Genomic DNA, 45,218 nt, shown 5'->3' on the forward strand with positions numbered 1-45,218 from the left:
ATTTGCTACCCCAGATCTCCTCAAAGCGATCCAACTCTAACCAGGCAGCTTCTTCGGTTGTCGCCTTGTAAATCGGCTTCAGATCAGCCGTTACCTTCTTTAAATCCTTGTAAGAGACGTAACGGGTAGAGTTGCGGATTTGGTGGATGATGCACTTTTGGATCCCCGTGTTCGGATAGCAGGCGGAAATGGCCTGGGAGAAGCCCGTCAGATTATCCACACAAGTGATGAGAATGTCTTGAACGCCACGATTACGCAGGTCGTTCAAAACGCTAAGCCAGAACTTCGAGGACTCGTTCTCACCAATCCACATGCCCAGCACGTCTTTATTTCCGTCTAAATCAATGCCGATGACCATGTAGGCAGCCTTGTTCACAATGGCGCCATCTTGCTTTACTTTGTAGTGAATCGCGTCCATAAAGACGACGGCATAAATACTTTGCAGCGGCCGATTCTGCCATTCTTTAATGAGAGGGACAATTTTGTTTGTCACATTCGAGATCATCGTTGGCGAGACGTCAATTCCGTACAGATGGTTAAGATGATCCTGAATATCCCGTGTGCTGACACCCTTAGCGTACATGGCGATGATTTGGTCCTCAATGCCGGTCACAGTGGACTGATGCTTCTTGACGATAACAAGCTCAAATTCACCATTACGGTCACGTGGCATGTTAATCTCCACGTCGCCATATTCGCTCGTAACGGTCTTTTTAGACTTGCCGTTGCGGCTGTTAGTCGTTGTTTTGCTCTTCACATCATGCTTTTCATAACCAAGCTCTGTATCGAGCTCAGCTTCCAGCATGGACTGCAATGTCTCTGCAAACAGCTCTTTCAGGGCAGACTGCACGTCGTCCATCGTCTTGAGGTTGTTCTCCTTTACAAACGCCTCACTTGTTCCTTACTGAATCTAGCCATAGGTGCCATCCTCTCAAACCAGCCTTTTTCTTATTGTATTATATTTTCGGTTTGAGAGTTTACACAGAATATTTTACAGACTCTATCGGTTTAACCCCGCAAATTTAGAGTCTTATACCCTTATTCTAGCGAATGCGTAGTTTTTTATTGATTTTACGTCGTAGCCGCCCTTGACACGGAGCCTCTGCGGGCATGATTTCTCGCGATAGGGCGATGTAGGGAAGCAAGCATCGCGAGGCTAGCAACCTACCATGCCCACCCCTCCATGTAAAAGTAAACTTATCTACACGACCAATATGATCGAAAGCTACCACAGACAGCTTCGTAAGGTAACTGTAACCGTCAAGCCCTTTTGAACAATTATTGCTAAGTAATATTGAACAGTTTTAGCTTGCGAAAATAGTCTGCCGGTACTTCAGACGATAGCTGTCGCCACTTAATTGGATGACCTCGCTCTTATGCAAGATCCGATCCAGGATCGCAGTGGTGATCGCCTGATCTCCCAACAGTTCACCCCAATCCTCCGGCCCTTTGTTTGAGGTGAGGATGATTGAAGTTTGACCGTACAGCTTATTCACAAACTGAAAAAACAAATTTGCTTCATTCCGGTCCATGGCCATGAACATCAAGTCATCCAATATGACCAGATCAGAGTTATGAATACGCCGGAGCTTATGCTGGGACGATCGGGAAATCTCTTGTGTCTTCAGTAAGTGAATTAAGCCATCCATCGGCACGAAGCTCACTTTGCAGCCGTTATGTAATGCCTCTACGCCCAATCCGATGGCGATGTGCGTTTTCCCTACCCCGGGAGGCCCGAGCAAGATGAGATTGTAATTCTGCTCAAGCCATAGAAGTTCCCGTAGTTGCTGAAATTGGCGTTTGCTTATGGATGGTTGTTCTTCCAAACGAAACTCATCCAGCGTCTTCACTTCAGGGAAGGACGCCCATTTATAACGTCTGGCGAGTTGCTTTTCTTCTCGTCGGACTAATTCATAACGGAGCAGCCGTTGCAAAAACTCACTGCATGTCCATTGGTGTTCTTCAGCCTCCATTAAGCTTTCATCAATGATCTGGGCCGCTTCCGTGAGGTTGAGTGTTTTTAAGCTTTGTTTCAGGTGTGTTATGGTCTCGTTCATGTTTAGCCTCCTCTCAAAATGCGCCGGTAGATCTCCACATCACGAATTTGAGGCTTGGCTTTCCATTTGGCCGGATCCACTCCGCTCAGCTGTGTAACATGGCTTCGATCCGATGACGTTTTTTCGCAAGAATTTGAGAAGTGGTTCACGGCATCAGCAAAATCCACGGCTCTGTATAATCGGTTGGCCACACAGTAACGGAGAGCCTGATCCACGGATTCTTGAAATGCCTGATCCAGCGTTTTTTGAATGAGTTGGAGCTGATCACGGGTATACCGCGGATGCAGCCGGCGAATCTCTTCCAGATAAGATGAAGCCAGATCAGGATCAGGAAACTGTCTCCTCACACTTTCAAAGTAAGCAGCAATGCCCTTCTGGCGATCTCGCCGGTGATTCGTGTTCTGGATGAGCTGGCCCCGCCTCTGTGAGCGTTCATGTTCAGCGATGATTTCACCGGTATCCACATCGTGGATTTGAAGCGTGGACTCATTGACCCGGATCCCAACTTCTTTCGAGGTGCCATCATACGTCCCGAGGGGAACGGAATACCGACTCCCTTCATACCAAATGGTGTTGTCCTTCCGCACAGTCCTTGTTATACTCGTACTAGGAGTTTGCATTTTTTCTGGGACCGGGCGAAGATGTTGCTTCTCAAGGGCGAACACTTCGGCTGGTATTTTTTTGGTCGTATGATGGATCAGCGCATTCCCTGTCCGGTCTAACCAAGCCAAGCAGTCCTCATTCAACTTATCCACGCTGATGAAGATCCGATGGCGTGCAAAATTTCGTTTGACGTATTTCACGACATTTTCGATGCGACCTTTGCTCTCGGGGTCTTGTTTTCGGCACATGTGGACATGAAAGCCTCGATGACGCACATAGACCGCAAATTCGTGGGTCAGGATTAGATTCCCGTAATTTTCACTGACGAGCAGCAGATGATCCTGATCATAAACGATTTCTTTCGTCATTCCGCCATAATATGCAAAAGCTAATTCATGAGCATCGATCACATCCTTCGTTACAAATGGCCGATCTTGCCAATGAACGAATTTCTGCCTGGAATGGGAGAGAACGAACGTCATGAACCAGCACTTGACTAGATTCCCTTGAAGGTTCTTCATTTTCGTCTCCCCGAAGTCCACCTGCATTTGTTCACCCATTGGAGGATCGGGAATGGCTTCATACTGCCTTTGCTGTACCCTCTTTGGGATCCCGTACATCTTCCGCATCATCCGGACATAGCTTCTCACGGTACTTTCCCCAACTTCAATGTCTGGATGGTGCTCTTTTAGCCAATCCCATATTTGAGCGGCAGAGAGGTCGGGGTACTCCCTCAACCACTGAATGATTCGCTGCTCATAGGGGTCTAATTTCTTTTTCCTGGTCTCCATACCTTCCATGAATTGTTTGAATTCATCTGGATTCATGCTCAAGTACTTATACACCGTGTTCCTCGAAACATTTAGTTTTCTAGCAATTTGTGAGATCCTTAATCCTTTCTCTTTCATCTGATGAATGGAGAAAAACATATGCCACCTTTCTAAGCGCTTCATACTCTTCCTCACCCATGATGATTATTCTAAGATGAATGATAGTTAGGGGAGGAAGGAGCGTAAAGTGTTCATTATTATCTAGCGATTTCTGATGTCTATATTCTAGCGGTTACAGTAACCAAGGGAAAGAGTATTTTCCCAACCGATGAAGCCCTGCTTAAGATGCTGTACCTGGCGACAATGGACGTTACCCGCAAATGGACGGGACGTGTGCAGAACTGGGGACAAATGCTCCTCCAGCTGTCTGTTTTCTTCCCCGACCGGATCGGTCATTATTTGCGTTAGTATTTTGCTTCAAGAGGGTTTACACAAAATACTGGACAGACCCTTTATATATAAGTGAATAAATTGAACTCAATTAAGTTACCATGTGGTTTTATATTATAAACTTCTATAAATGGTAGTGTTGGTAAGTGGATATCTACACTATCGTAAGCTAGGAGGCTTATAGGAGAGTACGTGTCAATATTTTTTGTGTACTCTCCCTTTTCCGAGTCTAGTAAGTGAGCCGCGGCTTAATTTGGAACCTCCGGCAGGCATGTTGTCCTTGCGAATGGGTGAATAGCTAAAGACTATTCGCACCGGCATCCAGCCTATCATGCCCCCCCTCCAAGTAAAGCCGCTTTTAGCGTCCATGAATGCGTTCTGGATAATATACCGTGAGTTGCAGCCAAATCTGTCCCTAGTGAGAGTGTATACAACCGTATACCGATAGAATTCCGAAGAGATTTTTCGAGAATAATGAAACAAATATTGACAATTTATACTGAATTAAGAGATTCTATTGTTAGATAGATTACTTATTGAAGGGCGGATGGAAAATGAATTTTACACATTATGATTTAGGAACACTTAATGGCGGAGCGACTGTTGAAGTAACGCTTTCCGGGAATGCTGCAAATGTTCTCCTACTTGATAGCTCTAATTTTAATAATTATCGTAATGGTAGGCAGTATAAATACTATGGCGGTCATTTTACAAGATCACCAGTCAGAATTAATGTCCCTCACACAGGTCATTGGCATGTGGCAGTCGATTTAGGTGGTTATAGAGGATCTGTGAAATCGTCTGTTCGTATTCTGAATTAATCCAAAAGAAAATAGTTGTTTAATAGTTCACGTACACAAATAGGAGATCTGAAAAAGCTGGAACATTCAAAGGGTACCGCAGTCAGTTGAAAGCTGACTGCGGTACCCCCAGACTGTTGAGAAAGTCTCAACAGTCTTTCTATTTACTAATAATTTATCACGACACCGCGGTAATGTGGTATAATATAGGCAATGATATGATTAAGCAGAAAGCGCGGTGTTTCTCATGTTGTATACACATCAACCTAATCCTCAGTTGAACTACGAATTGGTATGTATTGAACATATGGTTCCTGAAGATCACTTGCTGCGGCACATTCATAAACATATGGACTTCTCATTTATCACGGAAAAAGTACGCCCTTACTACAGTGAAACGCACGGACGCCCTTCCATCGATCCTGTGATGTTCTTCAAAATGCTGTTCATCGGTTACCTGTATGGCATTCGTTCGGAGCGCCAACTCGAGCAGGAGTATAACTTGAATGTGGCATATCGTTGGTTTCTGGGCATCGGTCTCTCCAAAAAAGCACCAGATCATAGCACCATCAGTTGGAACCGAAAACATCGCTTCGAGGGAACTACGGTGTTCCAGGATCTCTTTGACGAAGTGGTCCGTATAGCCAAAGAAAACCGTATGGTAGCGGGCCGTGTCCTCATCACCGACTCTACTCACCTAAAAGCAAATGCCAATAAGCGCAAACATAACGTTCAAGTAGTGGAACGTTCACCACAGGAATACATCGAGGAGCTGGAAAAAGCCATCGAAGAAGATCGGCGGAACCTCGGAAAAAAGCCGTTGAAAGACCGGGAGGAGGTGCTACAGACCAAGGAAATTAAGGTTAGCACGACCGATCCGGAGAGCGGCTACATGGTTCGCGATGGCAAGCCGGAAGGATTCTTCTATTTGGATCATCGCACAGTTGATCACAAGTTTAACATCATTACGGACGTCCATATTACGGCCGGCAATGTTCACGACTCTGTCCCCTATGTCGAGCGGCTTAAGCATCAGGTCGAGAAGTTTGGCTTTACCGAATCCCTTGAAGCCGTTGCACTTGATTCCGGCTATCTAACGCCTCACATTTGCAAAGAACTACAACAAATGAAGGTATTCGCAGTCATTGGCGGACGAGCATACACGCCAGTCAAAGGACTCATGAAAAAATGGCAGTTTAAGTTCGACGCTGAAAGAAATGTATATGTCTGTCCGGCCAAACACGAACTCAAGTATTCTACAACGAACCGGGAAGGCTACCGGGAATACAAATCGAACCCGAAACATTGCAAGGATTGCCCGCTGCTGGAGAAGTGCACCCGCGCCAAGAACAAGCAGAAAGTCATCACCCGGCATGTATGGGAAGATAGTAAAGAGTGGGTTCGGCTGAACCGGCTCAGCCGATCCGGTAAGTATTTGTACCGCCTCCGATACCAAACCATTGAGCGAAGCTTCGCGGATGCCAAAGAGCTCCACGGGCTTCGCTATTGCCGGTTCCGCGGCAAGGAGAAAGTCCAGGAACAAGCCCTGATGACTGCCACCGTACAGAACATAAAAAAGATCGCCCTCCACCTGGCCAAGAAGGCAAAGTAGAGGGCGATTGATGTTTCAGAGGACGAAAGAATATTTAAATACGTCCTCTCGTCACGTATCTTTTGAATTCAGAAGCAAAAAAAACCACTTTTCTCAACGATCTGAGGGTACCGCAGTCAGTTGAAAGCTGACTGCGGTACCCCTTTCGTAATTCAATTTGGCTGAATGCGCTTTAAAGGATGAATGTGATAAACTATCGGATTACTAACCCCAGACTAATGGGATCAGTGATAATTAAAGCTGTAAGGAATTATTAAAGTTAGTTGATGGATATTCCAAATTAGGTCAGTATTAACGATATAATGGAGGAGGCTCTACCAAGCTCATAGCAACGTTTGTGAAATACTTTATAGGCAGCTAACATAAGGGAGAAGATCATCATAAAGCTATTAGGTTTTGATATCTTTGTAGATTAAGGGAAGGGGATGATTAATAAAATATGGCAACTATAGATACATACAGAAGTAATATTATGCGAAAAAAGAAAGACGTAGCAAAACTCCTATCGGATAGAGCTAATGAAGCGAAGAAAATATCAAGCCATACAAAGAAAATACTATCAGCAAAACAGGCTATTTCTCGAACAAAATCATTGTCAACTTTAAAGTCTAAATCTGGAGAGATAGATCGTGCAGAAAAAGCTTTAGCTAGTATAGAGAAGAGGTTAGCGGAAATAGACGGCAAAATTGCCAAAAAGAATAAAGAGATTGCTGATGAGGAACGTAAGTTGATACAAGCAGAGGAACGTGAAGGAAAGATAAGGTTGCAGGAGGCGGAAAGACAAATGAAAAGGGTGGATGATACACTTGGGCAGCATAGTGAATTGCATTTGCAAACACAGCAAACATTATTGCAATTACAAAGCATACCTGAAAAAATATCGGTTCTCTTTATGGCATCCAATCCTATTAATGTGCCACCGTTGAGATTGGATGAAGAAGCGAGAGAGATTGGAGAGATGATAAGAAAATCGGAACATAGGGATTCGGTTTCTTTTGTTACAAAGTGGGCGGTTAGACCGCAAGATGTATTGCAAGCAATTAATGAGGAGAACCCTACAATAATACATTTCAGTGGTCATGGCTCAGATGAAGACGAAATAGTTTTCCAAAATCCTCAGGGTAAGGCAAAATTGGTTTCAAAAGAAGCAATTGTTCAGACGATGATGAGTTCTTCAGATACAATCAGGCTAGTATTTTTCAATACATGTTTTTCTTATGGACAAGCACAGGCAGTGATAGAGCATGTTGATGCAGCGATTGGTATGAATACTTCAATAGGGGATGAGGCAGCAAGGGTCTTTGCTGCACAATTCTATTCGTCCATTGGGTTTGGTCGATCACTCAAAACAGCGTTTGAACAAGCAAGGGCAGCTCTTATGTTGGAAGATATTCCAGAGGAAAATACGCCAGAGCTTTATGTTAAAGAAGGACTAGATGCAAGTGAAATCATTATCGTTCGACCATAAAATTATTAATTGGTTCAGAATGACAACAAAAATCGCAATATAGAATTCTCATTCTGAGTTTATACTATCTTTCTTTATGTAACTATTAAAAATACTTGCCAAAGGAAGAGGAGGGGGATGTCACGGGCAACGAAAAAGGATCTGCTCATCGCTGACGGGATGCTGCTTATGATCCAAGGAAAAGCCGGGAATTGGTCTTCCGCCGATATACAGTCGCTCTTGCTTGGTTATAGTCTCAAGTAGTGGTGTAAATTTAAAGGCTCCATATTGACAAAGGAAGCCACGATGTGATTTCTACTAAAGTGACGCCAATCAACTTTAGAAGGAGGAATCCATCGTGACTTCTATCAACAGAATGTCACTTTTGGAGCTGTTGCGCAAGAGTGGAATGGATCAAGATGTAGACTTTTTGAAAGAAGGATTGCAGCTATTGGCGCAAGCCCTGGTGGAGGCGGAAGTCACCCAGCAGATTGGGGCGGATCGCTACGAACGCAGCGGGGAACGAACGACTCAGCGCAACGGGTTTCGGACTCGTGAATGGGACACCCGCGTCGGTACCTTAGATCTGCAGGCTGTCCACGTATTTCTGGCACATCACATACGCCAAAATGGACGGCGAGGCCAGACTGCCCGGATACACCGGTTTGGGCATCGGCGCGGTGATGATTGGCGTCTGCAGTTCGTTACGTTCACAGTGGCGACAGGCGTACACCTGCCGCACATGCCGAATGACCTTCACTTGCGGAGGCACGATGCCGATTTCGCTGCGCGTTTCCGTACTCATTTCATGTAGTGATCCGCCGCAGCACTGGCAGATTTGCTCTCCTTCTTCCAGCGTGTACGTCACCGTTTCAACCTGCAGTTTGGACAGATCCGCCTCGCGCTTGCCGTTTGTTTTGCGGCGTTCGTAGGTGACCTTCTCCATTTCAGGTTCTTGCCCCTGGGGCGTGGCCAGCACTTCGGCCTCATTAAACAGGTTCAGTTCCAGTTGATCCGGATGTGTCTTCTCGCTGGAAGCGCCGAAGCGCTTCTGCTGCGCCAGACGAAACTGCTCCTCGTACCATTTGAGTTTGGCCGACAGTTCGGCATTTTGTTGTTCCAGCCTGGCATTTTGCTGCTGGAGTTGTTCCAGAGTAAGGGATTCCGCTTCTGTTTTCATAGCTGTACATTTCGACAGCCAGTTGCCCATATCCTGCTACGGTTTACCCCATGTTTCAGATCGCCGCTTCTGGCGATACGACAGGATGGGCGTGCCGCTGCTTGAGCGACAGGCCATCAAGAAGCCAGCGTAGTTCCCGCTGCGTCAGGCAGAGCGGAGCAGATCCGTCCGAGGGCCACTGAAACGTTCCCCGTTCCAGACGGTGGTAGTAAAGCCAGAAGCCGGCATGATCCCATTGCAGGATTTTGAGTTTGTCGCGTTTCCGATTGCAAAACACAAATAGCGCCGTGGAGAAAGGATTCAGCGCAAACTGTTCTTGGACGACCGCCGCCAGGCCATCGATCGATTTGCGCAAGTCGGTATAGCCGCAGGCAAAATAAACCTGCGAAGCAGCAGCCGGATTCAGCATTCAGGCACCAGCGCGGCTACCACATCGCGGAGCAGATGCGGATCGAAGCCCGGGCGCACGGCAATGCGAGCGGAACCGACCTGTATCCATAAACGGTCGTTTTCCGGCTCCGGGGCTGTGACGGCCACGGCACGGAAGGTCGCAGAAGATGCCGCCCGGGAATGCGGTCTCTGGGCTTTGTACAGCCAATATTTTAACTGATGCACCGTCAGGTTCTGCCCCGCACACCAGGTCTTCATCGTTTGCCCGCTTTCCTGATAGGCCGCAATGCGCTTCGTCCATATTTCCTGCAACGTCTCTTCCATCATAAGTCCATCCTCTCCAGGTATGATGGATTCATTGTGACAGGCTTTGCTTCCTATGAACAGGTTTGCTGGGTTTGACGCTTACGAATAAAAATAATGGATGAAATCGTGAGTCCGTCTGGTATTTTGTGAAGAAGCACGGCAATAAAGACCGTAATTCCCAAACGAAAATCGACCTCAAAACTGGCTGCGATCGACAACCCGTCAAAAAATGTGTGGATGAGCATACCGGTCATCGCGCCGACTGCCGTACTTTTTTCGTGCTGTGAAGCATGCGTTTCCTCGCCGAAGTGAAAATGACCGGCGACATATTGCTGGAAAAAGTAAATCGCCAGTACACCGATCAGGATGAAAATCGGGCTTGAGGAATCATGCTCCAAAGATTCCGGAATAAAATCCAAAATGGCGATAGCGATCAAAAGTCTTGCGCTTAAAGCCATCAAAGCATTCAGACCGCTACGCGACCAATCACGTTTTAACACAAAAACGAGACCGCCGATCACATTGGCGGCCGCCGCCAGAAATACATAAAGCAAACTGCCCCAATTCAGCACAACCACCCCGATCTACTCCTGCAAGCTCTGACTCGATGCCTTATCCGCTCTGGATGCCCGGAGCGTGTCAATCATGACCATAATAACCCCTGTCGTGATGAAGACATCCGCCATGTTAAATACCGGATAATTGATAAATGTTAACTCAAGCATGTCCACGACTTCGCCATGCAGAGAGCGATCTACAAAATTACCCAATGCCCCTCCAAAAATCAGCACTAATGCATAAGCGAGGAATTTTTTCCCGCGATAGATTTTGCGCAAGTAGATGATAATACCAATAAGCACGATGGCAGTCACCAAGATAAAAAACAGCCGCTGGTTTTGCAAGATACCAAACGCGGCACCCCGATTTCGAATGGATGTCAGTTGGATAAAACCCGGAATCAGCGGTATCTTTTGACCGATATCCATATAAGTCGCAACACTCCATTTGATCAATTGATCAACGGCAAAGGCGATAATGGCCACAACATAGTAACGAAGCACAACACACTTCCTTTCAAAGTAAAGAGTCAGGGGTATCACCCCTAACTCAACATGAATGTTCTAGCCTTTTCCTTTATTCTTTGACTCTCATTAGTCGTAGACCGTTTAACGCAACCAGGAGCGTTGCCCCCATATCGGAAAGGATGGCAATCCAAAGCGTTAACCAACCCGGGATGACGAGCAGTAAAGCAATCAATTTAATAGCAAGTGCAAAGGTGATGTTTTGCTTGATGATATTTAAAGCTTTGCGGCTTAGTTTTATCGCGAATGGAAGTTTTCTTAGATCGTCCCCCATTAAAGCAACGTCTGCCGTTTCCAGTGCGGTATCTGTACCGGCTCCACCCATGGCGATCCCAACTGTAGAAGCCGCTAGTGCAGGCGCATCATTGACACCATCGCCAACCATGGCTACGTTGCCGTAATCGGCTCTCAACTGTTTAATAAAGTCTAATTTATCCTGCGGCATCAGTTCAGCCTGAACATCCGATACGCCAACATGTCCGGCGATCGCATTTGCAGTACCCTTGTTATCACCGGTGAGCATAATGGTTTTTTTGATGCCAAGTTGATGTAACTTTTGAATGATTTCCTTACTGGATTCACGCACTTCATCGGCTACCGCAATAACCGCGAGAATTTCTTTGTCCGTTCCGACGACCATAGCCGTTTTGCCTTTGTTTTGCAGTGTGGTAACCAGTTGCTCTTGTTCGTTACTAAAATGAGCAGTAGCTAATTCTTTAAAGAGTTTGGGATTACCAATATAATAGCTTGTTCCGTTTACCGTACCCTTAATTCCTTTACCGGTGATGGAAGAAAAATCAGCAACCATGACGTCAGAATAAGAAATATTCGCTTCTTCTGCTTTTCTCATGATGGCCGAAGCAAGCGGATGTTGGGAACGATACTCTAAAGCTGTGATGATCGACAACAACTCGGTTTCATTTGTCTTCTTGCTAAACACGTTGAAATCCGTTACAACCGGTACCCCTTTTGTGAGCGTACCGGTTTTATCAAATGCAATGGCCTTTAAGGCACCCATTTCTTCGAGGTAAATACCGCCTTTCACAAGAACGCCATTTTTTGCTGCATTTCCGATCGCTGACACAATGGAAATCGGCGTGGAAATAACGAGTGCACAAGGACAACCAACAACAAGAACAGATAATCCTTGATAAACCCAGGTGGCCCAACTGCCATCAAAGAAAAGCGGAGGAATAACCGCAACTAAAGCGGCAACCACCATAATGATCGGTGTGTAGTATTTAGCAAACTTATCGACAAACGCTTGCGATGGGGCACGTTCTCCCTGAGCTTCCTCAACCAAGTGAATAATCTTTGCAATGGTCGTATCATCGACCAGCTTAGTTACTTTGACTTCAAGCAAGCCTTCTTCATTTAAAGTTCCGGCAAAAACGTCATCATCAATCGTTTTGCCAACGGGAACGGACTCACCGGTAATCGCTGCCTGATTGACGGCAGAGTTGCCACTGACAACCACACCGTCCATGGCAATCTTTTGACCGGGTTTGACAATCATGATATCGCCAACGGTGATGTCATCGACATTGACCACCATTTCTTGCCCATTTCGTCTAACAAGTGCTTCTTTTGGTGCGATGTCCATTAACGAACGAATGGATTGTCTTGCCCGGTCCATGGAGAATCGTTCTAACGCTTCACTGATTGCAAAGAGAATAACAATTATCGCACCTTCCGCCCATTCCCCAATAATCGCAGCTCCGATAATGGCCACAGTCATGAGCGTCTTCATATCAAATTCAAATCGCATCAAGTTCTGAAAACCAACTTTAAAGAGCGAGAATCCCCCGATCACAATGGAAGCTGCAAATAACAGAGAAGTGATCAGGTTTTCTTCTCCATTTACATATTGAGAAAGATAACCGAAAACGATTATTAAGACTGCATTCAATAACGTGCTGTGCTTTTTATAAAATGGTTCTTTCGTGCCTTTGTGTACCTCTTGTTTAGCTTCCCGCATCGGTTTTACGGGGGTCACTTTTAGATTTTCAAACGCACCGGCTTTCTCCAGTTCTTGAATTGTGGCATCGCCATAAACAGCAATTTTAGAAGCACCAAAATTCACTTTGGCATCCCGAACTCCCGGAAGCTGCTTCACATTATTTTCAAACTTTCCGGCACAATTCGCGCATGTGAATCCTTCAACGCGGTATACGTTTTTGTTCTCTAATGGTTCAGCCACTTTACTCAACGTCAACAACCTCCTTTTGATGCTCAATGGCGAGCCTTATCATTTGTTTGAGCTGCTCATCCTCCAATGAATAGAAAACAAGCTTTCCTTCTTTCCGATACTTGGCAATCCCCATGTTCCGTAGCAGCCGTAAATGATGGGAAGCCGTCGCCATGGTGGAGCCGATGATATTGGCCACATCGCAGACGCATAACTCATCCTCATCGCACAGTGCATAGGCAACCTTTAGCCGCGTATGGTCCGCAAGCACCTTAAATATTTGAGCCATATCCTGAAAATCATTTTTGCTTAGCTTTTCCTTAACCCGATTGACCTTATGCTCGTCATAACAAAAGATCTCGCATGTATCTTGGTTCTTCATCAAATCACCTCAATCTAACAATTATTTGATTATCATAATATTCCTATGCCATTGTTTTGTCAAAGGGAAAATCCTCAAATATGAATGGGATGGCCGAGAGCCACCTCTGCAGCTTCAGCTGATAGTTCCCCAAGTGTCGGATGCGCATGGATGGTAAGGGCCAGGTCTTCGATGGTCGTTCCCATTTCGCTCGCCAAGGCAATTTCCGGAATCAGATCAGACGCGTTTGTGCCTACGATTTGCCCGCCAAGGTATGAGCCCTGTTTTCTTATCGCCTACCAGCTTGACGAATCCCTCGGACGCACTCAAAGAGAGAGCACGCGCATTTGCCGCAAACGGAAACTTGCCAACCATGATGTCGTATCCCTTCTCCTTGGCTTCAGGTTCGCTAAGTCCTACGGAGGCAATTTCCAGATCGGAAAACACAACCGCCGGAATCGCTTGATAGTCGAAGGCGCTTGGCTGGCCAGCTATTGCTTCGGCAACCACTTTTCCTTCGTATGAGGCTTTATGCGCCAGTGCAGGGCCAGGGATGATATCACCAATCGCATAAATGTGAGGAATAGATGTTCGCCCTTGTTGATCGACTTCAACCAGTCCCCTGTCGCCAATTTTTACTCCAATACGGTCAAGACCGAATTCGCCATCGGTATTGGGACGGCGTCCTACTGTCACAAGAACGTAATCGGCCGTCACTTGTTGTTCTGCCTGATCCACCGTAAAGGTAACCGCGATTTCATCAGTCGACTGTTGTGCGGATTGAGCCATGGCGTTCGTGTACACCGTAACACCAAGGGAATCAAGATTTTTTCGCACAATACGGCTAATTTCACTCTCGAATCCGGGCAGAATCGACGGTGAACCTTCCAAAATGGTCACTTTGGTGCCGAACTTAGCGTACATTTGACCCAGTTCGATGCCGATATAGCCGCCGCCGATGACGACCATTCGTTTAGGGATTTCAGTAAGGCTCAGTGCCTCGGTGGAGGACAAAATTCGGTTCCCATACGGGAATGCTTTTAATTCAATTGGACGCGATCCGACTGCAACAATACAGTGGTCAAATTGGTATCGGAGCGATTCTTGTTCATTATAGAGACGAGCTTCCCGATCATTAATGAAAAGCGCCTCTCCTTTGAAGACCGAGATTTCATGCTTTTTAAGCAAGGATTGGATACCCGTTTTGAGGCGATTCACCACTTTCGACTGTTTCCACTGCTGAATCTGTGAAAAATCAAACTCAACGCCTGTCGCTTTTAACCCGGATATGCCGCTTTCCAGCATTTGTTCATACCGATGCGCCGCTGAAATCAACGCTTTGGACGGCACACAGCCGCAATTGAGACATACACCGCCGAGTTCCGATTTTTCCACCAGCAACACTTTCTTGCCAAGCTGCGCGGCTCGTATAGCTGCAACATAACCCCCAGAACCACCGCCGATCACCAACAACTGAGTGTGCTGGCTAGCGTCACCTACTACCATTGTGTTTCCCTCCAGTTCGTGATTTCGATTTTCCTTAACGTTACCCAAACAGCCTCATGAGATATGCAAATGAATCACCGTGCAGCATGATTGAAATACCTAATGCGATAAACACCAGTGGAACAATGACACTTCCGTACTTTTGCAGAATCCTTAGAATGGCCGGGAAGCTTGCCAGCCGATACGCAAGGAAACACCATACCGCGACCATCAAAAGGAACATAATCGCGATGTATAAAAGTGACGCGTTCCCCTGGGTCGTAAAATACGGGATGTATATGCCCAGGTTATCCCCGCCGTTGGCAAAGGTAATCGCAGCGACCTTACCGGTTAGTGGTCCAAACAAACGGTTCTTTGAAGGTTGTGACTTTAGATCGCCCAATTTCTCAAGCGCCTCTTCCGCCTCATCTTCTTCCTTTTTTTGAGGAACATTCGGATACCGAGATAAATGGGTATCAACCCAAGAAAACCGGCCCACTCGGTCGGCAAAAATGTAAAGCCGAAAGCCCCCAGTAAGCTTAGTACAACCAGCAATCCGAACCCCAGATATTGCCCTAGAACAACTTGTGCGTGCCGCGCTTTCTCGATCTGTGCGAAAAAGATCATCAGCACAAAAATGTCGTCAATGTTTGTCACGATGAATGTGCCAATAGCGGAAAGAATTAATGTGAGTGACATTGTGATTTACTCCATCCATTTGTATATTTCTTTAATCTACATGTTCTTATATCCAAATAATTATTTGATTAAATATCAATATTTATCAAAGGTTTAGTGCGGTTAGCCATTCAACCATTCGATATGCTACACGCTGCCATTCAGCCATCCAACATCATATCGTGTGCCATATTCGCGAAAACCTCCGGATTTGTACCGTACGCGCGAGCCGTCTGTTCAAGCTCATGGCTGTCAATGAGGAAGTCGTTTGCTGCGCCGAGCACAAGCATGGGGGTCTTGACCTTGTCGCTGGACCGGGAATCGTGCCATGTCCATAAAGGCCCGTAACGACTCATCTTGCAAGGAGCTGACGTACCGCCTGACCTGTTCTTGGGGCATGTTTGCTGAAAAGAATGCCTGAACCGCTCAGGTTTCGTTATTATAGAGATTCACTCGGCCTGTGATCAATGACTTCATCATCTTGCCAGGATTGCGAACGGCGGTTTTCACAGTGTTTTTCGCGTGCCACCCGGTGGTGCCGAAGCGAGCAGAACGCCAGCTGGGGCCGAATGGTCCTCCAAATACTCCCAAGCCCAAGAGCCATGAAAAGCGCCGTGGATAAACAGGATTGGGTTTGGTCGACTATTGGTTGAAGGGGAAAGTGAAACAAGATCACAAGTTGCCATAGTATGTACCTCCAGTATGTATCAATGCTTAGGCTATTTATCGCTCGGGCGATTTTTTAGTAATTCAACAATCTAACAATCATTTGAATATGAAATTATTATACTTCCGATGTTTAATACAGTCAAACGATTATTTCAATGTTATAATTAGAAACAAAAAATATCGCTCGTCTATCCAAGGTGGCCTAAATTCATCGGATGGCCACCGTTCAAACAAAGATCCCTGCAATTTGCAGGGACCAGCTTCGTTATTTCTCATGCTCATTGATTTGCTGCACAATAAATTCGGCATCCTGGCCAACTCCACCAATCAAAGCGGAGCCTCTCCGGTATTCAATGAATTATATTGTGAACAGTTTGTAAACAGCTAGAAAACAGGCGACGTATGCCAAAAAAAGCCCTTGCAGATGCGATGAAGTGCACCCCTTATAATGAACATTGGAAAAACCCCTGGTTAATCCGATGAATTATAGGGGGGGCATTTTTTATTCCAGCTAAGAAGGGTCAAAAGTTTAAACATTATCCTGAATCTCTAAAAATGGAAGCCGTAAGGTTACATGAGGAAGATGGTTGGAGCTATAGAAAGATAGCAGAACATCTAGACATCCAGGATTGGTATCGGGTCAGGGTTTGGGTGAGAAAGTATCACGTAGGTGGAGAGGTCGCCATAGAGGATAGACGTGGAGATCCACACCGAATAGAGACGGAGCAAGAACGTGAAATTCGACGTCTCCAATTGGAGGTAGATGTTCTAAAAAAGTGGTTACACATCTTGAATCGGGAGGGTTGCAGAGCCGATACACAGTCATTGACGAACTAAAGAATGCAAGAAGTAAAAGGACTTGTGTACATATCTAAATATAAATAGAAGCGGTTACTACGCCTTCTTGAAGCGTAAAAAGGAAGATCGGGACGGCGAGTTAAAGCGTAAAATCAAAGCGATTTATGAAGAGCGAAATAAGATTCTGGGTTACCGTCGTATACAAGACGAACTGTACCGTCAGCACGATCTTATTGTCAATCACAAGAAGGTACTACGCCTTATGCAAGAGCTTGGTATCAAGGCAATTATTCGTCGAAAGATCCATCGGACGAGTTATGAAGCAGCTGTATCAGACGGGAGGATAGCTGAGAACCTGCTGCAGCGGGATTTTAAGGTGAATGGCCCTAATCAGAAGTGGGTAACTGATGTAACACAAAAATTCGTTAAATTCGTTTCTTCAATAACAGCATCAAGTATTTCGTTTATAAAATGAATTAGTTAAAAATCAACAAGTAGGGTTATGGCGCGACCAGCGATTTGTTCAACGCTTGGGGAACCGGCTATCTGGAGCCGTTTTCGACGGTACGCATTACCTTCGGCACCATTCCGATCGTCGATCTGGTATTCTGGGCGCTCATGCTTGGCGGATGGCTGTGGGTATTTTTTCGCAAAAGAAGCGGGCGGTTGAAGGTGCCTTCGCACCGGGTGTACCGTACCGTATGGCTGCTGATTGCGCTGCACGTAGGATTACAGTCTTTCCAGGGCTATACGCTTTATCAGCAGGTGAACCATCAGTACGAACAAGTGGCGCTTGCCGCGGATTTTGTCCCCGGGACGTTTACGGTCATCGGAAAGCACGGCAATACGGTTGAATTGTCCAAAGGAACCGTATGGACAGGCATTCGGCCGGTGACACAACTGAAATCGAATGAAGATGCCGATCTGGAGGCATTGTTTGCCGCTAACCCCAAGGCCAAGACGCTGTACGAGTGGGCGCCGTTCGTGGTTGTTGTAGAGGATGACAAGCGTTTGGGCTTGTACGACCCGCGCTTTTACCGCAACGGCCAATCGTTCCTCTTTGAATATATGGACAAGCAGGCGCTGTGATCACTCCTGTCATGCATTATCTAACAAAAACCGCCTCTTTTCCAAGCTGATGCCATGGAAAGAGGCGGTCTTTGTTGGTTCAAGCTTTAAGGCGTGTAAAAATTTTGTGTGTAGTAGATGTTCAATTTTCCGCCAAAGTAAACTCCGACACCCAGGTTTTTATAGCTGCCGAGTATATTTTTGCGATGGCCTTCCGAGTTCATCCAACCATGATGGGCGAAGATAGCGCTGGTTTGACCTGCGGCGATGTTCTCGGCAGCGGCGCGGAATTTGAGACCGTCCTGCTTCATTCGGTCGAACGGGCTTAAACCGCTTGGATTCGTGTGGTCAAAGTAGCCCTTGGCAGCCATATCCTGGCTGTGTTTGCGCGCTGTCACAGCAATGGCATCGTCCCAGACAAACGGGGACAGTCCGAGCTTCGCCCGTCCTGCATTGGCAAGGTCGAAGCTTTGCCGCTCGTACGCTCTTGCCAGCGCATCGCTGGCCTGAGGATAGAAGGTTTCCAGCGAAAGCTCCGTTGACTTGCCGATCACCTGAACTCCGGTGACGGCATGGTTCCGGTGCACGTCGTAGAAGAAGGTAGCATAGGCGCCATTGATTTCATAGGTTCCGTACTCGCCTTTACCGTAATTCATCATAAAACGGGTGCTGCCCTTCTGAATGAACGAGACCGGGGCGCCGTACTGCTTTTCCACTTCGGCCTGGCTTGAACCGTCCGCTATGCCGCGATCGGTGCGCCAGTTGTTCGATGGCGAGTATAACGCAACGACTTTATTTCCACTAATGCCGATTTGCACGTAATCTTTGTAATCCTTGTTGTAAATATACCATTGGAAGCCGTACTCGCTTGCGTCTTTACGGGCGGGAGCTCCGAGCTTCTGCGTCACCGAATCGACAGAGTCGCCGAGCGCAATACCCTTGACGGATATCGGCACGTCCGCAACCACTGAAACGCCGGGTTGCGGCTGTGCCGGTGCCGGCGCCGCATTCAAGCCGACGAATTTTTGCTTGATATTCCAAACAAACTGAACCGCTTCGGCGCGGGTTAGTTTGTCCTCTGCCTGATAGCCTTCGATCGTGGCAGCGGTTTTCCCTTGCGACAAGCCTTGATCCAGCAAAAAGCGGATGGAATCGTTCAAGCCCATCGTCCCTTTTTGGGTGGCGGCAATCAATCGGGCCACATATCCCCGGTTATACAAGTTTCGGTCAGGGCTGTTAAGAACCGGCCATTGCTGCTGCCGGGCATAATCATAATAAGGCTCGTACCAATCAGCACCGGGTTGCGCCGAAGGGACTGGCGTTTCCGGATAAGCACGTAAAAGCATCGCAAGAAACTCGGGCTCGGAAACGACTTGGTCAGGACGGAACGTACCGTCCTCATATCCGTTGACAATACCATTGGCAGCTGCCCATGCTACAGATTTAGAGGCCCAATGGCGGGACATATCCTGAAAGCCGCTTAAACCTGCAGCCGCGGATGACGAAATGATGGATAGTATAGAAGTAACGCTTAGAACGACAGGCAGCGCGAAAGACAACCATCGTTTATTCAACTTGCATTCCTCCTCTTCCCAATAAAGTTCGTGTCCGGCTTGCCATATTAGTCGGTTTTCTATGCATATACAACTATCTACCATTTATTGGTAAAATTGTATTAGATTCATAGAAGCTCCGCGATTGGAGCGGAAAACAAAAGAACCGTCTGCTGCGCGGGGCAGCAGGCGGTCCTCGGTTTTGTTCTATAAGTGGCAGCGCTATTTCTTTTTGCGGGTTTTGCGTGCTTCCGCGGCTTCACGGGATACCGTGTCTTCCGCCAGCTTGCCGCCGAATTGATCAAGGCGGCTGGGGCTGCTTGCAGGTCCGTCATTATCGGGTTTGCTGTTTCTTCCACTCATGAGCGATCACCTCCATGCGTTAGCGTGCCTAAACTCCCGCCATATTATAACAGTTGAGGGGAATTCCGTATAACGGAACGGGAGCCTTGTGAGGGCGCTTGCCGCGGATTTAAGATGAAGCTATGAAGGAGGAATAGCAGTGAATGTGATCAAGAGCGAATCCTTTGCTAACCATCTGGCCCAAGCGGAACAAACGGGAGCCGGCGTAGAACCGTTAACGCTTCTGGAGCCGAATATCACGATTGAGGAAGCCTATCATGTCCAATTAAAAACCATCGAACGAAAAGTCGAGGCCGGGGCCAATGTCGTCGGCAAAAAGATCGGTCTCACATCGCTTGCCATGCAAAAATTACTGGGTGTGGATCAGCCGGACTATGGCCACTTGTTGGATACCATGGCGGTGGAAAACCAAGGGATGATCCCGTTCGCCCGTGTACTTCAACCTAAAGTGGAGGCGGAAATCGCGTTCAAATTAAAGCGTGATCTGATCGGGCCCCGAGTGACGGTGACCGATGTCCTGCTGGCAACGGAATATGTGATGCCTGCCCTTGAGATTGTGGACAGCCGGATCAGGGATTGGAAAATCAGGCTTCAGGATACCATCGCCGACAATGCTTCTTCCGGTCTGTACGTGTTGGGCGGCAAACAGGTGAAGGTGCATGAAGCGGATCTGGCGCAAATCGGCATGGTGCTGTACAAGAATGGCGAAATGGTCAATACCGGCGTAGGCGCGGCGGCTCTTGGCCATCCCGCCCGCTGCGTAGCGTGGCTCGCAAACAAATTATTTGAATTCGGCATTGTGCTAAAAGCAGGCGAGGTCATTCTTTCCGGGGCGCTGTCAGCGGCGGTTCATGCGGAACCGGGAGATGCCTTCAACGCCAGATTGGCACATCTTGGCGAAGTCGGCGTAAGGTTCACGGACAAACATGATGCAAGGGGGAAGGAACGGCATGTCTAAGGTAAAGGCAGCTATTCCAGGTTCAGGGAACAACGGCAAATCGACAAATAGAAAAATAAAGCAGCTTCGTTCTAGGAGGACGCTATGGATCGAAACCAATACATCAGCATAGCCCAACGCTTAATCGATGCGGAAGTCGGCAAAAGGGAGGTTACGCGGATCACAACGGAGCATCCCGACCTGACGGTTGATGATGCCTACCGCATTCAAGAGGAGCTTGTCGGCATCAAGCTTGGGCAGGGATACCGGATCATCGGTGCCAAAATGGGGCTGACGAGTCCTGCCAAGATGAAGCAAATGCGTGTGGAAGAACCGATTTACGGTTACATTTTTGATTACATGGTGGTTGACGGCAATGTGCTGAAGCTGAGCGAGCTGATTCATCCGAAGGTGGAGGCGGAAATCGCTTTTATTCTCGGCGAGGATCTGGAAGGTCCGGGGGTAACGATCGAACAGGTGTTGGCTGCTGCGGAGTACGTAGTTCCTGCTCTTGAGATGATTGACAGCCGGTATGAGAATTTTCAATTCACCCTGCCGGATGTCATTGCGGACAATACCTCTGCGTCGCGGGTGTTTATCGGTTCAGCGATGAGAAAGCCCGCGGATTTGGAGCTTGATTTAGTCGGTGTTACGCTGGCGGTTAACGGTGAACTGAAGGATTTGGGCGCGGGAGCTGCCGTGCTGGGCCATCCTGCCCAGTCGGTTGCGATGCTGGCCGGCATGCTGTCCCGCAAGGGGCTCAAGCTGAAGGCAGGCCAGGTCATCCTTACCGGCGGAATGACCGGAGCACTGATGCTTTCGCCCGGAGATACGGTTACCGTGAAGTGGGACGGTCTGGGAACGATGGAATTCAGAGTAGAGGAATAGCCAGTAACCGATATGCCAGGCAGCTAAGAGAGGCCGCTCCATAAGGGGCGGCTTTTCTCGTGGCCATAAATTTTGTCAATGGGTGCCGATTGACACTTTCAATTGGAGCATTGAAGAGAACTGCCTTATTATTGGAAGTAGAGAAAAGACCTTAGAGACTGGAACAAAAGGAGGAATTCCGATTGACATGTAAACGCTTTATCATCGACGATCCGGAACGCATGCTGTTTAAAGTAAGCCGTTCCGTTTTTACAAGGCCGGAGTTGTTGGAGAAAGAGAAAGAAACGATCTTTAATCAATGCTGGATTTATGTGGGACATGAATCGGAAGTAACGAAAAAAGGCGACTTCGTCACGAGAAATGTCGCGGGCAGACCGATCATTTTTAATCGGGACAGCAGCGGCCGGGTACATGCGTTCCTTAATACCTGCTCCCATCGCGGTGCGCTCGTATGCCGGGAAAGAGAAGGCAACTGCAAAACGTTCCGCTGCTTTTATCATGCGTGGACGTTCAGCAACAATGGGGATACCATAGCCATCCCCGGCGAAGACTCGTATCCGCCCGGATGGGATAAATCGCTTATGGGTCTGCACAGCGTTCCGCGCTTGGAAAGCTACAGGGGCTTCTACTTTTTGAATTTCGACAAGCATGCGGTTTCGTTGGACGAATATTTGGCCGGAGCCAAGGAATATCTGGATTTGATCGTGGATCAATCCGAAACCGGTGATATGGAAATCATTCAAGGCACACAAGAATATGACATGAAGGCGAATTGGAAGCTGCTGGTGGAAAACAGCTTCGACGACTACCATGTGGTGCCTACGCATATCACTTATTTGGATTATTTGAAGGATTCCGGTGTGGAGGTTGCGCTGCCCAAAGGCTTGTTGATGCCGGCGCACGGGATCGGCAAGCCGCTTGGCTACGGTCATGCCGTCATCGATAACAAAACCTACAGGGGAAGACCCATTGCAAGATGGATGCCCATCTACGGAGAGGATGCCAAGCCGATGATCGAGGAGAAGCGGAAGGAGCTTGTGCAGCGTCTTGGCGAAGAGAAGGGGATGAGGATAGCGGAAACGAACCGGAATCTCGTCATTTTCCCGAATCTCGTGATCAACGACGGATCCTCGATTACCGTGAGAACCTTCTACCCGGTTAGCTATAATCACATGAAGGTCACGGCTTGGGCCTTAGGTCCAAAAGAAGAAAGTCCGGAAGCGAGAAGAGTCAGACTGGACAGTTATTTGACCTTCTACGGACCGGGCGGATTTGCCACCCCCGACGATGTGGAAGCATTGGAGGTTGCCCAGCAGGGGTACGAAGCGTATCAAGAGGTGGAGTGGTCCGACATTTCGCGCGGCTTGCACAAAGAAGAACAACTGAATACGGACGAAATCCATCTGCGGACGTTCTGGAGAAGATGGAACGAATTGATGACAGGCGAGACCACACCGGGTACAAACTAAAGTACATGCGGCCAGGAGGAATGTTCATGAGCGCAAGGACGACAACGCAGGATTTTGAGCGATCTGATATTGAAGATTTTTTGTATCACGAAGCTTATTTATTGGACGAATGGCGGCTGGACGAATGGGGGGAGCTGTTGACGGAGGATGCCTGGTATCTTGTTCCTCCCAATGATGTGCCCAGAGGGAACCCGGAAAATACGCTGTTTCATGTCGCGGATAACATTGACCGCATCCGTTCGCGAATCAAAAGATTGAAGAGCCGCCACGCCCATGCGGAAAATCCGCATTCCCGTACAAGAAGGCTGATTACCAATGTGCGGATTACGGCCCGCGATAGCGAGATGATTTCCGCCTCCGCCAATTTTATGGTCATGCGGTACAGGAGGAACGAACAGATCAGGCAGTATGTCGGCGTGTACGAATATAAATTGGCGGTCCGGGACGGGCAGTTGAAAATTGCTGAGCGCAAGGCGATATTGGATGCCGAGGAATTAGGGCAACTGGGATCGGTAAGCATTTTACTGTAAATCGTTAGCGAAATCCTGAACGAAATGGGAGGATGATCTATGCTTCGCTATACAAAGCTTGGCTATATTGCAGTCAATGTAACGGACGTTGAGCGCAGCGCGAATTTTTACCGGGACATGGTTTGTTTGGATCAGGTGGGGGAAATCAGGGAGGATATCGCCTTCCTGTCGTCCAGCTCCGATTACCACAATCTGATTCTGAATCAATCCGACAAACCGGGACTCAAGAGAATCGCTTTTGAAATGGAAAGCACGCAGCAGCTCGAAAAAGCCTTTGAACTTCTGGAGAAATCCGGATGTCATCCGGCGGAGGTAGATCAAGCGGAAAGATCCCTGCTCAAAATCGATAAGGCGTTCCGGTTCAAGGATCCCAACGGAGTCACTTTCGAATTGTACAATCGGATGCTGCAAAGAGCCAAGCCTTATCAACCCGATCCCATTAAAGTGTTGAAGCTGGACCATATCGTGCTGCGGGTGCCTGACTTTCAGGAGACGGTGCGCTTTTTTACCGATGTGTTGAACTTTAAAATATCCGACACGCGCCATAAACCGGATGGCGAGATGTATTTTGCCTTTATGCGCTGTTTTCCTAACCCGTATCATCATTCCTTCGGCATAGCTCAAGGCGATGACCTCCGCATGTTTCATATTGCCTTCAAGGTGGCGGATATCAACGATGTGGGAACCGCGAGAAACCGACTTCTGAATTATAACGTGCCGGTGATTTTCGGGCCCGGCCGTCACTTGGCTTCAGGCAGTATTTTTATGTACTTTCTGGATCCTGACGGCTTGACCCTGGAATATACGCTGGGCATGGAGGAATTTCCGGAGGAGAACCCGCGGGAGCCCAGAATGCTGGACAACACGCTGCGCACCACGGATATGTGGGAAGGCGCTTCCGACCCGCGGATCGGGAAAGTGGGTCACGTAGAAGTGTAATTCGAGAATGAAGGAGATGAATGACCCTTGTCCAAACGAAATTTAAAAATCGGAAGTACGTTTTACCTGCATACGATGCCTTTGCTTCACCATGCCATCGAAACGAAGGGGTTCGATTATACCGCGGAGAATGTCAAAACCATTGACGAATGCACCTTGCGGACTTTAAAAGGGGATTTTGACATCGGAGAAATGTCTTTGGCGACCTTCCTCAAAGTACAGGAAACCGATTCGAGCTTGAAGGCGCTGCCGGTATTTGCCCGGAAAATTCCTCAAGTCTATGCCTTTTGCTCCAGGGAATCCGGATTAAACAGCTATAAAGATTTAAGAGGGAAGAAAGTAGCCGTATTTCAATATTGGGTTACCGCCTCCATTTGGCACAGATGGCTGCTGACCCATCATTACGGAGTAGACGCGAAGGATATCATTTGGTGCCCGCTTCGTAAGGACCGAATGGATAACATGCCTTATCCCGAGGATCATCAGATCCATTGGGACTATGTGGAGGGGACGCCGGAAGAGCTGCTGCGCAGCGGGGAGATCGATTGCTTCTTTTATGCACGCAAACCGGATCGATTCGACGGCCTGCGCTGGTTATTCCCGCCGTCTCCTGAAGAACAGATTCAATTTGTTCACCATTCCGGAATCACTCCGATTACGCATGTGATGGCGATCAAAGATGAAATCGTGCAAAGCTCTCCGGAAATTATCGATGAAATCATGGAGGTTTACGAGAAATCCAAGGCGATGGGTTACCGGGAAGCGGCCCACATGGCCAGCCTGTACCTGCCGTTTGCCGATTGGCATCTGCACCAAACGGAATCGGGCCTGGGGGGAAGGGATTGGAACGAGAACGGGTGGTCCGAAAACAAACCTATTTTGGAAACCTTCTATCAAGCATGCATTGAGCAAGGGTTTATTCAGCAGCCGTATGATTTGTCCGACAGCTTTATCCCTTATGATTATGAGAAATAGCATTCGACAGCAGGACTCCCCCATCGCGCAAAAAACCGGCTGCGGGATCACCCCAGCCGGATGCCGTAATGAGCTCATGCTATAATTGCTGAAACAGCTTCTTTGCGGCACAGACTACTGTTTCCCGGATTTCTTGCTGCAGCCGGGTTCCGAGCACCAGATAAATAGGGGCGCTCGGAAGCGGAAGATTCATCGGCAGTTCGACAATCGTTCCGTTTCTTAATTCTTCGCTGACGATCATTTTCTGCAGGAAAGCAACCCCGAGCCCTTTTCGGACCATCATTTTGATCCAGCCCAGGTTGTTGATTTCCACCGTCTGAATATCCTTCAGCCCGTTTTTTTTCAAAAATTGGTCTACCAGCTGGGTGGTCAAAAACGGCTTGCTGTACGTAATAATACGTTCTTTTTTCAGTTCCGCGGTGGTAATGGTTCCGGTTTGAGTCAAAGGATGCTCCGGCGCGCAGACCAAAATATTCTGTTCGTTTACAATATGGATGGCATCCAGGCCTTTGGTATCGGAAGCGGACTGTATATAGCCCAAACCGATATCTACGGCGCCTGAGCGGATATCCTCGAGTATTTCTTTCGTCGTGCTTATATTTACAGTAAAATCGATTTGCGGAAACACATTATAAAGCGCTTTCAAAAGTTCGGGCATAATTTCCACTCCCATGTGATTGGGACATGCGATGGTAATGGTTTTTTGTTCGTACGGCGGTTCCTTCAAGGCCAGCATGCATTTTGTAATATTGTCGTAAGCTTCGCGGAAATACGGCAGCACCTTTTCGCCTGCAGGGGTGAGGATGACCTTTCGTCCGCTGATTCGGTTAAACAGGGGATTCTGCAATTCCTGCTCCAGCATTTGGATGCGGACGCTGATTGTAGGCTGGGTAACGTATAATGCTTCTGCAGCGGTGGAGAAACTGCCCTTTTCGACAACCATCAGGAAGGCCTCAATGTTTTTTAACTCCATGGGTTAGGGATCACCTCTGTTGTGAAGATCATGCATCAGGGTACTGTCTTTTAATGTAATGCGCAGGACCAATGAGGTAAATACGGTTGTTCCTGTATGTGAAATCAAACTGGCGGGGAGGAAACATGTCATGGCCAAGCAGCAGGAAACGCTATCTTCCGTGCATAATGCGCTCCGCATTTTACGGGTCTTTACCTATGAAAATCCGGAAATGGGAATCAGCGAATTGAGTGCACACCTGGGATTGGCGAAAAGCACGGTGTTCCGACTGCTTTGTACGTTAAGTGAAGACCATCTGGTCGAGAAAAATAAAAAATCGCAGAAATACCATTTGGGATTGGCCGCATTGGAGTTAGGCTTCGCAGTATATCATGAAATGGAATTGCGCAAGGTTTCCCTGCCTTTGCTTGAGCGTTTGACGAAATCTCTCCGAAAGGTCGTGCATATGGGGGTCTATGATAACGGAGAAGTCGTTTATATTTGTAAACTGACTCCGGACGATCATTTGGGCACCATTACGCAAATCGGCCGCAGAGTTCCGTTCCACTGCACCTCTGTCGGCAAGGTCCTGCTCGCTCATCAGAGCGAAAGCGAAATATCCAGATTACTGCGGAACCGGTTAACCGCCCATACGAATAAAACGATTACCGATCCCGACCGGCTAAGAAGCTGTATGGCCGATGTTCATAAAAAAGGCTACGCCGTAAGCCATGACGAGCTGAAAGCCGGTGTCAGCTCGGTATCCGTTCCGGTCATTAACGATAACGGGGAAGTCATTGCAGCGATCAGCGCAGCCGGATCGACGGCGCATTTTTACGATAGTCAGGTCCAGCGGTATATACGCGAGCTGAAAACGTGCAGCCGGATCATCACGGAACGGCTAGGGATGCAGGGATAAAACGTCTTTCTGACCCTCAAGGCGCATAAAGTGCGCCTTGAGGGCTTAATTTTTCGCGGGGGAAATCACGGCGGATTCGTAAGTCGTCGGATCATGTACCCAATGCTCCTCCAGCAGAAGGGTCTGAAGAACAGCCTGCTCCACCTCTGATTCCCCCCAGCCCAGCATGAGTTCAATGGCTTCTTCATTATCCATGACCTCAGTGAATACGTTGTGGGCACTAAACCAATAGCTGCGTTTGCCGGTCTGTTCGTTATAAAAACTGACGATACCCGGCCGAAACGGATGTTCAATGATTTTCATAACGGAATCCCGCCTTTTTGCGCTTTGTGACTCGTCATCGTAAAGCGTATATCTTTATCATAAGGGCGGCATCCGGGCTTGGAAACCGGTCTGTTCTTTTATACGGAATGAGTCCCGGGGGGAGTTTGTTTAAGATCCCAAATGTCTGTTGAGAAAATCCAGACTTCGCGAATAGGCGTCTCTGGACGCTTTGATTCGGTACGATTTGCGCGTGTCATTAAAAAAGGCATGCGGAGTCTCGTCGTAAACATGATATTCGAAGGATTTGCCGTGCTTCTTCATCGCCTCGGCAAAAGCAGGAATCTTCTCCGTAATCGCCGTATCCAGCTGCCCGTAGAAACCGATGACCGGACATTGTACCGATGCAGCGGTCTCTATTGCCGGCGGATTGCCGTAGAAGACCACGGCACAGGATAAACGGGGTTCGTGAACGGCAAAGTAACCGGATAAAGCACCGCCCATACAAAAACCTAATGCTGCGAATTTGGCTCCCTTGGTTGCGGCATATTGCTCTTGTACAAAACGGCTTGTCGCGAGCATCTGCTCCAGGTGCTGCGCGGGCGCAGTGGCGGCGAACATTCCTTCAATCGTCTCCATGATACGGTTCTGCTGTTCCTGAGGGTAAACGGAAAGTGCCTGATTCCTCACATGGATGTCCCGCCAACCGGGGGAAGGCAGCTGCTCCATGAAGCTTTTGGCGGCTTCAATCCGTTCTGGCATCAGATGCGCCGGACGTTGACCGTTGCGGGAGAAAAGATCCGGTGCGAACGCTGCATAGCCGGCTCTGGCCAACCTGTCGGCCACATCCTGAATATGCTCGTCCACACCGAAAATCTCCTGCAGCACCAAGACCGCAGGCAGGCCGGATGCAGGCTGAACCGGTTTAGCGGCATATCCGGTATATTCCCTTCGTTCGCCATATTGCACCCACTCCGAAACAAAACCCATGTCCAATTCCTCCTTTAAAAATCCATAGCGTTGATTTCATTATTTTACCATTAATGTTTGCGCTGTGGCACACAAAAGTTCATAATTAATCTGCGAACACATCGACTGGAGGACTCGAATTGGAACAGAGCGAGAAAAAACGCAGGCTATTAATTATAGCCGTAGCCCTGGGCTTTATCTTAAATCCATTGAATACGACGATGATATCCGTAGCTTTTTCCCGTTTGCAGGACGATTTTGGGCTATCCTTCGCGGATATCTCCTGGCTGATTTCGACGTATTACCTGGCAAGCGCCATTGGACAGCCGGTGCTGGGGAAGCTGAGCGATATGTTCGGCAGAAAACGGATGTTTATCCTGGGCTTACTGCTGGTTACGGCGTCTTCCATGCTGGCTCCGTTATCCCCGGGCTTTCATTGGCTTCTGGCCTTCCGTTTCGTTCAGGCTATCGGGACTTCCGCGGTGTTTCCTTCAGGAATGAGCATGATCCGCAGCGTAGTTACGGAGAATCAGGCGCGTGCGCTTGGGATTTTATCGGTGTTCTCTTCCACTTCAGCCGCTTTTGGGCCTTCCATAGGCGGATTTTTGATTCATTATGGGGATTGGCCGGCCATTTTTTTAATTAATTTTCCCGTCATTCTCGTTTCGTTGATCTTGGCTGTCAAAGTCATGCCCGCGGATACGCAGCAGCCGGTGAACATGAAAATCGATTCATGGGGGATTGTACAGTTTTCTTTGCTGGTGTTGGTTTGGCTCCTTTTTCTGCTCTCCGTCAGCAGCGGGGGGCAATGGTGGCTGCTCGGTGCAGGCATGGCATTGGGATATCTCTTTTACCGGTTTGAGCTTCGTCAACCGCAGCCCTTTATTGATGTTCATTTCCTAAAAAGCAATCCTCATGTGACCCTGATTTACATTCAAAATATTCTGGTGAACATCGTGTTTTATTCCGTCACTTTTGGAATTCCCATGTATTTGCAGACGGCCCGGCATTTTGATACCCAAGAAACGGGGCTGTCGATGCTGTTCCTTTCGGGCTTCGCCGTGCTGATTACCCCCCTGGCCGCAAGATGGCTGGATGCCAAAGGATCCCGGTATCCTCTGTTCATCGGAACACTGACCGTCATCCTGGGAATGCTTTTGTTGATGACCGTTCAAGACGGCTCCGGACTGACCTGGTTCTTTGTCGCGCTCTCTTTTCTTGGCATGAGCACGGGACTCAATAATCTGGGCTTGCAGACCGCTTTATATTCATTCGTATCCATGGAAGAAACGGGGATTGCTTCGGGTCTTTTAATGACCTCCCGATATATCGGAACCATTTTTTCATCCAGCTTGCTCGGCAATGTTTTCGGTACGGAAATCGCTTCGAAGGAACTCCATGCCATGGCGCTCATCTGTGCTGTTATCGGCGGACTGATGCTGATTTTAACGGTCCGGTTACATCGGGTGAAAAGGGAAGCCCCTTCTTTTTTTCGATAGAAGATAGAAAAGTGGGTATATGGAACTTATAGATTTCCTTAATACGTTGGTATCGAAATTATCAATTTGAATGTGAGGAATTTATGAAATATCATTAGTGACATACTTGGAAATACAGCATTCAAGCATGCCCCGGGTTTGAACGGGGGCATGCCGGCCGAATATGAAGCGCTTGCAGTACGTGGCGATATGGCCGAACCTTGATCTCCGGAAAATCCGATTCAACAGTTAAAAAAGCCGCCGTGTTCCCGTTCGGGTAACCGCTTCCATTAACGGAATGAAGTCCAGCGGTAATATGTCAAGTCCCTGATTCGTGGAAATTGGAAATTATTTTGGCCCAAAACGCGATGACTCAGGGAAAAAGGCAACACCAAACTAAACCCAGTCGAAAATCGAGTTAATTACCAGATTTTAACTGGGAATCCGTGAAGGACTTTGGCAAAGGAGGCGTTAATCCTTCGCAGTTGTCACCTTCCTTCCAGGCGTGTAGAGTTGGCCGTTGCGTAGCAGCACATCGACCAGACGCACAAGTTTTCTTGCCGTTAAGACGAGGGCGCGTTTGTGTTGATGCTTAGGCACTTCAACGTACTTCTTCCGGTAATACTCGCCGAATTCCGGTTCGCGGTTTTTCACCGAGTTGGCAGCTTCAACAAGGTAATAACGAAGGAATCGGTTGCCGGAACGAATGCGTTTGGTATCTTCGGCCTCAAAGCCCCCGGACTGATGTTTACGCCATGTCAGGCCTGCATATTTAGCTACGGCGGCCTGATCGCTAAAGCGTTCGATGTCGCCGATCTCCGCCAGAATGCCGGCGGCGTACACCCGGTCGATGCCCGGAATGGAGCGCAGGCACTGAGCGCCGGGGATGCCAGCCAGAATGCGTTCGATCGCCTTGTCCAGCTCTTTCAGTTGGCTCTGAATACTCCGGATGGCCTGTATGGAAGTGCCGAGAACCAGATCAATGGAATCCTCTACGACCTTTGAAAGGCGGTAGGACGCTCGTGCAGCCTTCTGGATGCAGCGGGCGACATGCTCCGGGTCAGGGAAACGGTTCTTTCCCTTCTCCTTGAGATAGTCGGCCAAGTCGGCGACTTCCATGTCGGCAATCTCATCGAGGCTGAACTTTTCCGAGAGCATCTCCATGATGGCGTGGCCGAAAACGGAGCTGTCGACTTCGGAACGAAACGCATTGCATTTGTAGAACAGATTCTGCAGGAAGTACTGCTTCTCGCGTGTCAGGTTGTGAACCAGATGGTACCGCATGCGCGTCAGGCGCTGAAGCGCGATGTACTGCTCCTGCATGACGATGGTCGTCGTGAGACGGCCGAAGCGCAGGCGTTCGGCGATGATCCAGGCATCGATCCGATCGGTCTTGTCCATATCCGCGTAGGCTTCCCGGAACTTGTTGATAAGCTTCGGGTTGATCGTGAACACCTTGGTTTTCCGCTCTTGAAGCGAGGCATCCTCATGCAGGTACATAGCCGGATGCCAGCTATAGACCGAGGTTGCTTCAAGGCCGATATGGATTTCGGAAGCCGGCAGCTTGTCCGCAGCAGCCACGATGCGGTCGCGCAGATGCGAGGCACCGTGTAGATTGTTTTCTACCTTGAGCGTTTCAAGCGTATCGCCTTCCGGATTCATGAAACACGCTTCCAGTTCTTCTGAACTGACGTCAATACCGACAAATAATTTCAAGGGTGATCCCTCCCTTCTGGATTCGGGATTTAGGGAATTGGACTCTTCGGGATGCCCCCAGCGCGCTCGCCGATCAGTCACCCTCGCATATGAGAACTTCCTTCGGTCCATGAGCTGCCTCGAAGCTGCTATCTTCGAGCATGGGTTGCCGAAGGGGACAGCCAGCGGGTAAGAAGTTCAAACGAGTGCTGGGGAAACAGACTTTAGATGTAGTCGAACTACAGGAGTGAGACGAATTTCCCCAAATGACCCTAAGCTCATTGTCTGGGAACATCACGAAAAGTCCAAGACCCTAATTGTATTTTTTAAAGTTGTCAAAGAGCGGTTTTCTCTCTGGACCCCGACTTCCGCTCCTTGCCCTTCGGGCTGCGGTGCGGGTCGGCTACGTCCACCATAGTTTCACTGCAGATTAACTGGAAATTCTTCAAAAAGAAGATTCTAAACATACTATACGAGGAGTGTATGGGATGAAAGGATTGGAAAGACTCGATCAAACCGTGGTGCAGGAATTAAAAGAAAAGATCGCTCTGGGATGTAAAATTTTAGCGAAACTGGAGCTGTCCGATTATCTCGGACACGTCAGCGCCCGCATACCCGGAACAGACCTTGTGTTCATTAAAGCAAGGGGACTGGACATGGGAAACTTGCTGGATATGACGGCAGATAAAGTCGTGATGGTGGACTTGGAGGGAAGAAGGGTCGAGGGTCAGGACTTGAATCCCCCCGATGAAGTCGTACTGCACACGGAAATTTTCAAAGCGCGTCCGGAGGTGATGTCTGTTGTCCATACCCATCAGCCGATATCCACCATACTCGGTGATTTAGGATTGCGCATCCTGCCGATGCAGGGGGTCATGGCCGCCGTAGCCGCAAGAGAGATTCCTGTTTTTGAATCCTCGCTGAAAATCGTGACACATGAGCAGGGCAGAGGAGTGGCTCGGGCCCTGGGAGACCATTGGGCCGTTCATCTGCGGAATCACGGAATTTGCACGGTCGGTGACAGCATCGAGCAAGCTGTGGTGTTTGCCATATGGTTGGAGCACCAGGCCAAATTAACCTGGCAAGCCTCGGCGGCTGGAATTCCTCGCGGCATGAGCCAAGAAGAAGCGGAACTCCAGATCAAAGACGCTTTGGGGCCCATGGCAAGCCGGTGGAGATATTATTGCAGTTTGCTGGATAACTAGTTTCGGCAAAAATGTTTGCGCTTTCAATCATGTGGGAATGGAGGTTTTTTATGAGAAACGTCCAAAGACTGAAACTCTTTACCTTCATGTGCATATCGCTTGGCGTGCTGCTCCTTGTGGCAGGCTGCGGCAGCAGGGGGCAAACGTCGGGCTCACTGAGCGAAGGACAGCCGGAAGGTTCGCCCGGTGAAGGAAAACCGGCAGGGCCACAAGTCTCGGTCAAGAAAATGCCGGAACAGCTGACCAAGATCAAAGTAGGCATTCCGACGCAAAATATCAATTTTTTGCCGTGGTACGCAGCGGTTCAAAAGGGTCTGTTCAACAAATATCATCTTGAAGTCGAGCTTCAAAGAGTGGAAGGCGGCGTGGTTGGTTTAAGGGGTCTGCAATCAGGAGATTTTGCTTTTCTGGGAGGCTTGCCGGAAGCCGCGATCACCGGCGTTTCGCAAGGCGCGAATGTAAAATTGATTGGCGCATTAACCTCGCAATCGATGTATTCGATCTTCGTTACCCCGGATATTCAGGACATTCAGGAATTAAAAGGGAAAGCGGGAGCGGTAGTGCAGCCGGGGAACGGAACCGATGTTATTTTGCGCTGGTGGTTGAAGCAGCATGGACTGGAGCCGGATAAAGACATACGGATTGTGTCGGCCGGCGGTAATCCCGCACGGGTGCAGGCGATGAAAGCCGGTCAGGCTCAAGTGACCCTCCTGAGTCCGCCTACCGATTTGCAGGCGGAAGCTGCCGGATTTAAGAAAATCGGCTTGATTCGCGATGAACTGAAGAGCTATAACCATGATGCTATTGCCGCCAACGGAAAAATGCTGACCGAAACCCCGGAAATCGCCCGGGCGTTTATGGCGGCCACTGCAGAAGCCATTGACTTTATAAAGGATCCGTCCAATCGTTCCGAAGTGATTCAGATCGGGGTCAAGGCATTGGATTCCAGGGAGCAGGATGTGGCCAAGTCGCTTGAATTTGCGCTTCCTTCTTATGGGGATAAAGGAAGGCTGAATCTGGAAGGGATTAAATGGGCCATCGACACGGCCAGAGAAGCGGGAACATTGACCGAGGATATAAAGGTGGAAGATGTGGTGGATGAACAATATTACATGGAATAATTCATTTCATGACCAGGTTATAACATAACAGGAGGGGGTCCGTTTGAGAAGAAAAGGTTTCATCGGTTTACTTATCTCATGGATAGCGCTTGCGTGCGTGCTGGCTGCCTGTGGATCAACTGCGGCGCCGGTCGACAACTTGAAGGTAGGTGAGCCCAACTCAAAAAGCAAGCCGGACCAAGTCGTAGAAGTAAATATCGCTACCGTATCCAATACGATCGATTTTCTGCCGTGGCATGTAGCCGCCCAAAAAGGCTATTTTGAAAAACATCATTTAAAAGTCAATATCAAATCGGTGGACGGCGGGATGGTTGCCTTACGGGGTCTGCAATCGGGGGATTTCCAGTTTATTGCAAGCCTGCCTGAATCGATCATCACTGCAGTATCCGAAGGGGCCAATGTAAAGGTCGTTGGCGCATTAAGCAATAAAACCTTATTCTCCATGTTTGTCTCTCCGGATATCAACAAGCCTGAAGATTTGAAGGGGAAGGCCGTGGCGGTTTTGCAGCCGGGCAACGGTGTGGACATCATTACGCGCTGGTGGCTGAAAAAGCATGGTCTTGAGCCTGATAAAGATGTCCGGATTGTTTCCGCCGGGGCAACACCGGCCCGATTAACCGCTTTAAGAAACGGTCAGGTGCAGGGGACGCTGCTTCAACCGCCTAACGATGTAAACGGCGAGAAGGCCGGAATGAAACGGTTAGCCGTGATGAGTGAAGAGCTGTTGAATTATAATCAGGACGTGATTGCCGCTAACGGTAAAGTAATTCATGATCAACCGGAAGTGGTTCGGGCTTTCATGGCCGCTACGGCGGAAGGTATACAATTCATTAAAGATCCTGCCAACCGGGAGGAGGCGATCAGCATCGGAGTGGCGTCGCTTGGAACCGATCCGGAAGTGACGACGAAATCTTTTGATTTTGCTTTGGACGCCATCCCGAAGAAGGGAAAGCTGAATGTTGAAGGGATGAAATGGGCTATCGATGCCGTCAAAGCCATCGGCGGAATCCGGAATGATCTGCCTGTGGAAGAGGTCGTGGATGACAAATACTATGCCGAATAAAGGGGGGACCGCCCCCCTTGAACGATAATTTTTAGCAAAGGAGCAATCGGATGACAGCAGCAGCGCCGTTAATGAACTTTGAGAATCTGAATGTCATATATAATCAGGGCGAGCCCAATCAGGTTCATGCCCTTCAGGATGCCTCGGGAGAAATTTATGAAGGCGAGTTTATTTCCATTATCGGTCCGAGCGGATGCGGTAAAAGCACCCTGCTGCATACATTGGACGGATTGATTCGTCCGGTGACCGGTTCCATTTATGTGAACGGACACCGCGTTGAAGGTCCGGGTGGAGAGAAGGCCATGGTTTTTCAGGATTTTGCATTAATGCCCTGGCATACCGTTTTTCAAAATGTGGCTTTTGGGCTAAGGCTGCAGGGCAGATCGGAAAAGGATATACGCGATCATGTCATGCACTATATCCGGATGGTCGGGCTCGAAGGCTTTGAAGGCAAATACCCTCATCAGCTCTCGGGCGGTATGAAGCAGCGGGTGGGAATTGCACGCGCTTTCGCCGTGAACCCCAAAATATTATTAATGGATGAGCCTTTCTCCGCCATTGACGAACAGACACGCGAGATTATGCAGGAAGAAGTATTGAAAATTATGTTTAAAGAGAAAAAGACGGTCATTTTCATTACCCATTCTATCGATGAAGCGGTGTTTTTATCCAGCCGGATATTCCTCATGACCGTACGTCCCGGCCGAATTGTGGAAGATTTAAAAATTGACATCCCTTATCCCAGAACGCTGGAAACCAAATTGCTTCCCAAATATCAGGAATATAAAGCTCTAATTTGGAACCACCTCAAAGGGGAAGTTACCAGACAATATCAAAGGGGGGAAGTATAGATGGCAAAATTGGAATCGCTGAAGCCGGCTGCGGCCAGTCCGGTTCCCGCAAAAAAATCAAAATTAACCCCTGCCTGGTCCTATCCTCTAGTTACGATAGCCATCATTTTATTGGTATGGGAAATCTGTGGACAGATAGGGATGATCGATCCCTTTATGTTCAGCTGGCCCAGTAAAATCCTGGTGCAAACCTGGGGATTTATTATGAACGGAAGTGTGTTCAGGCATTTGGCCATAAGCGGTTTGGAAGCGGCGATCGGTCTGGTCATGGCTATGATCGGGATACCCTTGGGTTTGGTTCTCGGGTATTGGAAAAAACTGGAGTATTCTTTTGATCCGATTATTACTGCGCTGTATACTACACCCGTAGTAGCCTTGACGCCGCTATTCGTATTGTGGTTTGGTTTGGATATTTTGTCCAAAATTATGATGGTTTTTACGATGGCGGTTTTTCCTATTTTGATCAATACGATGTCGGGGGTGAAGACAACCGATCCGTCTCTGATCAAAGCGGCCCGTTCCTATGGAGCCAATGAGTTTCAGATGTTCAAAGAAGTGATATTCCCTTCCACACTCTCTTATATCATTACCGGAATACGGTTGGCTATCGGACGTGCGCTGATTGCGGTCGTTGTGGCCGAAATGCTGGCGGCCAATAAAGGGATAGGGTATGCCATCCGGCATGCATCCGAGCTGTTCCGTACCGCGGAATATTTGGGTTATGTCGGGGTTTTGATGGTCTTTTCCGTACTGCTGACGCAGCTGCTGAAGGTGGTTGAACGAAAAATCGCTCCTTGGCGCAGCTAGCCTTCATCGATAAAGCTTGTCATAAAGCCGCTCCGCGGTAACCGCCGGCCCCTATCCAAAGCTCCGGAAGAATCGATCTTCCGGAGCTTTTGGCGCTGAGTATTCCATTTCTATCTTTTCTCTTCCATTCTCAGCAGCAGAAAACCGCTCACAAACATCCACAGCGAGCCGATATAGAAGATCAAATCCAGCGTGAAGAAGTCGATCAGAACGCCTCCCGCGATAACCGCAAGACCGGAAAACAGGCCTATCCAGCCGTGGTAGGAGCCGATTTGCCGTCCCCTGACCGGGCCTTCCGTCACATCGGCCAACAGTGCCTTTTCGCCGGTTTTTTGCATAGCTCCGAACAGCCCCATCAGCACCTGCAGTACGTAAACCTGCCAAATCCCTGTCACCACGGGGAAAAACAGAAACAGCACTGCCATTCCCCAAGCGCTCCAGAGCAGCAGCGATTTCCTGCCGTATCGGTCGGACCAGGCGCCGAGCCTGGGTTGGAGCAGGGAGGAGCTGATGGTAAATAAGCCGTAAGCCAGCCCGTATTCGGTAAATCCGGCTCCGATCTCCTTGATGAAAATAAGGTAAAACGGAAAGACCAGTCCGCTTCCGAACAGCGCCGCGCTTTGCGACAGCATCAGACTGCGGATGGCGGGTCCGCGATTTCTGGACAAGGGGTTATTTTCCATGATCGGCATACCTCTCGTAAAATAAATTTTGGAAAAGTCCGTTCGGATCATAACGCCGCTTGGCGTCGAAGAAGCTGTCCGCTTTGGGGTAGACCTGCCTCAATTGCTCCGGAGTCGGATACAGCTGGTAGGTTAAATAATACGTGCCGTTGTTTCGGATCACCGCATCCACAAGCTGCTGCGTGACTTTCTCGATGTGTGCCGTCCCTTGATCCGACAGCTTCTGATTGATTAAGATCACAACGGCGTAGCCGTCATGCCTTGCATAAGAGAGATGAGCTTCATCATTACTCCGGATATACCGAACCGTAGCATTCAGCAGATTGACCTTCTCCTGCCGCACGATCGTTCTTAGCTCGTCAACAAAAGCGGTAAAGCGGTCGGCGGGTACGAAATATTCCTGCAGGATGTCCGTGTCCGTGGGGGACCGGTGCTCCAGAAACTCGATATCGGGCCGCATCGCGTTGTTGCGCGTAATCAGTTCTCCCTTGGGCGCATCGGCAAACATCTTTTTTTGAACGCTCCAGATGAAGTCCTTGCCCCAATCCCATTTGCGCGACAAACCGAACAAAAATTTGTTGCGCTCTACGAAACGCTCCTCCTGCAGCTCGGCTAGCGCCGGTGTCGCTTTCATGTCGGTCCTGGTATATGTGGTTACATACATTTCGTCCAGCAGGCTGTCCGAAGCTACGGACAATCGCGCGATGGCCAGCTCCGTTTCCGGCCTGGACAAGATTTCATTCCGGAACCAGCCGGGGAACGAGCGGTAATCGGTCATAAACGTATCGATCCGGTAGACGGGATTATCCGTCACCCGGAGGTCCACATCGACAATGACGCCAAACAATCCGAAGCCCCCGATGGCAAGACCAAACAGCTCTTTATTCTCTTCTCTGCTGACGTTGAGCAGTGTGCCGTCGGCCGTCAGCAGCCGGAAGCTTTCGACCGTCTCAATCACCGGTCCGTGGTGCAGGTCTCGCCCGTGCACGTTCGAGCTGAGCGATCCGCCCACCGTAAAGATATTGGAGGATTGCATGACGCGGACCGACAGGTTAAGCGGATTCAAATAGTTCTGAATGTCGGCCCAGGTGGCACCGCTTTGTACGCGAAGGATGCGCCGCTTTTCGTCCAGGTGCAAAATCCGGTTGAATGGCTTCATGTCCAGTACGACCGCATCCTCATAGAACGTATGGCCGCCTTGGCTGTGGCCGGCACCGGCAATGGAGACGGGCAGTCCTTTTTCCGCGGCTTCCCGAACCGTATCCTGCAAGCTCTTGAGATCATCTGCCGGAACGATTTTCGTCACCTTGCGGGATAGAGTCCGGCTTACATCCGTCATCAGCAGTTCCGGTCCGCGGGACCAGCTTCCGTATACCGAGAAAGCAAACGACAGCAGATAGACGGCGATAAAAAGCAGATACCTCTTTTTCATGAAGGGATCTTAATCCTTTCCGGTAAATTGGGCTTATAAAGATAGATTATCACATGACCGGCCGGGGTAAAAAGTGTAATTGGGGAATAATGGATCTAATTAGGCAAGAAGTCGGGGGGCAAATGTAGGAAAATGAGGGGACGGAATCATGCGCTGCAACCTTTTGGCGAGCGGATACGTTTAGAAAGTACTCCGGAGTGAAATAAAAGCAAAGGTGGGATTATCTGATGTCGGTCAAAAAAATAGTTACTCTTTTGTCGGCCACGGCGCTTTTGGGCAGCTTGACGGCTGGCTCTGCATTTGCGTTCGATGATTTGAATCAGGATCAGAAAGCTCCGATATTGGCACTGAAGGATCGGGGAGTCGTCAGCGGTGTAGACGGCAAGCATTTTGTTCCGACGGGTAAAGTCAGCTATGCTCAAGCCGTTCACATGCTGGTTAAAGGGCTGGATCTCCATATCAACACCCTGCGGTTCCCTAAAGTTCCGCAGGCATCGGATTATTTTACGAATATTCCGAACAATGCCTGGTACGCCCAGTCGTTTGTGAAAGCGCATTTGAACGGTCTGCCGATTCCCAAGGATGTAGATCCGAACGGCACCATTACTCGTGAACAGTTTGCGGACCTGGTCATTCACGCTATAGATACCAAAGGGACCTTCCCTGTGATCAAAATGCTGATTATTATCGAGGACGGGAATGAAATTGATCCGAAGTTCCATGAAAGCCTGCAGCGGATCGTGCTGCATCAAATCGTCAAGCTGGGAGAGGACCGCAAATTTTATCCGAAGCGTGAGCTGACTCGCGGGGAAGCGGCGGTATGGGTGTACAAGGCGATCCGCTTCGTCGAGTCGCATGCGGAGCGTCCAGTGGAGCAGGAGCAAGTCACTGTATCGGTGGAGAAGGTGAACGACGATGTCAACAAAGTCATCCTGTCCAGAGGCCAGAAGCCGACTGCAGGCTATGGCATTACGATTGACGGTATCCGGTTCGAACAGGACGGACGAGCGGTCATTACTTATTCACTGACCGATCCGAAGCCGGACAGCATGAACGCGACGGTGATTACGGAGCCTAAAGCAGAAACATATGTCTCCTCCAAATATAAGCCGGTGGCCGAACCAAGCTGGTTCAGCACGGACACGGTTGTGGAAGAAGCGGATAAATAAAAAGATTGAGGGTTGTTTACAAGCCGGCCGATTACTGACGAATATCGTTCGTGATCGTCCGGCTTTTCTCGCCGTCAGATGCGGGAATTCATAGAGGAAACGGACGGGGATAACGGGTATAATAGGTTTTAAAGCTGAATTACATACTAAACTTATCAATGCTGCAGATCACATAAGATATTTTAAAGGAGTGACCCGGGATGGATAAGCGGAATGAGAATGTAAACGGAGTCAAGCTAGCCTATATCGAGCGTGGAGAAGGGACGCCGGTGGTGCTGCTCCATGGCTTTTGCGGAAGCTCCGCATATTGGGAGGAGGTCATACCGCTGCTGGAAGGAAGCTGCCGGTTGATCGTGCCCGATCTGCGCGGACATGGGGCTTCCGCATCTCCGGAAGGCGCATATACGATGGAGACTATGGCTGAAGACATTGCCGGACTGCTGGAGAAAAGGGATTGCAAACAAGCTGTCGTTCTGGGACATTCACTGGGCGGCTATGTGACGTTGGCACTGGCAGAAAAGCATCCGGACAAGCTGCTCGGCTTCGGGCTCATACATTCTACGGCATTTCCCGATGACGAGAAAGGAAAGGAAGGTCGGTTAAAGGCGATGGAGACGATTAAAGAGCAGGGGCTTCCCGTTTTCCTGGAAGGCTTGATCCCCAAATTGTTCGCGCCGGCTCATCTTAAGACAATGCCGGAAACGGTCGAAAAAGCCAGACAAATTGGCCTTGGCACAAGTCCGGAAGGGGCGGTCCGTACGCTGGAAGGCATGAGGATCAGGACGGACCGGAACGCCGTATTGTTCGGGGCGAGGGTGCCCGTACTGCTGGTGGCCGGAGCGGGCGATCAGATCATTGCGCCGGAGAGAACTTTTTCTGTGAGCGGGGAACATATCACCAGCGTAACCTTGGACGGCGCCGGCCATGCGGGCATGATGGAAACGCCTCAAGAGCTTGCTCAAGCGATTCTTGATTTTACAGCCAAGCTGTAACGGCAGCATGGAAGGAGTGAACAGTGACCGCATGGGAGATCGGATGAAGGAGCAAACGATAGAGGAGCTTACGGCAATGACGGACGGGCATCCGCTGATTTTTTATGACGGGGTATGCGGATTTTGCCAGCGGATCGTCCAGTTTATTCTTCCCCGCGACCGGAATGCCCGATTCCGGTTTGTCGCCATACAGTCGGATATCGGCAGGAAGCTGCTCCTTCATCACGGGATGGATCCCGATGCGTTGGGCACGTTTGTTTTATTGGATCGGGGCAAGGTGTACACGCGGTCAACCGCGGGTCTTCGGGTGCTCCGCGGTCTTGGCGGAGGTTGGCCGCTTTTGTACGCTTTTATGGCTGTGCCCAGGCCCATACGCGATGCGGTGTACGAATGGATTGCACGGCATCGGTACCGCTTCTTTGGCCGGAGCGATGCATGCCTGCTTCCTGATTCGAAGGCAAGGGAGCGTTTCCTTGACTATTGATTGTAAATCTTCCGTCCGTTTCTTGTTTCCTACGGAATGCGGATCGTCAAAGCTTCCCGGGGAACATCGGCATATACTAAAGCAGCTGCCTGCGGACAGCTGCTTTTGGCGGATGAAACGGACCGTTACAGTTTCTCCAAAAAGTCCGTGACCCGTTCAACGTATTCTTCTTTCAGCGGGGGATAATTTCTGGCGTGCCCCTCCGCAGATGTTGCCCACATGTCAAACCGGTCCTTGTGCTTTTCCCAGAGCGATTCGCTGTTTGAAATCGGAATGGAAGCATCCCTGGTGCTGTGAATGAAAAGGATCGGTCTGGGGTAAATGCGGTCTACGGCCGCGAATCCGTCCACATGATCGGGGTCTACGCCGACAAGCCCCGGCAAAATGCCCAAAATGAGCGGAGTGAAGGGAAATTGCGGCAGGTTGGACCATACCGAAAGATGATCCTCCAGATAAAGTCTAAGATGGTTAAAAGGACTATCGGCTATGACCCCCGACACGACGGGCTCCTCGGCCGCCGCTATAAGGGACGTGCTCGCTCCCATCGAGTATCCCAGCAAAGCTATTTTCCCCGGATGATTGGCTTTCATCCAATCAATTGCACCAAGCACATCATCATATTTTCATCAAATCCGATGGTGGTTTTGCTGCCCTCCGACTCTCCCGAGTTCCGGAAATCGAACATGAATACGCTGTACCCGCGATCCGTGAGGCGCTTGGCCAAGTCCAACGCTTCAGCACTTTTTTGCAGCCGATTCGTTCTGTACCCGTGGGTCATGATGACTCCGGTCTTGCCGGAACCTTCACGATCTATGGTTTTGCCTGGCAGAAACCAGCCTTTTAAAGTGATATCATCTCCCCGGCTTTTGAATTGAACATTCTCATAGGCCAGACCCAGTCGATCCGGCGAGTCATCCAGCGCGGCCGGTCCGGGATGGGTCAGCTGCCATCCGACATAGGCGGCTATGCCTGCGCAGGCCAGGAATACGGAGAGAAGCAGTCCGGCGGTCCACAGCCATATCTTTTTCCGGCTGCGGCGTGCCCCCGGAACTCTAGTTATTAGAGGAGTTGTTCTCATGCCGCAAGATTCCTTTCTGCTGTAGGGCTTTGATCGGTATTCTTTCACACATTATACGATATGCCGGAACCGGACAAAAGACTCCCAGGCCCGGCTTATTTAGCTCTCACGCCTCATTATACCGTACAGATAAGGGACACCCCATCCGATCAAAAACAGCCCTGGCGCATATAACGGTTCGGGCATCGTGCAGAGAGCGGGAACAGCAAGTACCGCCATACAAGCGGTATGAATCCGAAATCGGATGCTGCGGGCCGAACGGGCGCGTAAGTCCGCCGGCAGAGGGTAGATGAAGGACCAATCGGAATGGCGATGCATTTTTGGCAGTTCCTTCAACTGGAGGGCTAAGAGGCCTGCAAACAGGACGAACAGAAAACCGGTCATCCATTCGTCCCGGGCAAAAGAAATCAGCACCGCTCCCAGCAGCGACAGCCGTATCGTAATGCCGAACAACTCGGAACGAAGCCAAACTAAAGTATACATATAACGATACGTGTCCTGCGAAGCAAACCGGAATCCCCCAAGCAAGCGAAGAAGCTTCATCGGTGCAGGTTTGGGCCGCGGACGGCTTTGCACCTCCGATACATCAATGAATTGGTTCAGCAGACGAAAAATGAACGCGCGGTGCTTTTTCTCTGTATCGATCAACCGCGACCAATGGAGGCTTGGTTTATCAAGCCAACGCAGGGTGCCGAATATCAGGAGCAGCGACGCCGTAACGATCAAAGTCCCGGTCCAAAGCGGCAATCGCAGAATCAGGTAGGCCAGACCTCCGGCAACGAGCCAGCGAAGCGCCGACCAGGATAGCGTTTGTAAGCGCTCTGTCTGTTTAAGCTCCTGCCATCGGCTGAAGAGCATGACTTTTTTTAGCGCTGCAAGTACGAGAAGAATGACCACAAAGCTTTTTCCGTCTCCGCCGGCCGAGAGGGCATACATCGGCCATACCGCCGTCCAGACGGCCAGAAGGGCCAGTGTCTGTATCCGGAACGCACGGGCGGTGGCCTTCTGCATATACGCGGACATCTCCGTCTCCATGGGAACCATATAGATGAGATCCGCTTCCTTCAGGTACGTCCGGATTGGAGACAGTGCCAGAAAAGGCAGCAACACAAGGGCCGCAAGCTCTCGGAAAGGGAAATCGGGAGGAGCCTCCGACAAAAGCCGGGTGTAAAAATAAGCTCCGGCCAGGATCAACAGGACAATCAAGAGGGCCGCGCTTTGCAGCGCATACCCGATAAAGGGCCGGATTTCAAGCAAAAAATCGGACGTTCGTTTGTTCCACAGGCGGTCCGTATCTATGGATAGCTTGTGATGCTCCTGTTTGCTCATTCCACTTTCACATCCCGGGTTACCAGGCTGCAGAAGATATCGTCAAGCGAGGCATCTGGCATACCCGCTTGTTTGCGCAGGGCGTTCATGTCCCCGGCGGCGGTCATACGCCCTTGATGGAGCAGGAGAAAGCGGTCCCCGTACCGTTCGATGGTAGATAGGATATGGGAGCTGATCAGAATGGCCGCCCCGCTTTCTTTTACCTTGACCATCAATTCCAGAAGCGAACGGATGCCCAGCGGGTCCAGGCCGAGAAAAGGCTCGTCAATGATATAAAGCTCCGGCTGGACAAGGAAGGCGCTCATGATCATAACCTTCTGCTTCATTCCTTTGGATAAATGAGCTGAAAGCCGGTTCTGATAAGGCTTCATCTGGAATTCTTCGAGAAGCTCGGAGGCCCGCTGCTCGAAAGCGCCGTTTTCTAATCCGTAAGCCATCGCAGCCATTTCCAGATGTTCTTTTACCGACAGTTCTTCATATAACAGTGGGCTTTCCGGTACGTAAGCGTACGTTCGCCGATAAACCGCGGGGGCGGTATCCAGGCGGATTCCGTTCAATCGGATTTCACCGGAGTGCGGCTGCATCAGGCCCAGAATATGTTTAATCGTGGTGCTTTTTCCGGCTCCGTTAAGCCCGATCAAGCCGACCATTTCTCCCGGACGCACCGAGAACGTCAAGTCATGCAGTACGGGCCTTTGCCGGCTGTAGCCGCCGGTCAGCTTTTCCACCTTCAACAATGGCTCCATGAAAGTAAATCACCTCGGTTTCTATTGTACCTTGTTTAGGCGGGAAAAGAAAAAAGCCGGACGGCATCTGTCATTGGGGAAATTTTCCTTCCTTCATTTTTTTACGGTGGAGGTCAGGAAAGATGGTTCATCCCGGCGTCGGATATGGTTTATAAAAAAACAGTTGCAATGTAGAGTTGTTTTGTGGTAAATTACATTTCGCTGTCAGTTGCAGCGCTTTGAAAGATTCTGAGCTATCGGGTTCGTCCCCTAGAATGGAAAAAAGAAGTGCTTGCCAAGCAGATAGTAAATGTGGTAAATTAGATTTCGCTGTTTGATTTGAACTGTTTTGAATAAGGCAAATTAAAACAGTTGCTAAACGATACGGAGTTATGGTAGATTGATTT

Annotated in this window: 47 protein-coding genes and 5 pseudogenes (1 of these 52 only partly in view); 25 read left to right on the forward strand and 27 right to left on the reverse strand. The window is 49.2% G+C overall.

The genetic code is table 11. From position 1 onward, the window contains the following. The 3 genes and pseudogenes from EXW96_RS18700 to istA all read right to left on the reverse strand — a co-directional run. A pseudogene (locus EXW96_RS18700) lies at positions 1 to 918 on the reverse strand (IS256 family transposase) (its annotated part extends 110 nt beyond the left edge of the window); the annotation flags it as partial. Positions 919 to 1,304: 386 nt separating this feature from the next. Then, positions 1,305 to 2,057 carry an IS21-like element helper ATPase IstB gene (gene istB / locus EXW96_RS18705; RefSeq protein ID WP_027092891.1) on the reverse strand — a complete coding sequence of 251 codons (753 nt, stop codon included), beginning with the start codon at positions 2,055 to 2,057 and terminating at the stop codon, positions 1,305 to 1,307. A 2-nt stretch (positions 2,058 to 2,059) separates the two neighbouring features. After that, positions 2,060 to 3,613 carry an IS21 family transposase gene (istA, locus tag EXW96_RS18710; protein WP_035156031.1) on the reverse strand — a complete coding sequence of 518 codons (1,554 nt, stop codon included), beginning with the start codon at positions 3,611 to 3,613 and terminating at the stop codon, positions 2,060 to 2,062. A gap of 114 nt (positions 3,614 to 3,727) precedes the next feature. Between istA and EXW96_RS27725 the strand changes: the two are divergent. The 6 genes and pseudogenes from EXW96_RS27725 to EXW96_RS28655 all read left to right on the forward strand — a co-directional run. Next, positions 3,728 to 3,898 (forward strand): annotated as a pseudogene (locus EXW96_RS27725) (IS256 family transposase); the annotation flags it as partial. 536 nt (positions 3,899 to 4,434) lie between these two features. After that, complete coding sequence (locus EXW96_RS18715; protein ID WP_141336766.1) at positions 4,435 to 4,701, forward strand: DUF1883 domain-containing protein; 267 nt, start codon at positions 4,435 to 4,437, stop codon at positions 4,699 to 4,701. A gap of 226 nt (positions 4,702 to 4,927) precedes the next feature. Continuing rightward, complete coding sequence (locus EXW96_RS18720; protein ID WP_174351143.1) at positions 4,928 to 6,292, forward strand: IS1182 family transposase; 1,365 nt, start codon at positions 4,928 to 4,930, stop codon at positions 6,290 to 6,292. Positions 6,293 to 6,731: 439 nt separating this feature from the next. Then, positions 6,732 to 7,760 carry a CHAT domain-containing protein gene (locus EXW96_RS18725; RefSeq protein ID WP_141336765.1) on the forward strand — a complete coding sequence of 343 codons (1,029 nt, stop codon included), beginning with the start codon at positions 6,732 to 6,734 and terminating at the stop codon, positions 7,758 to 7,760. A gap of 117 nt (positions 7,761 to 7,877) precedes the next feature. Continuing rightward, positions 7,878 to 8,003, forward strand: a complete 126-nt coding sequence (locus tag EXW96_RS28110) for a hypothetical protein (protein WP_258313561.1) — start codon at positions 7,878 to 7,880, stop codon at positions 8,001 to 8,003. A 112-nt stretch (positions 8,004 to 8,115) separates the two neighbouring features. Continuing rightward, positions 8,116 to 8,328: pseudogene (locus EXW96_RS28655) on the forward strand (transposase); the annotation flags it as partial. Positions 8,329 to 8,331: 3 nt separating this feature from the next. Here the strand turns inward: EXW96_RS28655 and EXW96_RS18735 are convergent. The 11 genes and pseudogenes from EXW96_RS18735 to EXW96_RS26975 form a co-directional block, all read right to left on the reverse strand. Continuing rightward, a pseudogene (locus EXW96_RS18735) lies at positions 8,332 to 8,919 on the reverse strand (IS66 family transposase zinc-finger binding domain-containing protein); the annotation flags it as partial. A gap of 55 nt (positions 8,920 to 8,974) precedes the next feature. Continuing rightward, positions 8,975 to 9,328, reverse strand: coding sequence for an IS66 family insertion sequence element accessory protein TnpB (tnpB, locus tag EXW96_RS18740; protein WP_155615423.1), 354 nt, complete (start codon positions 9,326 to 9,328; stop codon positions 8,975 to 8,977). Then, positions 9,322 to 9,636, reverse strand: coding sequence for an IS66 family insertion sequence element accessory protein TnpA (gene tnpA / locus EXW96_RS18745; protein ID WP_141336828.1), 315 nt, complete (start codon positions 9,634 to 9,636; stop codon positions 9,322 to 9,324). Before tnpA ends, tnpB begins: the two co-directional genes overlap by 7 nt. Positions 9,637 to 9,686: 50 nt before the next feature. Then, on the reverse strand, positions 9,687 to 10,193 hold the full coding sequence (locus EXW96_RS18750; protein ID WP_258313518.1) for a ZIP family metal transporter: 507 nt from the start codon (positions 10,191 to 10,193) through the stop codon (positions 9,687 to 9,689). A gap of 6 nt (positions 10,194 to 10,199) precedes the next feature. Continuing rightward, positions 10,200 to 10,676, reverse strand: a complete 477-nt coding sequence (gene lspA, locus EXW96_RS18755; RefSeq protein ID WP_141336349.1) for a signal peptidase II — start codon at positions 10,674 to 10,676, stop codon at positions 10,200 to 10,202. Positions 10,677 to 10,749: 73 nt separating this feature from the next. After that, entirely contained in the window at positions 10,750 to 12,906 is a 2,157-nt protein-coding gene (locus EXW96_RS18760) for a heavy metal translocating P-type ATPase (RefSeq protein ID WP_141336350.1), read from the reverse strand. Then, positions 12,899 to 13,267 (reverse strand): ArsR/SmtB family transcription factor, encoded by a 369-nt coding sequence (locus EXW96_RS18765; RefSeq protein ID WP_141336351.1) that lies wholly within the window; start codon positions 13,265 to 13,267, stop codon positions 12,899 to 12,901. Before EXW96_RS18765 ends, EXW96_RS18760 begins: the two co-directional genes overlap by 8 nt. 74 nt (positions 13,268 to 13,341) lie before the next feature. Further along, positions 13,342 to 14,752: pseudogene (gene lpdA / locus EXW96_RS18770) on the reverse strand (dihydrolipoyl dehydrogenase). A gap of 40 nt (positions 14,753 to 14,792) precedes the next feature. Further along, complete coding sequence (locus tag EXW96_RS28325; RefSeq protein ID WP_309225154.1) at positions 14,793 to 15,134, reverse strand: cadmium resistance transporter; 342 nt, start codon at positions 15,132 to 15,134, stop codon at positions 14,793 to 14,795. Next, the gene (locus EXW96_RS28330; RefSeq protein ID WP_309225155.1) at positions 15,122 to 15,430 is read right to left on the reverse strand and encodes a cadmium resistance transporter; all 309 of its coding nucleotides are present in this window, start codon (positions 15,428 to 15,430) and stop codon (positions 15,122 to 15,124) included. Before EXW96_RS28330 ends, EXW96_RS28325 begins: the two co-directional genes overlap by 13 nt. Positions 15,431 to 15,570: 140 nt before the next feature. Then, entirely contained in the window at positions 15,571 to 15,765 is a 195-nt protein-coding gene (locus EXW96_RS26975) for a lysophospholipase (protein ID WP_141336353.1), read from the reverse strand. Between the two features lie 817 nt (positions 15,766 to 16,582). On the opposite strand from EXW96_RS26975, the gene EXW96_RS18780 reads away from it, so the two are divergent. From EXW96_RS18780 to EXW96_RS18790, 3 genes are all read left to right on the forward strand, one after another. Next, complete coding sequence (locus tag EXW96_RS18780; RefSeq protein ID WP_373423936.1) at positions 16,583 to 16,915, forward strand: helix-turn-helix domain-containing protein; 333 nt, start codon at positions 16,583 to 16,585, stop codon at positions 16,913 to 16,915. Positions 16,916 to 16,982: 67 nt separating this feature from the next. Further along, on the forward strand, positions 16,983 to 17,351 hold the full coding sequence (locus tag EXW96_RS18785) for an IS3 family transposase (RefSeq protein WP_174351144.1): 369 nt from the start codon (positions 16,983 to 16,985) through the stop codon (positions 17,349 to 17,351). 44 nt (positions 17,352 to 17,395) lie between these two features. Further along, positions 17,396 to 17,965: a metal-dependent hydrolase gene (locus EXW96_RS18790; protein WP_254611461.1), complete on the forward strand. Its 570-nt coding sequence runs from the start codon at positions 17,396 to 17,398 to the stop codon at positions 17,963 to 17,965. An 86-nt stretch (positions 17,966 to 18,051) separates the two neighbouring features. On the opposite strand, the gene EXW96_RS18795 is transcribed toward EXW96_RS18790, so the two are convergent. Then, positions 18,052 to 19,518, reverse strand: a complete 1,467-nt coding sequence (locus tag EXW96_RS18795; RefSeq protein WP_174351145.1) for a CAP-associated domain-containing protein — start codon at positions 19,516 to 19,518, stop codon at positions 18,052 to 18,054. A 201-nt stretch (positions 19,519 to 19,719) separates the two neighbouring features. Then, entirely contained in the window at positions 19,720 to 19,860 is a 141-nt protein-coding gene (locus tag EXW96_RS18800; protein ID WP_171005980.1) for a hypothetical protein, read from the reverse strand. A gap of 145 nt (positions 19,861 to 20,005) precedes the next feature. Here EXW96_RS18800 and EXW96_RS18805 point away from each other — a divergent pair, with 145 nt between their 5' ends. The 6 genes from EXW96_RS18805 to EXW96_RS18830 all read left to right on the forward strand — a co-directional run bounded on the left by EXW96_RS18805 (position 20,006) and on the right by EXW96_RS18830 (position 25,598). Then, positions 20,006 to 20,818 (forward strand): 2-keto-4-pentenoate hydratase, encoded by an 813-nt coding sequence (locus EXW96_RS18805; RefSeq protein ID WP_254777614.1) that lies wholly within the window; start codon positions 20,006 to 20,008, stop codon positions 20,816 to 20,818. Positions 20,819 to 20,902: 84 nt separating this feature from the next. Further along, the gene (locus EXW96_RS18810; protein ID WP_074729365.1) at positions 20,903 to 21,685 is read left to right on the forward strand and encodes a 2-keto-4-pentenoate hydratase; all 783 of its coding nucleotides are present in this window, start codon (positions 20,903 to 20,905) and stop codon (positions 21,683 to 21,685) included. A gap of 182 nt (positions 21,686 to 21,867) precedes the next feature. Beyond that, a complete protein-coding gene (locus EXW96_RS18815) occupies positions 21,868 to 23,154 on the forward strand; it encodes an aromatic ring-hydroxylating oxygenase subunit alpha (RefSeq protein WP_254611462.1) in 1,287 nt (428 codons plus the stop codon). 26 nt (positions 23,155 to 23,180) lie between these two features. Beyond that, positions 23,181 to 23,684: an aromatic-ring-hydroxylating dioxygenase subunit beta gene (locus tag EXW96_RS18820; protein ID WP_062409500.1), complete on the forward strand. Its 504-nt coding sequence runs from the start codon at positions 23,181 to 23,183 to the stop codon at positions 23,682 to 23,684. Between the two features lie 39 nt (positions 23,685 to 23,723). Next, positions 23,724 to 24,623, forward strand: coding sequence for a VOC family protein (locus tag EXW96_RS18825; RefSeq protein WP_062409499.1), 900 nt, complete (start codon positions 23,724 to 23,726; stop codon positions 24,621 to 24,623). 27 nt (positions 24,624 to 24,650) lie between these two features. After that, the gene (locus tag EXW96_RS18830) at positions 24,651 to 25,598 is read left to right on the forward strand and encodes a substrate-binding domain-containing protein (protein ID WP_074729359.1); all 948 of its coding nucleotides are present in this window, start codon (positions 24,651 to 24,653) and stop codon (positions 25,596 to 25,598) included. Between the two features lie 79 nt (positions 25,599 to 25,677). Here EXW96_RS18830 and EXW96_RS18835 read toward each other — a convergent pair whose 3' ends face one another. Continuing rightward, a complete protein-coding gene (locus EXW96_RS18835) occupies positions 25,678 to 26,571 on the reverse strand; it encodes a LysR family transcriptional regulator (RefSeq protein WP_062409497.1) in 894 nt (297 codons plus the stop codon). Positions 26,572 to 26,701: 130 nt separating this feature from the next. Here EXW96_RS18835 and EXW96_RS18840 point away from each other — a divergent pair, with 130 nt between their 5' ends. After that, positions 26,702 to 27,469: an IclR family transcriptional regulator gene (locus EXW96_RS18840; RefSeq protein WP_174351146.1), complete on the forward strand. Its 768-nt coding sequence runs from the start codon at positions 26,702 to 26,704 to the stop codon at positions 27,467 to 27,469. Positions 27,470 to 27,514: 45 nt separating this feature from the next. On the opposite strand, the gene EXW96_RS18845 is transcribed toward EXW96_RS18840, so the two are convergent. Both EXW96_RS18845 and EXW96_RS18850 read right to left on the reverse strand, forming a co-directional pair. Beyond that, a complete protein-coding gene (locus EXW96_RS18845) occupies positions 27,515 to 27,772 on the reverse strand; it encodes a hypothetical protein (RefSeq protein WP_054819222.1) in 258 nt (85 codons plus the stop codon). A 129-nt stretch (positions 27,773 to 27,901) separates the two neighbouring features. Beyond that, positions 27,902 to 28,720: a dienelactone hydrolase family protein gene (locus EXW96_RS18850; RefSeq protein ID WP_174351147.1), complete on the reverse strand. Its 819-nt coding sequence runs from the start codon at positions 28,718 to 28,720 to the stop codon at positions 27,902 to 27,904. A 119-nt stretch (positions 28,721 to 28,839) separates the two neighbouring features. Between EXW96_RS18850 and EXW96_RS18855 the strand changes: the two genes are divergently transcribed. After that, positions 28,840 to 30,198 (forward strand): MFS transporter, encoded by a 1,359-nt coding sequence (locus EXW96_RS18855; protein ID WP_174351148.1) that lies wholly within the window; start codon positions 28,840 to 28,842, stop codon positions 30,196 to 30,198. A gap of 450 nt (positions 30,199 to 30,648) precedes the next feature. On the opposite strand, the gene EXW96_RS18860 is transcribed toward EXW96_RS18855, so the two are convergent. Then, a complete protein-coding gene (locus EXW96_RS18860; protein ID WP_074730232.1) occupies positions 30,649 to 31,893 on the reverse strand; it encodes an IS110 family RNA-guided transposase in 1,245 nt (414 codons plus the stop codon). A 467-nt stretch (positions 31,894 to 32,360) separates the two neighbouring features. Between EXW96_RS18860 and EXW96_RS18865 the strand changes: the two genes are divergently transcribed. Genes EXW96_RS18865 through EXW96_RS18885 form a run of 5 tightly spaced genes read left to right on the forward strand, consistent with a single transcriptional unit; the run spans position 32,361 to position 36,919 of the window. Further along, positions 32,361 to 33,077, forward strand: a complete 717-nt coding sequence (locus EXW96_RS18865) for a class II aldolase/adducin family protein (RefSeq protein ID WP_062409493.1) — start codon at positions 32,361 to 32,363, stop codon at positions 33,075 to 33,077. A gap of 50 nt (positions 33,078 to 33,127) precedes the next feature. Beyond that, a complete protein-coding gene (locus EXW96_RS18870) occupies positions 33,128 to 34,198 on the forward strand; it encodes an ABC transporter substrate-binding protein (protein WP_174351149.1) in 1,071 nt (356 codons plus the stop codon). Between the two features lie 43 nt (positions 34,199 to 34,241). Further along, positions 34,242 to 35,261 (forward strand): ABC transporter substrate-binding protein, encoded by a 1,020-nt coding sequence (locus EXW96_RS18875; protein WP_174351150.1) that lies wholly within the window; start codon positions 34,242 to 34,244, stop codon positions 35,259 to 35,261. Between the two features lie 50 nt (positions 35,262 to 35,311). Then, positions 35,312 to 36,112: an ABC transporter ATP-binding protein gene (locus tag EXW96_RS18880; protein ID WP_074729346.1), complete on the forward strand. Its 801-nt coding sequence runs from the start codon at positions 35,312 to 35,314 to the stop codon at positions 36,110 to 36,112. Then, on the forward strand, positions 36,113 to 36,919 hold the full coding sequence (locus tag EXW96_RS18885) for an ABC transporter permease (RefSeq protein ID WP_174351151.1): 807 nt from the start codon (positions 36,113 to 36,115) through the stop codon (positions 36,917 to 36,919). It begins immediately after the preceding gene. A 110-nt stretch (positions 36,920 to 37,029) separates the two neighbouring features. Here EXW96_RS18885 and EXW96_RS18890 read toward each other — a convergent pair whose 3' ends face one another. Both EXW96_RS18890 and EXW96_RS18895 read right to left on the reverse strand, forming a co-directional pair. Then, positions 37,030 to 37,602: an MFS transporter gene (locus EXW96_RS18890; RefSeq protein WP_174351152.1), complete on the reverse strand. Its 573-nt coding sequence runs from the start codon at positions 37,600 to 37,602 to the stop codon at positions 37,030 to 37,032. After that, positions 37,592 to 39,034, reverse strand: a complete 1,443-nt coding sequence (locus tag EXW96_RS18895; RefSeq protein ID WP_062409487.1) for an FAD-binding oxidoreductase — start codon at positions 39,032 to 39,034, stop codon at positions 37,592 to 37,594. The genes EXW96_RS18890 and EXW96_RS18895 overlap by 11 nt, the downstream gene beginning before the upstream one ends. A 227-nt stretch (positions 39,035 to 39,261) precedes the next feature. Between EXW96_RS18895 and EXW96_RS18900 the strand changes: the two genes are divergently transcribed. The 3 genes from EXW96_RS18900 (at position 39,262) to EXW96_RS18910 (ending at position 41,679) form a co-directional block, all read left to right on the forward strand. Next, positions 39,262 to 40,203, forward strand: coding sequence for an S-layer homology domain-containing protein (locus EXW96_RS18900; protein ID WP_174351153.1), 942 nt, complete (start codon positions 39,262 to 39,264; stop codon positions 40,201 to 40,203). Positions 40,204 to 40,403: 200 nt separating this feature from the next. Beyond that, the gene (locus EXW96_RS18905; protein ID WP_174351154.1) at positions 40,404 to 41,195 is read left to right on the forward strand and encodes an alpha/beta fold hydrolase; all 792 of its coding nucleotides are present in this window, start codon (positions 40,404 to 40,406) and stop codon (positions 41,193 to 41,195) included. Positions 41,196 to 41,202: 7 nt separating this feature from the next. Further along, complete coding sequence (locus tag EXW96_RS18910) at positions 41,203 to 41,679, forward strand: thiol-disulfide oxidoreductase DCC family protein (protein WP_309225156.1); 477 nt, start codon at positions 41,203 to 41,205, stop codon at positions 41,677 to 41,679. A gap of 125 nt (positions 41,680 to 41,804) precedes the next feature. Here EXW96_RS18910 and EXW96_RS18915 read toward each other — a convergent pair whose 3' ends face one another. The 5 genes from EXW96_RS18915 to EXW96_RS26980 all read right to left on the reverse strand — a co-directional run. Beyond that, positions 41,805 to 42,269, reverse strand: coding sequence for an alpha/beta hydrolase (locus EXW96_RS18915; protein WP_174351155.1), 465 nt, complete (start codon positions 42,267 to 42,269; stop codon positions 41,805 to 41,807). Continuing rightward, positions 42,266 to 42,757, reverse strand: coding sequence for an alpha/beta hydrolase (locus EXW96_RS18920; RefSeq protein WP_174351156.1), 492 nt, complete (start codon positions 42,755 to 42,757; stop codon positions 42,266 to 42,268). Before EXW96_RS18920 ends, EXW96_RS18915 begins: the two co-directional genes overlap by 4 nt. Before the next feature lie 99 nt (positions 42,758 to 42,856). Continuing rightward, positions 42,857 to 44,086, reverse strand: coding sequence for an ABC transporter permease (locus EXW96_RS18925; RefSeq protein ID WP_174351157.1), 1,230 nt, complete (start codon positions 44,084 to 44,086; stop codon positions 42,857 to 42,859). After that, positions 44,083 to 44,832, reverse strand: coding sequence for an ABC transporter ATP-binding protein (locus tag EXW96_RS18930; protein ID WP_174351158.1), 750 nt, complete (start codon positions 44,830 to 44,832; stop codon positions 44,083 to 44,085). Before EXW96_RS18930 ends, EXW96_RS18925 begins: the two co-directional genes overlap by 4 nt. Before the next feature lie 127 nt (positions 44,833 to 44,959). After that, on the reverse strand, positions 44,960 to 45,218 hold a 259-nt coding region (locus EXW96_RS26980), incomplete at its 5' end, for a hypothetical protein (RefSeq protein WP_217437417.1).

This window comes from Paenibacillus sp. JMULE4, assembly GCF_013337105.1.
Taxonomy (GTDB): Bacteria; Bacillota; Bacilli; order Paenibacillales; family NBRC-103111; genus Paenibacillus_G; species Paenibacillus_G naphthalenovorans.

What these genes read in the sequence shown, in the direction of transcription:
- istB (WP_027092891.1), bottom strand. Translation starts at nt 2,057, where the DNA reads ATGAACGAGACCATAACACACCTGAAACAAAGCTTAAAAACACTCAAC.
- istA (WP_035156031.1), bottom strand. Translation starts at nt 3,613, where the DNA reads ATGAAGCGCTTAGAAAGGTGGCATATGTTTTTCTCCATTCATCAGATG.
- EXW96_RS18715 (WP_141336766.1), top strand. Translation starts at nt 4,435, where the DNA reads ATGAATTTTACACATTATGATTTAGGAACACTTAATGGCGGAGCGACT.
- EXW96_RS18720 (WP_174351143.1), top strand. Translation starts at nt 4,928, where the DNA reads ATGTTGTATACACATCAACCTAATCCTCAGTTGAACTACGAATTGGTA.
- EXW96_RS18725 (WP_141336765.1), top strand. Translation starts at nt 6,732, where the DNA reads ATGGCAACTATAGATACATACAGAAGTAATATTATGCGAAAAAAGAAA.
- EXW96_RS28110 (WP_258313561.1), top strand. Translation starts at nt 7,878, where the DNA reads ATGTCACGGGCAACGAAAAAGGATCTGCTCATCGCTGACGGGATGCTG.
- tnpB (WP_155615423.1), bottom strand. Translation starts at nt 9,328, where the DNA reads ATGCTGAATCCGGCTGCTGCTTCGCAGGTTTATTTTGCCTGCGGCTAT.
- tnpA (WP_141336828.1), bottom strand. Translation starts at nt 9,636, where the DNA reads ATGATGGAAGAGACGTTGCAGGAAATATGGACGAAGCGCATTGCGGCC.
- EXW96_RS18765 (WP_141336351.1), bottom strand. Translation starts at nt 13,267, where the DNA reads ATGAAGAACCAAGATACATGCGAGATCTTTTGTTATGACGAGCATAAG.
- EXW96_RS28330 (WP_309225155.1), bottom strand. Translation starts at nt 15,430, where the DNA reads ATGTCACTCACATTAATTCTTTCCGCTATTGGCACATTCATCGTGACA.
- EXW96_RS26975 (WP_141336353.1), bottom strand. Translation starts at nt 15,765, where the DNA reads ATGAGTCGTTACGGGCCTTTATGGACATGGCACGATTCCCGGTCCAGC.
- EXW96_RS18800 (WP_171005980.1), bottom strand. Translation starts at nt 19,860, where the DNA reads ATGAGTGGAAGAAACAGCAAACCCGATAATGACGGACCTGCAAGCAGC.
- EXW96_RS18810 (WP_074729365.1), top strand. Translation starts at nt 20,903, where the DNA reads ATGGATCGAAACCAATACATCAGCATAGCCCAACGCTTAATCGATGCG.
- EXW96_RS18820 (WP_062409500.1), top strand. Translation starts at nt 23,181, where the DNA reads ATGAGCGCAAGGACGACAACGCAGGATTTTGAGCGATCTGATATTGAA.
- EXW96_RS18825 (WP_062409499.1), top strand. Translation starts at nt 23,724, where the DNA reads ATGCTTCGCTATACAAAGCTTGGCTATATTGCAGTCAATGTAACGGAC.
- EXW96_RS18835 (WP_062409497.1), bottom strand. Translation starts at nt 26,571, where the DNA reads ATGGAGTTAAAAAACATTGAGGCCTTCCTGATGGTTGTCGAAAAGGGC.
- EXW96_RS18840 (WP_174351146.1), top strand. Translation starts at nt 26,702, where the DNA reads ATGGCCAAGCAGCAGGAAACGCTATCTTCCGTGCATAATGCGCTCCGC.
- EXW96_RS18845 (WP_054819222.1), bottom strand. Translation starts at nt 27,772, where the DNA reads ATGAAAATCATTGAACATCCGTTTCGGCCGGGTATCGTCAGTTTTTAT.
- EXW96_RS18850 (WP_174351147.1), bottom strand. Translation starts at nt 28,720, where the DNA reads ATGGGTTTTGTTTCGGAGTGGGTGCAATATGGCGAACGAAGGGAATAT.
- EXW96_RS18865 (WP_062409493.1), top strand. Translation starts at nt 32,361, where the DNA reads ATGAAAGGATTGGAAAGACTCGATCAAACCGTGGTGCAGGAATTAAAA.
- EXW96_RS18870 (WP_174351149.1), top strand. Translation starts at nt 33,128, where the DNA reads ATGAGAAACGTCCAAAGACTGAAACTCTTTACCTTCATGTGCATATCG.
- EXW96_RS18880 (WP_074729346.1), top strand. Translation starts at nt 35,312, where the DNA reads ATGACAGCAGCAGCGCCGTTAATGAACTTTGAGAATCTGAATGTCATA.
- EXW96_RS18885 (WP_174351151.1), top strand. Translation starts at nt 36,113, where the DNA reads ATGGCAAAATTGGAATCGCTGAAGCCGGCTGCGGCCAGTCCGGTTCCC.
- EXW96_RS18890 (WP_174351152.1), bottom strand. Translation starts at nt 37,602, where the DNA reads ATGGAAAATAACCCCTTGTCCAGAAATCGCGGACCCGCCATCCGCAGT.
- EXW96_RS18895 (WP_062409487.1), bottom strand. Translation starts at nt 39,034, where the DNA reads ATGAAAAAGAGGTATCTGCTTTTTATCGCCGTCTATCTGCTGTCGTTT.
- EXW96_RS18900 (WP_174351153.1), top strand. Translation starts at nt 39,262, where the DNA reads ATGTCGGTCAAAAAAATAGTTACTCTTTTGTCGGCCACGGCGCTTTTG.
- EXW96_RS18905 (WP_174351154.1), top strand. Translation starts at nt 40,404, where the DNA reads ATGGATAAGCGGAATGAGAATGTAAACGGAGTCAAGCTAGCCTATATC.
- EXW96_RS18910 (WP_309225156.1), top strand. Translation starts at nt 41,203, where the DNA reads ATGGAAGGAGTGAACAGTGACCGCATGGGAGATCGGATGAAGGAGCAA.
- EXW96_RS18915 (WP_174351155.1), bottom strand. Translation starts at nt 42,269, where the DNA reads ATGAAAGCCAATCATCCGGGGAAAATAGCTTTGCTGGGATACTCGATG.
- EXW96_RS18920 (WP_174351156.1), bottom strand. Translation starts at nt 42,757, where the DNA reads ATGAGAACAACTCCTCTAATAACTAGAGTTCCGGGGGCACGCCGCAGC.
- EXW96_RS18925 (WP_174351157.1), bottom strand. Translation starts at nt 44,086, where the DNA reads ATGAGCAAACAGGAGCATCACAAGCTATCCATAGATACGGACCGCCTG.
- EXW96_RS18930 (WP_174351158.1), bottom strand. Translation starts at nt 44,832, where the DNA reads ATGGAGCCATTGTTGAAGGTGGAAAAGCTGACCGGCGGCTACAGCCGG.